The organism is Achromobacter pestifer (genome assembly GCF_013267355.1).
Lineage (GTDB): Bacteria > Pseudomonadota > Gammaproteobacteria > Burkholderiales > Burkholderiaceae_B > Achromobacter > Achromobacter pestifer_A.
Genome location: NZ_CP053985.1, coordinates 5,575,354 through 5,633,024, shown reverse-complemented (window position 1 = coordinate 5,633,024; position 57,671 = coordinate 5,575,354). Strand labels below are relative to the sequence as shown.

Annotated in this window: 45 protein-coding genes and 2 pseudogenes (2 of these 47 only partly in view); 23 read left to right on the top strand and 24 right to left on the bottom strand. The window is 62.9% G+C overall.

The genetic code is table 11. The annotated features are described in order from the left end of the window. Positions 1-1,103 carry the 5' portion of a HEPN/Toprim-associated domain-containing protein gene (locus FOC84_RS26640; protein ID WP_173147542.1) on the bottom strand. It extends 97 nt beyond the left edge of the window, so the window shows 1,103 of its 1,200 coding nt (coding positions 1-1,103); the start codon lies at positions 1,101-1,103; the stop codon falls past the left edge of the window. Positions 1,104-1,266: 163 nt separating this feature from the next. On the opposite strand from FOC84_RS26640, the gene FOC84_RS26635 reads away from it, so the two are divergent. Both FOC84_RS26635 and FOC84_RS26630 read left to right on the top strand, forming a co-directional pair. After that, entirely contained in the window at positions 1,267-1,449 is a 183-nt protein-coding gene (locus FOC84_RS26635; RefSeq protein ID WP_173147540.1) for a hypothetical protein, read from the top strand. 698 nt (positions 1,450-2,147) lie between these two features. After that, the gene (locus FOC84_RS26630; protein WP_173147538.1) at positions 2,148-5,774 is read left to right on the top strand and encodes an NACHT domain-containing protein; all 3,627 of its coding nucleotides are present in this window, start codon (positions 2,148-2,150) and stop codon (positions 5,772-5,774) included. 118 nt (positions 5,775-5,892) lie between these two features. Here the strand turns inward: FOC84_RS26630 and FOC84_RS26625 are convergent, their stop codons facing one another. Further along, positions 5,893-6,147 (bottom strand): DUF2280 domain-containing protein, encoded by a 255-nt coding sequence (locus FOC84_RS26625; RefSeq protein ID WP_173147536.1) that lies wholly within the window; start codon positions 6,145-6,147, stop codon positions 5,893-5,895. Between the two features lie 111 nt (positions 6,148-6,258). Here FOC84_RS26625 and FOC84_RS26620 point away from each other — a divergent pair, with 111 nt between their 5' ends. Next, positions 6,259-6,924 carry a hypothetical protein gene (locus tag FOC84_RS26620; protein ID WP_173147534.1) on the top strand — a complete coding sequence of 222 codons (666 nt, stop codon included), beginning with the start codon at positions 6,259-6,261 and terminating at the stop codon, positions 6,922-6,924. Positions 6,925-7,157: 233 nt separating this feature from the next. On the opposite strand, the gene FOC84_RS26615 is transcribed toward FOC84_RS26620, so the two are convergent. The 3 genes from FOC84_RS26615 to FOC84_RS26605 all read right to left on the bottom strand — a co-directional run bounded on the left by FOC84_RS26615 (position 7,158) and on the right by FOC84_RS26605 (position 9,703). Next, a complete protein-coding gene (locus FOC84_RS26615; RefSeq protein WP_173147532.1) occupies positions 7,158-7,634 on the bottom strand; it encodes a hypothetical protein in 477 nt (158 codons plus the stop codon). Between the two features lie 129 nt (positions 7,635-7,763). After that, complete coding sequence (locus tag FOC84_RS26610; protein ID WP_173147530.1) at positions 7,764-8,417, bottom strand: hypothetical protein; 654 nt, start codon at positions 8,415-8,417, stop codon at positions 7,764-7,766. Positions 8,418-8,617: 200 nt separating this feature from the next. Next, on the bottom strand, positions 8,618-9,703 hold the full coding sequence (locus FOC84_RS26605; protein ID WP_173147528.1) for a type I restriction endonuclease: 1,086 nt from the start codon (positions 9,701-9,703) through the stop codon (positions 8,618-8,620). 387 nt (positions 9,704-10,090) lie between these two features. On the opposite strand from FOC84_RS26605, the gene FOC84_RS26600 reads away from it, so the two are divergent. Next, positions 10,091-10,420: a YciI family protein gene (locus FOC84_RS26600; RefSeq protein ID WP_173147526.1), complete on the top strand. Its 330-nt coding sequence runs from the start codon at positions 10,091-10,093 to the stop codon at positions 10,418-10,420. Between the two features lie 82 nt (positions 10,421-10,502). Here FOC84_RS26600 and FOC84_RS26595 read toward each other — a convergent pair whose 3' ends face one another. The 3 genes from FOC84_RS26595 to FOC84_RS26585 form a co-directional block, all read right to left on the bottom strand. Further along, the gene (locus tag FOC84_RS26595; RefSeq protein WP_173147524.1) at positions 10,503-11,303 is read right to left on the bottom strand and encodes a hypothetical protein; all 801 of its coding nucleotides are present in this window, start codon (positions 11,301-11,303) and stop codon (positions 10,503-10,505) included. 98 nt (positions 11,304-11,401) lie between these two features. After that, positions 11,402-12,382, bottom strand: coding sequence for a Bug family tripartite tricarboxylate transporter substrate binding protein (locus FOC84_RS26590; protein ID WP_173147522.1), 981 nt, complete (start codon positions 12,380-12,382; stop codon positions 11,402-11,404). Positions 12,383-12,495: 113 nt separating this feature from the next. Beyond that, complete coding sequence (locus FOC84_RS26585) at positions 12,496-13,422, bottom strand: LysR family transcriptional regulator (RefSeq protein ID WP_119451312.1); 927 nt, start codon at positions 13,420-13,422, stop codon at positions 12,496-12,498. 92 nt (positions 13,423-13,514) lie between these two features. Here FOC84_RS26585 and FOC84_RS26580 point away from each other — a divergent pair, with 92 nt between their 5' ends. Beyond that, complete coding sequence (locus FOC84_RS26580; protein WP_173147520.1) at positions 13,515-15,782, top strand: DUF3604 domain-containing protein; 2,268 nt, start codon at positions 13,515-13,517, stop codon at positions 15,780-15,782. A 12-nt stretch (positions 15,783-15,794) separates the two neighbouring features. On the opposite strand, the gene FOC84_RS26575 is transcribed toward FOC84_RS26580, so the two are convergent. After that, entirely contained in the window at positions 15,795-16,766 is a 972-nt protein-coding gene (locus tag FOC84_RS26575) for a LysR family transcriptional regulator (RefSeq protein WP_173150418.1), read from the bottom strand. A gap of 286 nt (positions 16,767-17,052) precedes the next feature. Between FOC84_RS26575 and FOC84_RS26570 the strand changes: the two genes are divergently transcribed. Genes FOC84_RS26570 through FOC84_RS26555 form a run of 4 tightly spaced genes read left to right on the top strand, consistent with a single transcriptional unit; the run spans position 17,053 to position 21,818 of the window. Then, positions 17,053-18,381, top strand: a complete 1,329-nt coding sequence (locus tag FOC84_RS26570; RefSeq protein WP_173147518.1) for an MFS transporter — start codon at positions 17,053-17,055, stop codon at positions 18,379-18,381. Continuing rightward, the gene (locus FOC84_RS26565) at positions 18,378-19,157 is read left to right on the top strand and encodes an SDR family NAD(P)-dependent oxidoreductase (RefSeq protein ID WP_173147516.1); all 780 of its coding nucleotides are present in this window, start codon (positions 18,378-18,380) and stop codon (positions 19,155-19,157) included. Before FOC84_RS26570 ends, FOC84_RS26565 begins: the two co-directional genes overlap by 4 nt. Before the next feature lie 28 nt (positions 19,158-19,185). Continuing rightward, complete coding sequence (gene ilvD / locus FOC84_RS26560) at positions 19,186-20,928, top strand: dihydroxy-acid dehydratase (protein WP_173147514.1); 1,743 nt, start codon at positions 19,186-19,188, stop codon at positions 20,926-20,928. Next, positions 20,925-21,818 (top strand): NAD(P)-dependent oxidoreductase, encoded by an 894-nt coding sequence (locus FOC84_RS26555; RefSeq protein WP_173147512.1) that lies wholly within the window; start codon positions 20,925-20,927, stop codon positions 21,816-21,818. The genes ilvD and FOC84_RS26555 overlap by 4 nt, the downstream gene beginning before the upstream one ends. A gap of 40 nt (positions 21,819-21,858) precedes the next feature. Here FOC84_RS26555 and FOC84_RS26550 read toward each other — a convergent pair whose 3' ends face one another. Next, on the bottom strand, positions 21,859-22,476 hold the full coding sequence (locus FOC84_RS26550; RefSeq protein ID WP_173147510.1) for a cysteine hydrolase family protein: 618 nt from the start codon (positions 22,474-22,476) through the stop codon (positions 21,859-21,861). 151 nt (positions 22,477-22,627) lie between these two features. Here FOC84_RS26550 and FOC84_RS26545 point away from each other — a divergent pair, with 151 nt between their 5' ends. Next, positions 22,628-23,578 carry a GlxA family transcriptional regulator gene (locus FOC84_RS26545; RefSeq protein WP_173147508.1) on the top strand — a complete coding sequence of 317 codons (951 nt, stop codon included), beginning with the start codon at positions 22,628-22,630 and terminating at the stop codon, positions 23,576-23,578. Positions 23,579-23,593: 15 nt separating this feature from the next. On the opposite strand, the pseudogene tnpC reads toward FOC84_RS26545, so the two are convergent. The 3 genes and pseudogenes from tnpC to FOC84_RS26520 form a co-directional block, all read right to left on the bottom strand. Next, positions 23,594-24,307 (bottom strand): annotated as a pseudogene (tnpC, locus tag FOC84_RS33445) (IS66 family transposase); the annotation flags it as partial. Between the two features lie 200 nt (positions 24,308-24,507). After that, positions 24,508-26,520, bottom strand: a complete 2,013-nt coding sequence (locus FOC84_RS26525; RefSeq protein ID WP_173147502.1) for a C1 family peptidase — start codon at positions 26,518-26,520, stop codon at positions 24,508-24,510. 23 nt (positions 26,521-26,543) lie between these two features. Beyond that, positions 26,544-27,875 (bottom strand): peptidoglycan recognition protein family protein, encoded by a 1,332-nt coding sequence (locus tag FOC84_RS26520; RefSeq protein WP_254241791.1) that lies wholly within the window; start codon positions 27,873-27,875, stop codon positions 26,544-26,546. 418 nt (positions 27,876-28,293) lie between these two features. On the opposite strand from FOC84_RS26520, the gene FOC84_RS26515 reads away from it, so the two are divergent. The 4 genes and pseudogenes from FOC84_RS26515 to FOC84_RS26505 all read left to right on the top strand — a co-directional run bounded on the left by FOC84_RS26515 (position 28,294) and on the right by FOC84_RS26505 (position 31,894). Beyond that, complete coding sequence (locus tag FOC84_RS26515) at positions 28,294-29,763, top strand: hypothetical protein (RefSeq protein WP_173147498.1); 1,470 nt, start codon at positions 28,294-28,296, stop codon at positions 29,761-29,763. 265 nt (positions 29,764-30,028) lie between these two features. After that, a pseudogene (locus FOC84_RS33610) lies at positions 30,029-30,283 on the top strand (MarR family winged helix-turn-helix transcriptional regulator); the annotation flags it as partial. Between the two features lie 150 nt (positions 30,284-30,433). Beyond that, positions 30,434-30,952: a GNAT family N-acetyltransferase gene (locus FOC84_RS33605; protein ID WP_438800898.1), complete on the top strand. Its 519-nt coding sequence runs from the start codon at positions 30,434-30,436 to the stop codon at positions 30,950-30,952. A gap of 60 nt (positions 30,953-31,012) precedes the next feature. Next, positions 31,013-31,894, top strand: a complete 882-nt coding sequence (locus FOC84_RS26505; protein ID WP_173147494.1) for a DMT family transporter — start codon at positions 31,013-31,015, stop codon at positions 31,892-31,894. A 17-nt stretch (positions 31,895-31,911) separates the two neighbouring features. Here FOC84_RS26505 and FOC84_RS26500 read toward each other — a convergent pair whose 3' ends face one another. The 4 genes from FOC84_RS26500 to FOC84_RS26485 all read right to left on the bottom strand — a co-directional run bounded on the left by FOC84_RS26500 (position 31,912) and on the right by FOC84_RS26485 (position 34,252). Continuing rightward, complete coding sequence (locus FOC84_RS26500) at positions 31,912-32,484, bottom strand: HD domain-containing protein (RefSeq protein ID WP_173147492.1); 573 nt, start codon at positions 32,482-32,484, stop codon at positions 31,912-31,914. A 46-nt stretch (positions 32,485-32,530) separates the two neighbouring features. Next, a complete protein-coding gene (locus FOC84_RS26495; protein ID WP_173147490.1) occupies positions 32,531-32,911 on the bottom strand; it encodes a hypothetical protein in 381 nt (126 codons plus the stop codon). A gap of 68 nt (positions 32,912-32,979) precedes the next feature. After that, positions 32,980-33,624, bottom strand: coding sequence for a hypothetical protein (locus FOC84_RS26490; protein WP_173147488.1), 645 nt, complete (start codon positions 33,622-33,624; stop codon positions 32,980-32,982). 244 nt (positions 33,625-33,868) lie between these two features. Next, the gene (locus FOC84_RS26485) at positions 33,869-34,252 is read right to left on the bottom strand and encodes a hypothetical protein (RefSeq protein ID WP_173147486.1); all 384 of its coding nucleotides are present in this window, start codon (positions 34,250-34,252) and stop codon (positions 33,869-33,871) included. A 229-nt stretch (positions 34,253-34,481) separates the two neighbouring features. On the opposite strand from FOC84_RS26485, the gene FOC84_RS26480 reads away from it, so the two are divergent. The 3 genes from FOC84_RS26480 to FOC84_RS26470 all read left to right on the top strand — a co-directional run bounded on the left by FOC84_RS26480 (position 34,482) and on the right by FOC84_RS26470 (position 39,687). Continuing rightward, positions 34,482-35,582, top strand: a complete 1,101-nt coding sequence (locus tag FOC84_RS26480; protein WP_088141106.1) for an NAD(P)-dependent alcohol dehydrogenase — start codon at positions 34,482-34,484, stop codon at positions 35,580-35,582. Between the two features lie 188 nt (positions 35,583-35,770). Beyond that, complete coding sequence (locus FOC84_RS26475) at positions 35,771-37,780, top strand: DUF4034 domain-containing protein (protein ID WP_173147484.1); 2,010 nt, start codon at positions 35,771-35,773, stop codon at positions 37,778-37,780. Positions 37,781-37,782: 2 nt separating this feature from the next. Beyond that, the gene (locus tag FOC84_RS26470; RefSeq protein ID WP_173147482.1) at positions 37,783-39,687 is read left to right on the top strand and encodes a M48 family metallopeptidase; all 1,905 of its coding nucleotides are present in this window, start codon (positions 37,783-37,785) and stop codon (positions 39,685-39,687) included. Positions 39,688-39,692: 5 nt separating this feature from the next. Here the strand turns inward: FOC84_RS26470 and FOC84_RS26465 are convergent, their stop codons facing one another. Beyond that, positions 39,693-39,992, bottom strand: a complete 300-nt coding sequence (locus FOC84_RS26465) for a hypothetical protein (protein WP_173147480.1) — start codon at positions 39,990-39,992, stop codon at positions 39,693-39,695. Positions 39,993-40,376: 384 nt separating this feature from the next. Between FOC84_RS26465 and FOC84_RS26460 the strand changes: the two genes are divergently transcribed. Next, positions 40,377-45,920 (top strand): autotransporter-associated beta strand repeat-containing protein, encoded by a 5,544-nt coding sequence (locus tag FOC84_RS26460; protein ID WP_173147478.1) that lies wholly within the window; start codon positions 40,377-40,379, stop codon positions 45,918-45,920. A 55-nt stretch (positions 45,921-45,975) separates the two neighbouring features. Here the strand turns inward: FOC84_RS26460 and FOC84_RS26455 are convergent, their stop codons facing one another. Next, complete coding sequence (locus FOC84_RS26455; RefSeq protein ID WP_173147476.1) at positions 45,976-47,121, bottom strand: alpha-hydroxy acid oxidase; 1,146 nt, start codon at positions 47,119-47,121, stop codon at positions 45,976-45,978. Between the two features lie 161 nt (positions 47,122-47,282). Here FOC84_RS26455 and FOC84_RS26450 point away from each other — a divergent pair, with 161 nt between their 5' ends. Both FOC84_RS26450 and FOC84_RS26445 read left to right on the top strand, forming a co-directional pair. Then, positions 47,283-47,621 carry a hypothetical protein gene (locus FOC84_RS26450; protein ID WP_173147474.1) on the top strand — a complete coding sequence of 113 codons (339 nt, stop codon included), beginning with the start codon at positions 47,283-47,285 and terminating at the stop codon, positions 47,619-47,621. 100 nt (positions 47,622-47,721) lie between these two features. Continuing rightward, positions 47,722-48,153 carry a VOC family protein gene (locus tag FOC84_RS26445; protein WP_173147472.1) on the top strand — a complete coding sequence of 144 codons (432 nt, stop codon included), beginning with the start codon at positions 47,722-47,724 and terminating at the stop codon, positions 48,151-48,153. Between the two features lie 28 nt (positions 48,154-48,181). On the opposite strand, the gene FOC84_RS26440 is transcribed toward FOC84_RS26445, so the two are convergent. Together FOC84_RS26440 and FOC84_RS26435 are read right to left on the bottom strand one after the other, a co-directional pair. Continuing rightward, positions 48,182-48,598: a VOC family protein gene (locus FOC84_RS26440; protein ID WP_173147470.1), complete on the bottom strand. Its 417-nt coding sequence runs from the start codon at positions 48,596-48,598 to the stop codon at positions 48,182-48,184. Next, positions 48,595-50,622, bottom strand: coding sequence for an aminotransferase class I/II-fold pyridoxal phosphate-dependent enzyme (locus FOC84_RS26435; RefSeq protein WP_173147468.1), 2,028 nt, complete (start codon positions 50,620-50,622; stop codon positions 48,595-48,597). The genes FOC84_RS26440 and FOC84_RS26435 overlap by 4 nt, the downstream gene beginning before the upstream one ends. A gap of 90 nt (positions 50,623-50,712) precedes the next feature. Between FOC84_RS26435 and FOC84_RS26430 the strand changes: the two genes are divergently transcribed. After that, positions 50,713-52,416 carry an NAD(P)H dependent flavin oxidoreductase family protein gene (locus FOC84_RS26430; RefSeq protein WP_173147466.1) on the top strand — a complete coding sequence of 568 codons (1,704 nt, stop codon included), beginning with the start codon at positions 50,713-50,715 and terminating at the stop codon, positions 52,414-52,416. Positions 52,417-52,440: 24 nt separating this feature from the next. Here FOC84_RS26430 and FOC84_RS26425 read toward each other — a convergent pair whose 3' ends face one another. From FOC84_RS26425 to FOC84_RS26415, 3 genes are all read right to left on the bottom strand, one after another. Next, the gene (locus tag FOC84_RS26425) at positions 52,441-53,118 is read right to left on the bottom strand and encodes an NAD(P)-dependent oxidoreductase (RefSeq protein ID WP_254241790.1); all 678 of its coding nucleotides are present in this window, start codon (positions 53,116-53,118) and stop codon (positions 52,441-52,443) included. Positions 53,119-53,219: 101 nt separating this feature from the next. Continuing rightward, positions 53,220-55,133, bottom strand: coding sequence for a B12-binding domain-containing radical SAM protein (locus tag FOC84_RS26420; protein ID WP_173147462.1), 1,914 nt, complete (start codon positions 55,131-55,133; stop codon positions 53,220-53,222). 114 nt (positions 55,134-55,247) lie between these two features. Beyond that, positions 55,248-55,772, bottom strand: a complete 525-nt coding sequence (locus FOC84_RS26415; protein ID WP_173147460.1) for a hypothetical protein — start codon at positions 55,770-55,772, stop codon at positions 55,248-55,250. Between the two features lie 171 nt (positions 55,773-55,943). On the opposite strand from FOC84_RS26415, the gene FOC84_RS26410 reads away from it, so the two are divergent. After that, positions 55,944-56,366, top strand: a complete 423-nt coding sequence (locus FOC84_RS26410) for a hypothetical protein (RefSeq protein ID WP_173147458.1) — start codon at positions 55,944-55,946, stop codon at positions 56,364-56,366. Positions 56,367-56,446: 80 nt separating this feature from the next. Next, positions 56,447-57,671 carry the 5' portion of an EAL domain-containing protein gene (locus FOC84_RS26405; RefSeq protein ID WP_173147456.1) on the top strand. Its footprint extends 389 nt past the window's final position, so the window shows 1,225 of its 1,614 coding nt (coding positions 1-1,225); it begins with the start codon at positions 56,447-56,449; its stop codon lies off the right edge, out of view.

Genomic DNA, 57,671 nt, shown 5'->3' with positions numbered 1-57,671 from the left:
TCCATTCGATTGAATTGGTCACGGAAGGCCCGGATATAGTCGTCCTTTCGCACCAGCTCACCTTGGTAGGATTTCAGCTTCTCGTTGTAGTTTTTCCATCGCACGATGGGGTCGGAATCGATGACACTCAAGTCGAGAAAACACTCGATTGAACAAGCCCTGCCGTTAATATCTTCGACAGCATTACCGGATGGACCGATGGTCCTAAATTGACTGAACTCTGACAACACGGGAAGTGTTGTTGCTTTGACGTTCGGTGACAGGTCCAACGAAACTATGGTCTCGAGCGCCCATCTTCCCGCCGTATCGTTGTCGAGCACGATAAGCATGTGCCCCGAGTATCCAATGCGTGCGAGCCCCTTGCAGAAGGTCACTAGGTTTCCAACACCGGGGAATGGGTTGCCATCCTTCATGTCGATGAAATCGAAAAAGTCGGCTATATCTGGATATAGATGCTGCAGACTTCGCTTCAGGACATGCACGTCCGAAGAGCCTTCCGTGACGATCATGCACCGTTGCGCGCCGCAGCCGGGGACGATTTCATCGGGAGAAACCCAGCCGCCTTCGATGATGTCCGCGTACTCCCATCGTATTGGGAGGTTCTCCAACTCTGGAATCTCCGCCAGCACCCGCAACACGACATATGTGTCTAGCGACACGCCGAAGGTCCCCATGACGACACTATCGAAATCCAAATAGGGGCCATCCACTTCCCACGGCAATGATCGCAAAAACTCACTTAACTGCTCGAAAACCGCGCTTGGTCGAGTATTTTCGTCTTCACCAAATGTGCTTTGCAGCCAGCTGCGACAGGCTTCGAGGGTATATCCGAGAATTTCAAGTCGCGGTTTAATTCGACCCAGCGACCTACACAGACATGGCTTCTCCTCAATGATTTCTTCATCGCTGTCGCTGCCGATGTATCTATACGGACCTACCGCTTCGTCACCGCTCTGAAACAGCACACCGTGGTTTGTGTACCCGCGATTCTTGCCCCAATCAATATGGATGCATCCGGCACTAAGATGGACCATCGATCCCATGACCACCCCCGTCAATGAATAGGGTGGAGATTTTATCCGGCCAGAACGCGTCCAGGGCATTGCATGACGATATCCTTCAACAATAATTATGGACCCCTCGTGCCAACGAAATCGCGGCCTGGGAGCATCCATCAACGAAAAGTCATCGAGTTTTTTAGCTGCTTGAACCTTTCTCTGACAAGTGGCTGGACGCACAACACACTAACGCAGCAGAGGAGTGCCAATGGACGAAGTATTCGAGGTGATCACAGACGTCGCAGAGATATCGAGGCTAAACGAGCAACTCGCGAAGCAATTGCACGCGGCCCTCCACTACGATGAGACCCGTGAAATGGCCTCGCCAGCCGGTCGTCGCACCGGCAAGGTGTACTTCGAAGCGGCGGCTGGCTCCAGCGTTCGGGCCTAAACTCCAGTGTCAGACTACAATTTCGCTGCCAGAATAGTAAGTTTGACAACTTTTTGGGGGGCCTGCGTGTGAATGAATTGGCTTCGCGCGCTCTTAAAGCTATATTTTGGCCAGCAATGCGGAGTGCATTACGTTAGAAAATTCCTGAACTGGAGAGAGCATGTCTGCGACTCGAAATATCGTATCAAGCTTCCGTTATGAAGTAGCAGTAGGGACACGAACTTGCGATGCGAGCTCAAAACACCAGATCATGGCAGGCGAAAGACATTTCGCATATGATCAAGTGCCAGGAAACCGCAAGAACATATGTTTGGCTTGTGCTCCTGCCATTATCAAGAAGGCACAAGAGCATCTGGAAAGAATTTCTAGCCAGCTTCCGTAACTTTCTGGGGAAATAGTTCAGAAGTCCTACGTAGACGCCGTATTCAAACCTGTCACTCAAGCGGACCGCAGAAGCTGGTCCGCTTCTTGTTTTTTTAAACGTCTGCTTAACTCGCCACCAGTGGCTGCAATTGGCCGGGAGCCATCTATGACGACAGACCGCTTCCGACCCCAAGCGGATACTGGCAAAATGAGCCCGTCCCTCTTCGTAGCTCTGTTCTGGTTCGCGGATGTATCGGTGCGTCCTTATGCGACCGTACGGAGAGAACCTAACATAAGCAACGGAAACTCTGCCGGTTCAGTCCGAGCCCAACTGCTTGCCAAAATTCCATCAAATGGCCATTCTGAGAACCGACATCGAAAGAGCTCTTAATGAGCTTTCCTCCCAAGAGGAGGGCATGCGTTTTCAGGGACTTGCGGTCGTACTAGGCAAGAAGCGGTGGCCCGAACTTATCGCCCGCCAGCGCAAGAAGGATTTTGGCCTTGATGCCTACGCGCCCGCGAGCCTGACGCCGGAGAAAATCGGCAAGGGACTGGCTGCTTCGATCACACCAACGCTAAAGAAGATTTCTGACGACACGGAGACCGCCAAAGCGCACTTTCCTGATCTAGGGGCGCTCATCTTCGTGACATCCGCCAAGATTGGCAACGCCGATCGAAAGCGATGGGAAGAGGCAATTTATAACGACTACGGCGTCGAACTTCACGTTATCGAGCGCGAAGAAATTATCACGCTGATGATGATGCCAGAGAACGCCTCGCTTCGTGCAAGCTTCCTCCGCCTAGATCTCGACGTTGAACCGCAGATCGCAGATCTCATCGACAGAATAAGGCGCGCGGTCCAAGTTGTCGCGCGCACCTGGGCCGGCAAGACCAAAGGACATCCGCTCATTGAACTCACGGCGAATCGGCTTGCGCCGGACGGCGCAGAGTCTGCCGACGTTCTGTCGCTTGAACAGATCGATCAAGCGCTGTCGCAGAGCGGCCGTATTGTTCTCGAAGGGCCAGCCGGCCGCGGAAAAACCACAACGCTGATACAGCTCGCACAACGTACACGGGCCGCCGGCATACCGTTCATCGTCGAACTTCCGGCGTGGACGTCATCGCAGAGAGGAATACTCGAATACATTACCGGCATGCCGGCGTTTCAGGCCGAGCGTGTTACGCCCGCCGACCTCGCGCGAGTGCAGCAGGCCGAACCTTTCCTGTTCTTGTTGAACGGCTGGAATGAGATCCCGGATGCGAAGTCCGAGCAGGCGAACAATGCACTCCGAGAAATCGAGCGGGATTTCCCGAGTGCGGGCATCATCGTCGCAACCCGCACACACCACTTAACCCCGCCGCTTCCCGGCGCATTGCGTCTGCGGTTGTTGCGCCTTCGACGCGAACAGCGGGCAGCTTACCTTGCAGCCCGTCTTGGCGCGAAAGGCGCTGACCTCTGTACCCACATTGATACCGACCCGTCCCTCGACGAGCTGACTCGCACGCCGTTCATCCTCTCGGAAGTCGCTTCGCTATTCGAAGCCGAGGCTACAATCCCTTCCACGAAAATCGGCGTCCTATCCCAGGTTCTCCGTCTGCAAGAACAACGAGATGAACACAAAAACGCCCTGCAGACAGGACCAATCTTCGGTCGGCAAACGGATTATCTGAAGGCCCTTGCAACTCAGATGACCCGCAGCGGAGCAGTAACGTCGTCCGAGGCTGAAGCCCGTGCCGTTTCTGCCCTCGTTGCACGAGAGCTTCTGAGCCGTGGGCAGATCGAGCCGGTGGGGCCGCCAGCAGTCCTCGCGACGCTGACGGCGCACCACGTACTTGAGCGCGTCGACTACCCGCAAACGGCGTTTCTGTTCGAGCATCAACAGCTTCAAGAATACTACGCGGCACTCGATGTCCGCGCGCAGCTTCTCGACCTGCAGGATGACGACCATGAGGCGACCACCCGCTTTACCGCTGACTACGTCAACGATCCAGCATGGGCTGAACCGCTGCGCATGATCGCCGAGACGTTTGCCGAGCAGACCGGTGACGGCGAAACCGACAGGAGAAATACCAGCGCCGGTGGGAAGCTGGTGGCGATGGCGCTACCCGTAGACCTGGTGTTCGCCGGCGAGCTCGCAAGGCTTTGTGGCACAGAAGTCTGGAGTGCAGTTCGCACGACCGTCGGCGAGCGCATCCGCGCGGTCTACGCAATCCGCGACGGCAGTTTTCGTCAGTATGCCGTCGCTGCCATGCTCGCCACTGGCGCGGCCGACTTCGGCGACATCCTCGTGCCACTTCTGTCAGGCCAAGACCGGCAAACTCGACTAAGCACGTACCGGCTCTGGCCGGATATCCAGGTCTCGTCGCTTGGACCGAACTGGCGCGAGCAAGTACACGGCTGGAGCGAGGAGGCGCGTGCGGATTTTGTAGCCGAACTGCTGCATCATCGTGCCGACGGCGAGGTCGCGGCCTTCGCAGCGGAGGACGACAGTACCGAGGTGAAGAACGCGGCGGTCTCCGGCCTCATGTGGACTAGGTCTGACAATGCGCTGGTCCCCATCCTCGATTCGATGGATGCACAAGCATTTGAGGAGGTCGCACGCCGGAACGCCGACCAATTTCCAGCGGTGCTCAGACCCAAGACCCTCGCCACAATACGCCATTTCATCGAGATCTCCAGCAACCATCCCGCGCGCCTACAAGCCGCGCTCAAGCTTATCGAAATCGGCGAGACTGGCCTGGACGAGGTCATCAAAGATGCAATGGCGGCGCTGTCCGGCGACGACGTGCGCAATCAGGGCTCGCATCATATCGAGCCGGCGCTCGAATATCTGCGCCGAGTCGATCCTGCCTGGGTGAGTGAGTGGGTGGCGAACCGGGTTGCCGAAGGCAACCTCTATGAGCACGAGTATTGGTTGTCGTTTGCAACCGCCATTCCAGACGGCCTCGTCGAGAAATGCCTACGACGTATCGAAACCGAAGACCTCAAGAACGAGCATTTCGGAGGCATAGTTTCCATCATTGCTACTCGCGCGGACGCTAATCTTGCGGCGCGCGTGTTTGCGACACTGCGCGAATTGCGAGGTGCGGAGAGTGCGGAGCCTAACGTGCGACACGAACTCGAGTGGCAGAAAATGCGCCAGCTGGAAGCCGTGTTCCGCGCCCTTCCCGACGACGTCGCAGTGGCTGGCATTCTATCCTCCATCACCAGCGGAGATCCGCTCGATATCAAGGTTTCAACCGGCCTTCTAAGCAGAGTCGCCAGGCCTGACGTGGAGCCGCTGCGCATCGCCGATGAGGGACTGAAGGCGGACATTCGCGCCTACCTGAAAAGTAGCGTCGATATCGTCCTGGCACAGGATGATTTCGGCGGCCAGGAGAAAGCGAACCTGGCCTCATCAATAGCGCAAGTCGGAACATCCGAAGATATGACAGACTTGGTGAAGCTTACCCGCTCCGACGTAGAGAGAATGCGTCGCGGGCGCGCTGCGCGCGCGGCCGGCGACCGTGGGCCTCTCGGCAATGGCGGCACCATGAGCTACGCCAGTTGGCACATCGCTGCGGTCATGTACCTGGACCTACCGGAACACAATCGGCACCTACTCTCGCAAGTAATGGCCCGGCTCGGTACGCCCGAAGCCTTCGCCCTAAATCTGAACCTGATTGATGACGCTAAGCCATCACCAGTACCGCAGGGCGTTTGGGTTCAACTCGAAGCGGCATTCGTCGAACGGCGACCCGAAGGACAAAGTCCCAACGTCTTCACACAACATGCACGAACGTCAAACGAACTGCGAGTCTTGCTGTTCAAAATGGCGCTTGGCGACGAGAGACGACAGCAGTCTGCTTTCATGCTTCTCGGTCAACTCGAGGAATGGCGCTTGGAGTATGGCAGACCGATGGGTGAACCGCGTCACCCTGATCTTGCATCAGGCCAGCCTTGGCCGCCCGAGGTATCTTGACTTTTTTCCAAATCCCAAGCCATAGGCGATAAACGGGATCAGTCTCAGTTGTCGAAGGGCATCGTCTAGCCGCGAATAGCCATCTGATGTGATGGATGGCCGCTTTGGTAAAAAGGTGTCAGACTGCAATTTCGCCACCTAGGAACTGCGGAATTGTAGTCTGACACCCTTTTCTACGCGTGGTTTCGAACAGGTCCGCCCACTTCTTCGCCAGCTTCTGGCCGGCCACCTTGGTCGGGTCGTATTGCGCGACCAGCATGCGGGGCCCAGCCCAAATTCGTCCTTGACAGTCTCTGCGACCTGACTTGGGGGTATCCCAGCAGGCCAGGGCCTGGATAATGTAGCGCTTGTGCGCGCCCGTGAGCTTTGCCATGCGCAATAATCCGTACCTTCCACCGTTAATCAGGAAAATTCCGTGTCCGAGCTTCGGCGGTTCATAAGTACCTCTAATGCTTCATTTCAGGAACATCTTCAGCATCCCCAAATGCAAGAACTATTCAAAATGGCAGAGCAATACTGCGAGACTATGGTTCCCGTCCTTGCACTTGATATTGATGGGAATCCCGCACCGCAGCTACTAATTCAAGTTTCGACTACGACCTTTATGTGCGCGTTCCACCTAGCTTTTAGCGGCCACACGGCAGCGGTCCACGCGACGACACGTGCGGCGCTCGAAGCCGCGCTGTTCGGATATGTGGTCTCCAGGGGCGATGAGCATTTCGACCGCTGGACAAATCCGCCGAGAGATTTCAAAAAAAAGGTCCACGCGTCAGAGGCGTTCAGGCTTCTTGAGAAAGAAGGGATTGAAGAGCACCGCGAGTTGAAGGCCTCCTACGAAGATTTGATCGCTCGCGGCGCACATCCAAACCGGCTCGCCGTTGCACGCCATACGCGATCAACCCCCAACGAGGGAGGCGAAGAACTGGAGTTCACCGCGATTTACCCACCTTCCAAAAATTCTCTCGTACACATTGCGCACGTGATAGGGACTGCAGCGATGAGCATGGTTGTCGGCGGCGCGACGCTCACAGGTAGCCGGGAACGGCTATTCCGCGAAGGCCGGAGCTTGTACAAGCGTCTCCTCACCTTTCTGGAGGCGAATGCCGCCCCATCATCTCCACTTCCAGCAGGCGCAACGAGCAGCAATTGAGCTCACAACTGTGCGAACAATCGGCGTTGGCTCAATAGCAGTAGGCCCACACAATTTCCGGCCGGGCCACTATTGCGCAGCGCCCGCTGCCTTGACAGGCCATTCAACATCGGCAGAGGGCCCGCCCCCTCCTCCCACCCCAAGATACAAGGTGTCAGACTACAATTTGGCTAGCTAAATTGCGGCCTGACTCCTTTACTAATACTTAATGAGATTTTTGCCGAATACCCTCACTATCTATTTTTTCCCTCTTCGATCCTGCGGCGCTCAGCATTAAGCTGTTCCTTCATACTTGAAAGAAAAACACCCCAAACAACAAGACCGTAAAACCAAAACGGCGCAATCAATTTCAATTGATCAAATAGCTCTGAACAGAATATTCCAAACAATGCGAATGCAATAAGAACAACCGACGTTAGCTGTATTACCGGAAAGTCGACATGGATATGGACCATGGTAAGAACGGCGTAGCCGACAACTCCAAAGAACGATGCCCATACAGACTTGAGCACGAAGATTGCTATCAATCTTCGAAGCTCGGCCTCGGGCGGTAGGCCCTCTCCCAGGCCAAACCAAATTGAGTCGCTCCACGAAATCGCGGCACCAGTCTGGAGAAAATAAGCAACGCAAAGCATCGGCAATGCAAGTAATGCACTGACACCTTTAATGCTTGATATATCTGCGATCTTGGGTGCAACAACTTCGACCACGAAGATTCCTTAAAATTGGTAGCGTGCGAAATTAAAATATCAGATCACACGAAAAATAGTGTCAGACTGCAATTCTGCTTCCGAAACTGCAGCACCCCTCTCAGTTTGACGGAAGACCTTCAAAAAATATTACAGCCCCAGAACATCCCGCGCCAGCACCTCCGTGCAAGCGTCCCCCGCCTTGGCCAAATATTCCTTTAACAACCCCGCCCCGTTCGCCAGCAACTGATCCTTCGTCGGCGGGTTCTTGTCATCCCCCTGCCCCCCGGCGCAGGCCGATTCCGCCACCACGGTCTTTGTCGCCGCGTCAATCAGCCGCAACCTCGCCGTATAACTAACGCGGTAGTGTGCCCAATCCGTCGGGTAGTAATTGAACATCCATGTCAGCGTCTTCACGTCCAAAACAAAATCGCCACCTTGACTGGCGGCGACGACGGTCGCTACATCATCCTTAGCTGCCACGGCAGACGCCTGCACGGCCGTCGTGTTCTTCAAGCTAGCCAACTTGTTTTGCAATCCGGCAGAGATAGCAATCGCAGGATCTTCAATGCCGTTTTCTTTCACGATGGCATTGCCTTCCGTGACCATCGCACCGGCGCCAAGCATCGCGAACGCCGCCTTGCCAGCGGTAAAGGCCGTGAAGTCCGGTTGCCCGTAGCGTGCGGACACGATGGATTTGCCTTCCAGCTTGCTCAGAGAATCTTGGGAAATGGGTGCATGCTTGACGGTCGTGCAAGCACCAAGCGTGAGGACAACTACTGCGGCGATACTGATACGGGACATCAAAGTCTCTTTATGAATTATGGGGTTGTAGGATAAAAATCTCTCTCGGCGGCGGTTGCGCGTGTCGTTCCGAGTTCCAACCGACGATGCGGATTGAGAAAAAAGGTAGGAAGAAAAGGTGCCAGGCTAAATTCGTGAGCTAGTTTCTCGTCTAAAGCCCTTAATCTAGATACGCGATAAAAACGGCTCAGCGCCCCTCTTCAAGCTGCCACATCCGTCCCATAGGAGCCCACAGTTTTTCTAAGCGCGTCGGAGAGATTGTAAATTTCGTCGATAGACGAGATGGGATGCCGAGTCTCATTTTTGTTCTCGTCGAATATTCCCACGTATTTCTGCGCACGATTGAAGTGCAGACGACAAATGGGCTTCCTGTTGTTGTCATCCAAAAGTATGCCCATATAGCTTTGCGTGTCTCGCTGAACGACGCGCTTGACATCGACTACGGCTCGGACAATTGCTTTAACCACGTGGTAGCCCTCGATTTCCTCAAGCGTCGTAGTAATGGAGTCGTCTGGTCCATCTCCGATCTCTTCAGCTTCCGGCGTATCTGCCACTACCGATGCAACGGCGTTGCTATTCATGGCTGATTTGAGTCGCTCGTTGATTTGATCATTCAAAAACTGACCAAGTGCACGTTTCGTCAATGAGGAAAATTGATCTCGAACTCGTTGTGTGATCACACCCTCATAGACCCGCGAAGCGAACAGCTTGACGAAATCCTCTTCAGGGGCAACGAATTGATTGGCGACAATCTTCTTGATCTGACTTAGATACTTAAGCTCCCCGGCAGCACTGATGACCGATTCCAGGTCAAACGCGCCTTTCGTCAGCTTCTTCAGTTCGGGGACGATATAGTCATCGATATCGAGTAGATCAAGCTCCAGAAATGGCTTCTGGTCCATCTTGTTGGGCGCATCGAGATCGGTAAAGAACTGATAAACCTGACCATTGGTAAGAATGGAGACTCTCGCGGTCGTGACATGGAAGTAGCGGAACAGCTGAGAGGCGTGATTTATGTTCAGCGGATCACCGAACTTCTTGCACTCAATCAAGATCTGGATTTGTGAATTCTGAAGAATCGCGTAATCGACCTTCTCACCCTTCTTGGTGCCAACGTCGGCAATGAACTCGGGCGTTACCTCATTGGGATCGAAGACGTCGTATCCCAATATGTTGTGAATGAACGGCATCACAAACGCATTCTTCGTCGCCTCTTCGGTCTTGATTCCGGGGCCTTGTTGACGAATTTTTTCGGAAAGGCCTCTGAGTTTTTCCATCAACTCCATGCTCTGCTCCAATTTGCGTACGAGCTATCGCTCGCGTTGGTTCACAATCTCGAGAAAGTATCTAAGCGCCCAGTAAAAGTGATCGCGAACAAACCAGTTCGTGACAAATATCTACAGATATTACCCGAACTTTACTTTAGGGGCAGAGCGAGGACGGAGCGCTGGAGCAACACAAAAAGATAGGCCAACCAGAACAAGCAGCGTCTTGTGCCGCCAACACCGCTCAAGCTGTAGTGCGGCTAGTAAGTCTCCAAGACCTGAGGATCCGTCGCCAAGTGAGAAATCATGCTCGGGCTGGTGCCTAAAGGCCCATCCCATGCTTTACCATTTTCCGTTTATTGGAATTGCAGGCAGCCCCGAATCTCATCCTCGCTAAGGAGACGATCCATGCCAAAGTTTGTGACGATCGGATATGGCGACCAAGAGGGTTACGATCGCACCCCACAGGCCATCCGAAATGCAGCGCATGCGCACGACGCAAAACTGCAGAACGACGGTGTACTGATGGGCATTGCAGGCAAGTCAGTGCAAGTGCGCAACCACGAGGCCGCTCGGGTCGAAACAACAAACGGCCCATTCATGAAATCGCCCTTACCAGTGGCCGGCTTCGCCATCATCGAAGCCGTCGACATGGCCGAAGCTATAGCAATGGTGTCGCAAACGCCCTGCGCCGTCGCGCACGGGGTCGTTGAGGTGTGGCAGCTGGAACAACCTTAGCGGCGCCTCTCATTCAAATCGTAGGTTTATGTCTCGCAAGAACAAGGGAATAACAGCCCAGCGCCTATCCCCTACCCCGCATTCACAAATGCCGATGGCTGCAAACCATAGCCTGCCCGGTCATCCCCTTGATCAGCCTAGCCAGCCCCCTCGCGCTGCCGTCATCCAGCCATTCCGTCCGAATCATCCGAAACCCCATCGCCAAGCTGTACCGCCAATCCAACTCCAGTATCCGGAAATCGCGCCCATTCTCCGCACAATGCCACTGCGCCGCCGGATCCTCATAAGCCGCTCCAATAAAATCAACATGCGAGTCGAACGGCGGCATGGATTCCAGCAGTTCATCTGACCCCGGCAAGCTAGGCTCGGACAGATTCTCCCCCACCGCCACATGCGGCTCAGGGCCGTCATAGGCCAGCAGCATCAACGGAAAATTCTTTGGGTCAGCATCATAAGAAGCCCGCGTATCGTCAGTCAGATAGGCACGAGCCGCCGGACCCAAGCAGTACTGCGGGCTATTCCAGTCGCTGCTCTCGTTATCCGCATACCGATCCCCCGGCGTAATACCGTGCTCAGCCAGCAACGCCACGGCCTCTTCCATTGTGTCGTTATGGCGTATCGGTATCTCCGCCGGCAGATACCCTGCCCCCACGTACATGGCGATCACGTCACCCGTCGTACGCAGGCCTTCTTGATACTGGTACGACCCTTCATTCAAGCTCGCCAAATCGAAGCTCAGGTTCAACAGCGCGCGATACGGAACGCCGTCGCCGCGCGGTTCCATCACATATCCACCTTCCAGCAGTTTGATTTCCAGCGCGCGCCAATCAGGCGGCGGCAAATGCATGTCGCGGGGGCACAGAAACTGGTGGTGTTCGGACATGGGCGGGACTCACTCTGCTGAGGTGGCTGGGGCCGGCGAATTGTAAGCTGGCGCCCCGCGCATTTCCCCAGGCAGAGGAATCAGGCCAATGCAAACACCTAATCCACTTTCGCCCCCGACCTCTGCACCAACGGCACCCATTTGGCGATATCCGCCTGGATAAATGCAGCCAGTCCGCTGGGCGGCCCGTCGTGGAAGATTTCATACCCCAAGCCCTGCAACCGCTGGCGCTGTTCAGCGCTGTCCATGACTTTGCGCGCCGCGGCGTTGAGTTTCACCACGACGTCCGGCGGCGTACCGGCGGGGGCCATCAGGCCGAGGTCGACGGTGATCACGTAGCCCGACACGCCCTCTTCCATCATGGTCGGCACGTCTGGCAACAAGGGGGATCGCGCCTCGCCTGTGACCGCCAGGGCGCGCAGCTTGCCTTCCTTGACCAGGCCGGACACGCTGGGCGTGTTGTAGAACGCGAAGGCGACCTCATGCGCCATGACGGCGGCCACGCCTTGCGGGGCGCCACGGTAGGGAATGTGCGCGGCCTGGGTGCCGGTGATCGACAGCAGCAGTTCGGCCGAGAGGTGGTGCGTGGTGCCGTTGCCCCCGGACGAGTACATCAGTTTGCCGGGTTGGGCTTTCAAGGCCGTGACCAGTTCGGGCACGGAGCGGTACGGGCTGTCGGATGGCACGACCAGCACATTGGAGCCGCCGGCCAGATAGGCGACCGGCACGAAGTCCTTGGTCGGATCGTAGGACAGCTTCGAGAACAGCCCCAGGTTGATGGCCCAGGTATTGTTGGAGCCCAGCACCAGCGTATAGCCGTCGGGCGAGGCCTTGGCTACGTAGCTCATGGCGATCTGGCCGCCGCCGCCGGGCTTGTTCTCGACGACGACCGTTTGCCCCAGTTGCTGGCTAAGGCCGGGCTGGATGGACCGCGCCAGGATATCGGCCGTGCTGCCCGCCGCAAGGGGCACGACCAGCGTGATAGGGCGATCCGGAAACGGCGCCGCCTCGGCTGATGTCGCGACAAGCGACGCACAGGCCAGTACGGCCCCCAGTAGAACCCCTTGTAGTGTTTTCATGATGCCTCCGCGCTGGCGCGAGCAATGGAAACCATGCGGGCTTGCATGATGCCAAGCAGCGTATCGGAGGAGGCAAACCCGAAAAATAGGCGGGGTGCTATAGCGTCATGCCATCACGGCATGGCGGCGTCGCGGCGCAGGCGTTGGGAGACCGAGCGGACCACGGCGACGAAGGCCTGCGCCGCGGGAGACAAGGGGTAGTTGGCCAGGCGCGCGATGGAGATCGGCCATTCCAGCGCCGGGTTGCGCAAGGCGATGCCTTTGATGCCGGCGGGCATCTGCCCGCGCGCGATCTGCGGCAGCATGGCCACGCCCATGCCGGCCTGTATCAGGCCGATGGCCGTGGACAGCAGGACGACGCGCTGTTCGACGCGCGGATAGATATTCGCGGCGATCAAGCGGCGGCTGATGTTGAGCCAGGCGGGCGCTTCGGGATTCAGCTGGATGCAGGGCAATTCGGCCAGCACCTTGGCGTCGACCTCGTCCAGCCTGGCCAGGGGATGATCCATGCGCGCGAAGAGCGCGACGCCGCTGTCCGAAAGCTGTTCCACCATGATGCGGGAGTCGTCGTCTTGCATGACCGCGCCCAGGCCGACATCGGCCTCGTGCGAGAGCAGGCGCGTGCGGATCTGCTGCACCATGCAATCGACCACGATCAGGTCCAGTTGGGGGTGGCGCTGGCGGAACTCCATCAGGATGTGCGGCAACAAGGTGGCCGCGCTGACATGGCCCACGGCGACCATGACTTTGCCGCGCTTCAGGTCGGAGTGTTCGCGGCATTCCTGGATCGAACTGTCGATGGCCAGGATGGCGCGCCGCGCCGCGTCGACCATGGCCTGGCCGTCGCGCGTCAAGGAGACCTCGCGGCCGCGCACCACCAGCGGCTGGCCGACTTCGGCCTCCAATCGGCGGATCAAGTGGCTGACTGACGGTTGCGACAGGCCCAGGCGTTCGCCGGCGGCCGTGAAGCTGGCGGTTTCACCGATAGCGACCAGCGCGCGCAGTTGGCGCAGGGAGACGGATTCGATCGGCTCGGTCATGTAGCGACGTCATGATGGAATAGTTTGCATACTATAGCTATATGGATGTGCGGTCCCTAAGATGGGATTTCCCTAACCCGCCTGGAACCGCAATGCCCCACTCTTCCTACGCCGCCGACCGCATGGGATCGGCCATCGTCGAACCTACCGGCCGCTTCGAAGCGGGCAGCTTCGCGTCGTTCACGCTGACGTACACCGCGGGCTATTTCGGCATCGACGACACCGGATCGATCAAGATCGTGCACCGCTTCGCCAGCGACATGGGCAAGCCGCAGTTCGATCAGCCGGACGGCTGGAACTACACCACGGTCGAGGCTTCCAACGGCGCGGTGTTGCAGGTCGAGTACGACGGCAAGCGCAACATCCGGCCCTGGGACAAGACGCTATTCATCCGGGTGGTGCGCGGCTACCTGGAGGAAGGCGATCGCATCGTGGTGCGCTTTGGCGATACGCGGCAGGGCTCACCGGGCATGCGGGTGCAGACGTTCAGCGAGCCTACGTTCGAATTCAAGGTGCTGGTGGACGCCTTCGCCACCTACAACTACACCGAGCTCCAACACTCGCCCACCATCGCCGTGGTGGCCGGGCCGCCGGTCGCCTACAAGGCGATCCTGCCCAGCCAGGTGGTGGCGGGCGACCCCTTCACCCTGGGTTTCAAGGGCGAAGACAAATGGGGAAACCCCAGCGATCAGGTATCCGGCGAGTTCACCCTGCGCAGCAGCCTGCCGCTACGCGGCCTGCCCGCCACGTTCTCGATGCGCGAGGGCGAGCTCTCGTCGCGGCTTGAAGGATTGGTGGCCGAAGCGCCTGGCGAGCTGCGCATCGAGGTGCTGCGCGACGGCCTGCCCGTGGCGCAAAGCACGCCCTGCCGCGTCGTCGCGGCCGGCGGCGGAACACGCGGGCACTACTGGGCCGACCTGCACGGGCAGTCCGAGGAAACCATAGGCACCAATTCCGCCGAGGACCTGATCCTGTTCGCGCGGGACCGCGCCTTTCTGGACGTCATGAGCCACCAGGGCAATGACTTCCAGATCACCACGCCATTCTGGGAACAGTTGAATAAGCTGACCGCGCAATACAACCAGGATGGATCGTTCATCATCTTCCCCGGCTATGAATGGTCGGGCAACACCGGCCTGGGCGGCGACCGCAACGTGCTGTACCTGAAGGAAGACCGCCCCATCCATCGGTCCTCGCACGCGCTGATCGACGACCTGTCGGACCTGGCGCTGGACGCCAACGATGCCGATGCGCTGTTTGACGCGCTGAAAGACGAGGATGTGGTGGTGTTCGCGCACATCGGCGGCCGCTACGCCGACATTACGCGGTCCCATGACGCGCGCTTGGAGCGCTCCATCGAGATCCACTCCGACTGGGGCACCTTCGAATGGCTGTTGGAAGATGCCTTCCGGCTGGGCTACCGCGTGGGCATCCTGGCCAATAGCGACGGACACAAGGGCCGGCACGGCGCCAGCCATCCTGGCGCGTCGATGTTTGGCGCGTATGGCGGCCTGAGCTGTCTGATTGCCGACCAGCTGACCCGCCAGTCGATCGCCGAGTGCCTGCGCCAGCGCCGCCACTACGCCACCACCGGATGCCGCGCCTACCTGGACGTGCAAGCGCATTTCGATAGTCCGGCGCAGCGCTATTCCGATGATCCCAAGCTGGGCGCCCCGGTCACGCGCGAGTCCGTCACGCAGGCCGATATGGGCGCCATCCTGTCGTACGACGGCGACTCGCTGGAGCTGTCCTTCGAGGTCCTGACCCATGGCGCCATCGAGCGCGTGGAAGTCCGCAACCGCATGGACGTGGTGCAGACGCTGTACCCCTACGGCGAGGCCTCGCTCGGCAGCCGGATCCGCATCGTCTGGGAAGGATCCGAGTATCGCGGCCGTGGCCGCCAGACGGTCTGGGACGGCAGCGCGACCCTGGAGGGCAACACCTTCGTCGATCCGCTGCCCATCAATTTCTGGAACCTGGACAAGACCTTGGCGCAACCTCGCCCTGACCTGCTGAGCTGGCGCTCGCTGACCACCGGCGGCTACAGCGGCATCGACGTGCGGCTGAGCGATCCGCGCGCCGGCGTGCTGAAAATAGACACGCCGGTAGTGCGCACCGAGATCCCCGTCGACCAGATCGGACTGGAGCCGGTAGTCGTCGAAAACGGCGGCATTCGGCGCCGGCTCCAGGTCTATCGCCTGCCAGACGAGAATCCGGTACAGCGGATGCAGGCCCGGGTGCGCGTGCCGCTGCACACAGACTCCGACAATGCGGTGTACCTGCGCATCACCACCGAGGACGGCTTCTTCATCTATTCCAGCCCGATCTACGTGGAGCGGACCGGGGCCGGGCCGAAATAAGGCGGCCGGCCGCTAGGCGCCGGCGGCATCGATCAATTCCGCCGAGGACTCCCGCAAGCACTCGGCGAACAGCTGCGTGGTGGATGTCGTGGTGTCTTCGCGCCAGTACAGGATAGCTTCTCCCAAGGGGCCCAGCGGCGGCAGCGGCAGCATCCGCATCGTTCCGCGCTGTACGTAGCGGCGCGCGAGCGACAGCGGCAGGATCGAGACGTATCCCCCGTCGCGCAGCAAGGACAGGTTCAGCGCCAAGGAACTGGACTCGATGGTCGGGCGCAGCAGGGTCACGCCATGTTCGGCCAGGATCTCGACCATGGTCGCAAAAGCGGGCGAACCCTGCATCGGCGTGATCCAGCGCACGTCCTGCAGGTCGGCCCAGGCCACGGGGATGTCGGGGCCGCGCAATGGGTGGCGCGTACCCACCACGAACACGAACGGCTCGTGATGCAATGACTCGTGGCGCATCACCGGCAGATTCCCGGTCACGCGGTTGCGGCCCAAGGCCAGGTCGAGATTGCCCTCGTCCATCATCTTGAGCAGGCGATCGAGCGTGGCTTCCACGAATGAGAACGAGGCATTCGGCGCGCGCCGCGTGAACAGTTCGACGGCGTGCGCGATCAGGGGTTGGGGAATCGTCACCACGGCGCCGAATCTGACGTGGCCCGCCGTGCCAGCGGCCAGCGCCTTGACGTCGCGCCGCGCCAGTTCGATCTGGCGCAGGATCTCGCGCCCGCGTTCGACCAGCACGCGCCCTATGCGCGTCAATTCAATGGCGTTGCCTACGCGGCGCACGACCGGCGTGGCCAGCGCCTCCTCGATCTCCGCGATCTGCTTGGAGATGGCAGGCTGCGTGACGTGGAACGCCGCGGCCACCCGCGTCACCTGACGCAACTCGCCCAGCGCCACCAGGATGCGCAAATGCCCGAGCTTCAGGCCGCTGCGGAAGAAACGTTCTATCGAATTGTCGGACGGCGTGCTGGCGGACATGGAGTGCATGGAAAGGCGAGGGTATCGGTCGCCATCGCGTAGTGGCGTAAGTCGCCAATCATAACCAAATGGTAATGCCGAATGCGCAAAGTGTGATTTGCCGCCGGGTCCGGGCAGCCCGTACCCTTCGAACGGACAGCACTGTAGTGCGGGCTTCTCATGAAGCATCGACGAATCGCCGGGAGCAAGGATTGATCCCACGCCGATGCCGCATCGCATAACCGAACTCGCAGGCTGCCGAATAACTCGATGTGCCCCATGGCACACACCCACGGAGACAACACTCATGAGCACGTCCCTATCCGGCGGCGCGCCGGCCTATGCCGGCGCGCAGGCCGCGCGGAATCCTGCGCAGCTTGACGCGCTGTACCGCAAGCTGGCCTGGCGCATCATGCCGTTCCTGTTCCTGTCGTTCATCGTCGCGTACATCGACCGCGTGAACGTGAGCTTCGCCAAGCTGCAAATGCTGAGCGACCTGTCGATGTCGGAAACGGTCTACGGCTTGGGGGCCGGCATTTTCTTTCTGGGCTACTTCATCTTCGAAGTTCCCAGCAATCTGATCCTGCATCGCGTAGGGGCACGCATCTGGATCGCGCGCATCATGGTCACGTGGTCGATCATTTCGTCGCTGACGATGTTCGCGCAGGGACCGCTGTCGTTCTATTTGCTGCGTTTCCTGCTGGGGGTGGCCGAAGCCGGCTTCTTCCCGGGCATTGTGCTGTACCTGTCCACCTGGTTCCCGTCGAGCCGCCGCTCGCAGATCATCGCCTTGTTCATGGTGGCCATCCCGGTGTCGGGCGCCATCGGCGGCCCGCTGTCTGGCTGGATCATGGAACGGTTCGGCGGCCTGCATGACCTGGCCGGTTGGCAGTGGCTGTTCCTGGTCGAAGGCCTGGGGTCGCTGCTGGTCGGGATTGCCGCCTTCTTCATGCTGCAGGACCGAATCGAGACGGTGAAGTGGCTGAACGCGGACGAGAAGCGCCTGCTGGCGCAGGATCTGGCCGCCGACGACAGCACCCGGGCCCGCCATAGCGTGCGGCACGTGTTCGGCGACCGTAAAGTGTGGCTGCTCGGCCTGCTCTATTTCTGCATCGCCATGGGCAACTACGGCCTGGTGTTCTGGCTGCCGACGATGATACGCGCCGCCGGCGTCGCCAACCTGGGCAGTATCGGCCTGCTGTCGGCGGTGCCGTCGCTGGTCAGCGCGGTGGCGATGATACTCATCGCGCGCCATGCGGACCGCACTAACGAGCGCCGCATCCATGTTGCCGTGTGCTGTGTGTTGGGCGCCGTCGGCATGCTGGTATCGGTGCTGCTGGCCCAGCACCTGTGGTGGTCGATGGCCGCCCTCATCGTCGCCGCCATCGGCATCAATTCGATCGCGCCGGTCTTCTGGGGCATCCCCACGGCGATGATGAGCGGCGCGGGCGCCGCGGCGGCCATTGCGCTGATCAACTCGGTCGGCAACCTGGCCGGCTTCGTCAGCCCTTATGTCATCGGCTTTCTCAAGGACGCCACCGGACAGCTGCTGCCCGGCATGGTCCTGCTGGCCTGCGCGCTGGTCGGCGGGGCCTTTATCGCGATGTCACTGGGCACGAAGCGGGGTCAGGCATGAAAGTGCCCGTCTGTCTGGTAACCGGCGCGGCCAGCGGCATCGGGGCCGCCACGGCCCTGCGTTTCGCGCGTGAAGGCTGGGCCGTGGCCATCAACAATTTCGACCACGGCACCCGCGCGGCGGCCGAGGCGGTGGCCGCGCAGTGCGGCGACGCTGGCGCTCAGACCCTTATCGTGGACGCCGACGTGGGCGACGACGCCGCCTGCCGCGGCATGGTCGATGCCGTCGCGGCGAAGTGGGGACGGCTGGACGCGGTCGTGAACAGCGCGGGCACGACGCGCGTGATTCCGCACGGCGACCTCGACGCGATCGACGCCAGCGAATTCGAACGCGTCTACCGCGTGAACCTCATCGGCATGTTCCAGATGACGCGCGCCGCGGCTCCGCTGTTGCGCGACCGCCCGACAGGCGCGGCGTCGGGCTGCGTCATCAATATTTCTTCGCTGGCATCCCTGAATGGCACGGGATCGTCCATCGCCTATGCGGCCTCGAAGGGCGCGGTCAATTCGCTGACGCTGTCGCTCGCGCGCAATCTCGCCCCGCAGGTCCGCGTGAATGCCATCGCCCCGGGCATGGTCGACGACGGCCTGCTGCGGCGCGTGCTGGGCGACGAGGCCTACGCGCGCGTGATCGACGGCATGCGCGAGAACTCGCCGCTCAAGCGGGTGTCGCAGCCGTCGGAAGTCGCGGAACTGGCCTGGTTCATCGCCGCCCGCGCCCCGGCCATGACCGGTCAGGTGCTGGCCATCGAAAACGGCTTGATGCTCAACACCTGAGTCTCCCCCGATACAAGGAACACCATCCATGAAAGATCTGCACAAACACCGCTCCCGCACGGTCACCGAGGGCGTGACGCGCGCGCCGCACCGTGCTTTCCTGCGTGCCACGGGCCTGGACGACGAGGCCATCGACAAGCCGTTCGTCGCCATTGTCGACACGTACGGCGAGAACACGCCCTGTTCCATGTCGCTGAACCAGATCTCGGACAACGTCCGTCTCGGGATCGCGGCGGGCGGCGGCGTGCCGATACGCGGCTCGGCGATCTCGGTCTCCGACGGCACATCGATGAATCACTCGGGCATGCGGTTCTCGCTGGTTTCGCGCGAGACCATCGCCGACAGCGTCGAATTGTTCGTACGCGCCCATTGCTACGACGCGCTGGTCGGCGTGGCCGGTTGCGACAAGACCCTGCCCGGCATCCTGATGGGCATGGTGCGCGTGAACGTCCCCGGCGTGTTCCTGTTCGGAGGCGCGATGTTGCCGGGCGTGGCGCCGGACGGCTCGCAGGCCACGATCCTGACGGCCATCGAGGCCGTGGGCGCGGCGCAGCGCGGCGATATGTCGGCCGAAACGCTGCGCGGCATTGAAAAGCGTTGCACGCCGACCGCCGGTTCCTGCCCAGGGCAATTCACCGCAAACACCATGGCGATGGTCGCTGAAGTGCTGGGGCTGGCTCCGCTGGGCTCGGCGATGGTGCCGGCCGTCTACAGCGAACGCATCGCGATTGCCCGCCGCGCCGGTGAAAACGTCATGCGCGCGCTGCGCAACGGCGGGCCGCTGCCGCGCGACCTGGTAACCCGCAAGAGCCTGGAGAACGCCTGCGCCGCCGTCGCCGCCACCGGGGGGTCGACCAATGCCATGCTGCACATCCCAGCCATCGCCCACGAGGCAGGCATCGCCTTCACGCTCGATGACGTCTCGGAAGTCCTGGCGCGCACGCCGCTCATCGGCGACATGCAGCCGGGCGGACGCTATCTTGCCGTGGATCTGCATCACGTCGGCGGCGTGCCGGCGGTGCTCAACGCCCTGCTCGCGGGCGGGCATATACACGGCGACACGCTCACGCAAAGCGGCGAAACGCTGGAAACGGCGCTGCGCGCCTTCCCTGGCCCTGACGGCCGCGTGGTCAAGCCGCATGACGAACCGCTCTCGCCCAACGCGGGGCTGGTGGTCCTGCGCGGCAATCTGGCCCCGGACGGCGCCGCGCTGAAGACCGCCGGCCTCAAGCAGCTGGTGTTCTCGGGCACGGCGCGGGTGTTCGAGACGGAGGAAGACTGCATGGCGGTGGTTGCCGCCGGCAGCTATCGGGAAGGCGATGTCCTCGTGATACGCAACGAAGGCCCCAAGGGCGGCCCCGGCATGCGCGAAATGCTGAGCGTCACCGCGGCGATCTATGGGCAAGGCATGGGTGAAAAGGTCGCGCTGCTGACCGATGGCCGGTTCTCGGGCGCCACGCGCGGCATGTGCATCGGCTATGTCGGCCCCGAAGCCGCGGCGGGCGGCCCGATACGCCTGCTGCGCGACGGCGACCGCATACACATCGATGCGATCAAGGGGAGCCTGGACGTCGAACTTTCCGACGAGGAACTCGCGCAGCGGGCGAAGGCATGCCAGCCGTTCGCGCGCGGCAGGCTGGGCGGCGTGCTTGAGAAGTATGAAGCGCTGGTGCGTCCGGCCAAGCTGGGTGCGGTGACCCATTCCGGGGCCGTGACCTGGCCTTACGAAGCGCCTCTCGGGGAAGCGCCTGCCCATGGAAGCCAAGAATGACGAAGACGCCGCGCATCGGCTTTTGCGGCATCGGCCGCATGGGTGAACCCATGACCCTGCGGCTGTTGGCCGGCGGGCACGAGGTCGCCGTCTGGAACCGCTCCAGCGCGAAGCTCGGCTCGCTTAGCGCTGCCGGGGCCGTGGCCAAGGCCACGCCTCAAGCGCTGGGCGAGAGCGTGGGCATCGCCCTGCTTTGCCTGGGCGACGGCAAAGCCGTAGAGGACGTGGTGTTCGGCGAGCACGGGTTGGCGCAAGCCGCCACGCCGCCCGCTTGCCTCATCGACCATTCGACCTTGTCGCCCGCGCTCACGCGCGCCCTGGCCCGGCGCTGGACGGCGGCAACCGGCGGCGTGTGGATCGATGCGCCTGTCTCGGGCGGCACGGAAGGCGCGGCGAACGGCAAGCTGGCCATCATGGCGGGCGGACCGGCCGACACGATCGAAGCCGTGACGCCCTTGCTGCGCGCGTACGCCTCGCGCGTCACGCGCATGGGCGACGTCGGCGCGGGCCAGACCACCAAGCTCGCCAATCAGGCCATCGTCGCGACCACGCTCGCCGGCCTGGCCGAAGCCTTCGTGCTGGCCAAGCGCAGCGGCATCGATACCGCAGCCCTGCCGTCGGCCCTGCAAGGCGGTTGGGCCGATTCCGTGCTGCTGCAAACCTTATGGCCGCGCATGGTGACCCCGCCCGAGCATGCCACCGGCACGGTGCGCGTCATGCTCAAGGATCTAGACGCGATTGCCGAACTGGCCGAAGCGAGCGCCACGGTCCAGCGCGTGCTGCCGGAAGTACGCCGCCTGCTGCAGGACGCCGTGCAGCGCGGCATGGGAGACTGGGATCTATCTCAGGTATTCCGGATCGGCGAGGCGGAGAGTCAGGTCGGCGCGTAGCGGACTGCGCGGTAGGGAGCGCCTGGCGCCCCCTCCTCCGTCAACCCAAGGGCAACTCCAACACCTGCTTCGTCGTCATGATGTCCCCAAAGGTGTCATCGATGCTCGCCAGCGCCGCACGATGCAGCATCGCATGCGGCAACGCGGCCTGTTCCCCCGCGCCCGTATCCAGGTCGCGCGTGGCGCAGGCATCAGCCGCCACGATCACCTGGTAGCCCAGCGGCACCGCGTCCCTAGCCGCGCCGGCGACGCAGGCGTGCGTCATCAGGCCGGTGATCAGCAGCGTGCGTACGCCAGCCGCCTTGAGACGCTGGTCGATGTCGGTGCTGGGAAACACGCTGACGGTGGACTTGCGCAGCACCGCATGGCCCGGCGCGGGGCGCAGATCGGGATGGAATTCGATGCCGGCGCTGCCGTCGGCGAAGACCGGACTGCCGGCGGGCGTGGCGTGCTGGATATGGAAGACCGGGATGCCATGCCGATCGGCGTGGGCGACGAGCTGCGCGGCGTTGCGCAGAGCCGCGGGGCCTTCAGGGATGGGCAGCCTGCCGCTGAAGTATTCGTTCTGGAAGTCGATCACCAGCAAGGCGGTGCTGGCCGGGTCGATCGATTGCGGAGCGGTGGCGCCGGCGATGGCGCGGATGGTCGGATTGTTCATCGTAGGTCCTTGATCTGTAGGCGTTTCGTGTGCAGTTCACGCATGCGGGCGAACAGCATCAAGGATCCGCCATCGGTCCAAAACCGGAAAGTGGCCCGAATACCAATAAATGATAGGATCGGGCCAAATCCGCATTCCTGCCTCTCGCGCCATGCATACCATCGCCGTCGTCGCCTTCGCGGGCATCAGTTCCTTCCACTTGTCCGTGCCCTGCATGGTGTTCGGCGACGACCTGGCCCGGCTGGGGGTGCCGCGCTATCGCCTACTGGTCTGCGCCGAAGCGGTCGGGCCGGTCGCGACCATGTCGGGTTTCGATATCCATGTGCCGCACGACTATTCGGCCTTGGCCGAAGCCGACACGGTGATCGTGCCAGCCTGGCGCGACCCGGACGAGCGCCCGCCCGAAACCATGCTGCAGGCTTTGCGCGAGGCGCATGCACGCGGCGCACGGGTCATCGGCTTGTGCCTGGGCGCCTTTGTGCTGGCCGAGGCGGGGCTACTCGACGGCCGCGCGGCTTCGACGCACTGGGTCTGGAGCGACGACTTCGCCCGCAAGTACCCGCAGGTCCGGCTCGACCGCAAGGCCTTGTACGTGGACGACGGCGACATCCTGACCTCGGCCGGCACCGCGGCCGCCATCGATTGCTGCCTGCATCTGCTGCGCTGCGACCACGGCGCCGAGCTGGCGAACCGGGTGGCCCGCCGCATGGTGATGGCGCCGCACCGCGATGGCGGGCAGGCGCAGTACATCGAACGGCCGCTGACGCGGGAGGACGGCGGCGACCCGATAAGCGTCGCGATGGAATGGGCCATCGAGCACTTGCAGGAGCCGCTGGGGCTGGACCGCCTGGCCAGCGAGGCCGGGCTGAGCCGCCGCAATTTCACGCGGCGCTTCAAGCTGAAGACGGGCACGACCGTGACGCAATGGGTGCTGAACCACAGGCTGGCCGCGGCGCAGCGGCTGCTGGAAACGGGTGGGTTTTCCGTGGACCGGGTGGCCGAGGCCACGGGGTTCGGCTCGACGGTATCGCTGCGCCAGCATTTCACGGCGGCGTTTTCGGTGTCGCCTGCGGGGTATCGGAAGCAGTTCCGACAGCGGTGATGGCGGCTTCGCCTCGCCACCTTCCAGATAGCGCATCAGTGCGACCCAGCGCTTCAGGCTGTAATCCAAGGCGCGGGCAATGGCCGACCCTTCGGGTACTTTTTAGCGCTGCGCCATCATCCAGGCATGCAGCGCTTCGGCCACCGGCACGGCCTTCTCCTGACGGATCCCGCGCCCGTCATCGGGGGCAATCGTCGCCACCTCACGTTCGATGTTGTACAGCAGTCCGATGAAGCCCAATGCGTGTTCGGCTACTTGGCTCTTGTTGTTGGCATGCAAGTCATAGAACTTGCGCCTGGCGTGTGCCATGCGGCCGATCTCGGTCACGCCTGAACCGAAGCTCGCCTTGTAACCCGAGAAGTCATCGCTGGCGAGCTTCCCGGATCACTCCAGCAAGAAGGCTCTTGCGTGCTCACCAGCGCGGCTGGTGGCGAAGTCATAGACTACACCGCACACTGACTCAAAGTTTGTCGGGCAGTATGCCCACAGATAGGCGCGGTGCGTCTTCCTGCTCCCTGGGTCTAGCATCTGCACCGGAGTCTCGTCAGCATGCAGCACACCATGCTACAGCAGGTCCGCTCGCAGCGCATCGACCAACGGCTGCAGGCGTACGCCGCACACGCCAACCCATTGGCCCAACGTCGACCGCGGCAGGGCCAGGTCGTCACGCGCAAAGATGCTCTCCTGGCAGTACAGCGGCATGTGATCTGTAAGCGAGCGCGCCAGCATCGGCCTTTCCTACGCCAGCCAGTTCGGCAAAAGCGTCAACGACCAAAGCGCGCGGGCGCGCGCGGCGTGGCGCTTATGACTGAACGAGCGGCTAGCAAATAGCCATCCACCAATCATCAACTAATCAGCGAGAAACAAAGCGAGGCGTCGACAGCGCATCGCTTTATCGATTCCGCAAGACTTGGACACTCATTACCCAATCACTGCTTGATGAATCGCACGATCGCCTGCCTGGCCCCTTCATCATTGTCGAAACCGCCGTGGGACGCGGCCACGATCGGTGGCTTTGCATTGACCGCGGCGGCATTGCCGGACGGCGACAAGAACACCTTGTCGCAGGGAATGCCGGAGACGCTGAAGTACTTGTCCATGCCGAGCAGTTTCGTGCGCACACCCCCCTCGAACGATTCGCTGACCAGGTACAGCAGGGAACGAAGGTAAGGCCCGCATGTGGGGTCGTCTTCCTCTGTGCGGTCGGTCAGGTGCATTTGCTGGTAGCGCTTCACTCGCCTGGATTTTAGATGCGGGACAACCAGCGTCCGGAAGTCGTCCTCTCGCACTGCAGGCGCCATGAGGCTGAGCGATTCCAACTTCCCACCGGCGTTGGCGAGTTCACTGACGAAATGACTGGCCACGATGGCCCCCGCCGAGTGCCCGACGATGTGCAAGCGCACCTCGCCCGCTGCGACGTGCTCGTGGAAGTGCTGGTACAGCATGACCATCGCCGCCTGCTCGGGGTGATAGATATCCAAGTCGCGCTTGTATTGGCTCATGCCCTTTGCGTTCTCCTTCATCTCTTGCCAGATGACTGTTCCGGGGCGCGCGAGCATGCCTTCCAGGCGCTCGTTCCAATAGCGCTCCGCCGTATCGCGGATACCGCCCGTAGGGATAGGCAACAGCTTCACCTTGTCTTTCAGGATGTTCATCACCGTCGTGATGAAATCGGTTTCCCACATGATGAAGACAGGAAAGATCTGCTGTTCGTACAGCAGCGGAATCCATTCCGCCGCAATCTTGGCTGCACTGGCTTCGCTGACCAGCCCGCCGTGCGCGTACACGCAAACGTCGAGCGCCTTGCTTTCCATGCCCCATAGCTTGCGCGCGGCCGGCAGATGCACATCGACAATGGCACGCACGTCGTCGGGAGTGGTGCGGAATTCGCCGCTACTACTGAGGCGGCCGTCATTGCCCACATTAACGATAAAGGGCGAAATCTCACGGTTGCGAAGCACCTCGCCTGCAGCCAGGGTGACCTTATTGCCCACGGTGCGCAGGCTGATGCTCTCCGATATTTCGGTGTGTTCGCGCGTAACCACGCCAAGCTGCACGACCCAACAATCCATGGCGTTGCGGAGCCAATCGTCGTAGGTCAGGACGGCCAGGCCGCGCGTGCCCCATTTTTGGCCCCAGGAGTTCTGGATTATGAAGCCCAGCTCGGTATAACCGATAATGGCGAACGCGTGGCCCAGGTGGGTCCGATCCTTTTCTTCCTGTGGAATGATCCAGTGCGGCCTGGGCAACGGTGTCCCATCTTCCACGTCGTTTTCAACCTCGACGCCACGGTTCCATCCCGGATGACAGCCCGCGCTCGCGTACAAGATGCCTACCTCGTTGATGGCTGCGTGCATTGCGCTGATGGACGACGTATCGATACGATAATAGGCGCCCAACGGACGCTTCACCGCGTCCAACCACCAGTCGTCCTGCAGTTTTGACGATGCCGGCGGCATTTCCTTGGCGGGAAACAACGCTTGCTCGCAGGCTCCATGTTTAAACCATCCCTTCAATGCGCCTCGCAGGCTGGACCCGTTATCACCCTTGTGGCCCGCGAACTCGTCGTAGCGACGCGCCATGGAATACAGCATGAAGGGTGAAATGGCGGGCTGGTTCTCGCGGCCCGATTCGCCCAACAAGTATTCGACAACCGTCGACAGCGCAAAGCCCGTGCAGGCGTTGGTGTCGCCTTGATTCTTTATCGTGAGCGTGCGTCGCGGATAGTACTGCTGCTTGGGCGCAAGGGAGATGTTGGGCCGAAACGCGATGTCCCGCTCATCGAATGCGTCTGGCTTGGCCACACGCTGGAACGGCATGAGTCTGGTCTTTCGCGGCGGGGAACCTTTGGCGCTGGTCGAGGCCCTGCCGATCCGGCTCGTCTTGCCTGCAGCCGCACTACTCGATCCGCGCGCTTTTGCCGCAGTGGTCTGTGTTGCCATGGTTGTCTCCCGCCTATCGTCAGTTATCGCTTTCCAAGCTTCAGGCCGACCACATAGGCAGGCGCGTCCGCAAGCTTCGCTTTCACCTCATCCCGCACGGTTGAATACAGAGACCGGTTCAGCGTCAAACGCTGGACGGCCGCCCAGAAATTGATTTTGTTGGCGCCCCATTTGAAAAACAGGAACTTCTTGCGTTGGTCGGCCGCGTGGAAGTAGTAAGCCCCCAGCGCCATCGATAACGTGTCGTTCTCCTCGCGTTCCACGGCCCCCAACTGGAAATTTCCGGTGCTCTGTTCCGACGCGTGGAAGTCAAAAAACTCGATCGCACCATCATCATTGGCCACCTCTTTCAAGGCCTCGACGCCCGCACGCAAGATGGCCAACTGGTTACCAGTGGCCACCGCAACCAGTAATTCCAACGCCGCCTTGTCCATCATGAAGGTGCCGCTCTTGTTCTCGACCGATGTAAACGCCAACGACTGACTTGCCCACCCCAGGTTCTCCAGCACCTCCATGTACGCCCCGTACCAGGCCTGGGTCTGCGTGAAGCGATCGAACTTTCCGCTGGCGGCGCGCTGTGCGAGTTGCACGGAATACTGCACATCGTCCTTCTCGTCCGCGCCGAGTCCCGCGACGAAGCCGATCAGGCTGCCCACATTGATCGCCGCCTCTTGCTTGTCCGCGGCGACAGTCGCCAGGCCGGCAAGCATCCGATTGCCTTCGCGGCGTTTCATCGGGCGCACTGCGACCGATCGGGACAACGCTTGTGGCGGCAACGCCAGGTCGCGGATATACGCCGACACGCCACGAATCACGTCATCATGGTCGGGCATGGTCGACACGGCGCGCATCTTGCCGGCGCCGGCAGTCCGGCGTGTGGGCTGGGACGGCGGCACTGCCGAGACCAGTGAATCATCGCTGCCGAATTCGGCGTTAAGCACGAAGGTTGCCTCTTGTGCCGAGTAGGCAGGATCCCAGTGGGTGTTCTCGGGAACATGGCAGTGCCCATAGTGCCCCCCACGTGTGTCCCAGGTCTTCTCATCACGATTGTGGTCGCCCGGGTCATGGCCGTTCCTGGCCGGCTTGGGCGGCCCCGACGGCCATTCGCGCGGCACGCCGTGCGTGCGCTCGATCCATCGGCACAAACGAGCCACGTTGGTCAGCGCGGCAATGTCCTTCGGCAGGTGGGCAAAGCCCACCAGTTCGATCTGCACAGCCGAATCACGATTGGTCTGCACGCCGCCCGCCTTGTTGCGCAGCGCCCGCGCACCCTCGGAGGTGTCCACATGTTGGTAGATGTGGCTCGCGTCGACAGTGAAATGGGGGTCGGACCGTTTTGACTGGAAGAGCGCCATCGCATCTTCGGCGCTATGACCTTCCGTGGTGTGGTGGACAATTTTGAAGGGTCCGCCCAGATGCGGACCAGAGCCACCGGATATCGGTTTCCAAACGGCGAATGGACAGCGCGGCATAGGGCAGTTTCCCGAAGTGATGTGTTATCGAACTTGGATCGTGTTCGCGAGTTTGCACAACGAAGGACGGGGTTCTTGCAGCAGCGATGATTCTTCGGAGTTTATAGCTCGCGTGAATGGATAACTCATTAGCGCAGATGGATTAATCCGCGTGCACTCGGGATACCGAACAAGAAAGGCCGAGACAGCGAGCTTTCCTGTTCAACTTACTGAACGACCTGCAACTGCAGGTGCTCGGCCGTGCTGGGCGCGGACGCGCAAATGCTGGGACCATTTACGCCTAATGAGTGAGGGGAACCCGATGGAAGAGTTCATTTCCAGTGTGCGCACGACGCACTGGATGCTGATCGCCACAACAGCCGCCATTCTGGCATTCGCGCTTTCTCCGAGAGATGCCGACGAATATCACTCCGCACAAATGGAAGCGCAATTTGTCTCTGATTTTTCCCATGATGCCTGGGCACGCTTCTTTCCTTCGGTCGAACGCGGAGGCAAGTCAGCCGCCGACACGATTGCCGTGAAAAGCTTGTTCGTTGCTCACGGCGTGAAAGTTGATGAGGACTTCACCTACCACGCTCCGATTTTCGCGCGCGAAGCGAGTGAAAATTTGACATTTACCGAACTGGCAAGCCTTTCTAAGGACATGCAGCTTCCAAGAGTACCTTTGCCGCACGACACCGACGTGGTGGAGTGGATAGATCGCATCAACGGCAGGCACGGAGAAATTCGCTGTCTGGACGACAACGATGATCTGGCCTCGTGCGAACCTCTTCCAGATGGCTTTTCCTTGCATGCCGCGGGAGTATTCCCGCTCGTGAATGATCGTCGACTGGATCGCCATGGTCTTGTGAACCCAATGGATCCAGCAGGCAAAGAATGGCACCTAATCCTGACCTTTAAGAAGGCCGACAAGGAGATAACGTACAGTGCGGGAGAGCCTCGCGGGCGGATGGAAATCGCCGATATAACCGAATCGTCTCATGAACTCTTCCGTGCAAGAGTGGAGGAGAGCCATCTCGTTGCAAAGGCCCGTGGGCACACACGGCCTCTGGGACTCATCCTTCAGCCGATGCACGCATGGATGGAGGATCGGTGCCAAAAGCGGCTTATCCTTCGCAATGACGCGATCGCACGGGCCAGGAAACATGGCAAGGAAAATCGCGACGCTGGGTGGAATGCGGGTAGCCTCGAGACTGTCTTCAAAGCCGCTAGGGACGAGTACACGAGTACCAAAAGGATCGCGAAGGAATATTCCGATAGCTGCCTACCAGGGGAGAACATAATGGGCTTGCCTCATCTGGATCCGGTCTGGCTTGAGATAGAAAACCTGGCGCCCAAAGAAGCGGTGACTTACCTTCACAAAAAGAAGGTTGAGAGCATGAAGACAATAGATCTGGGCGGGGTGCGGGTGGAAGAGAGATCCGTTAGGGTGGTCTCGCCTATCGCATGCTTCGCGCTCTCCTTATTCCTGCTTTCCAACCTTACTATGCTGCGTCAGCGAAGCACCGAAAGCAAAGGGCGAAGTGTCGATAAAAGCGCAGCCGATTACCCGTGGATGGGGCTGTTCGGCGACCCGCTCTCCCGTCTGCTCACCGGCCTTACCATCTTCGTCCTGCCGGTCCTTGTTCCACCCTTGATGCTGCTTCAACTGTCCGACAAGTTCGATTCAATATTTGTGTTGGGTCTGTTGCTGACAGCGAGCACTGCCCTTGTTGCCTATCGGTCCATGAAACTCGTGCGCTTCCTGCGTGCAGTGCGATCCCAGCTGTGAACCGGCATCTCCGTGCCGCTGCCACGCAAGTTTGACCAAGGGGTAAGGATGGCGTGGGCTCGCCGCGCCACATGTAAGCGTCCGCCTCATTAATCACCAGCGGCCACTCCTGGCCAACAGGCGCAACCACTGCCTCCTCGTTGGAGTGACAATCAAAGGCTCATATATAAAAAAAACTATCAGCCTGGTAATGCTACGTCAAAAAATCAATAAAACTGCCTAAGGCAAGCAATAATATGCCTTAAGCAAGCAATTGGACCTTGGCATGACAGAGCAATCGTTCTACGACCGCGCTGAAGCGGTCCGGCGCTTCAACCGTTTCTACACTCGCCAGATCGGGGTTTTGCATGAGCATCTGCTGGCCAGCGAGTTCTCACTGACCGAAGTGCGCATTCTTTACGAGCTAGCCCACCGCCCCGCGCTCAGCACCTCGGACCTCTGCCGGGAGCTGAACCTGGACGCGGGGTATGTCAGCCGGGTGATCTCGGGCTTCGAGAAAAAAGGCTTGATCGCCAAGACGCGCTCGACGGCGGACGCCCGCGTGGGCCTGCTGGAACTGACGGACGCCGGACGGGCGGCGTTTGCGCCGCTCAATGAAGCGTCGCGCAACGAGATCATCGCCATCCTCAAACAGCTATCGGAGCCGGCGCAAGCGCAGCTGGTCCATGCCATGAACGAAATCCAGAACCTGCTCAGCGATAAAGTCCCCCTGCCCTATGTGCTGCGCGATCCAAGGCCGGGCGATATGGGTTTGGTGGTGGCAAACCAGGCCATGGTCTACGCGCAAGAGTTCGGCTGGAACGCGGAGTACGAGGCGCTGGTGGCCGAGATCGTGGCGAAGTTCATCCGGGAGTTCGACCGCGATGGCGAGCGCTGCTGGATCGCGGAGAAGGACGGGAAGATGGCGGGCTCGGTCTTCGTGGTGCGGCAGGACGAAACCACGGCGAAGCTGCGCCTGCTGTACGTGGACGGCTCGGCGCGCGGGCTGGGCATCGGCCATCGGCTGGTGGACGAGTGCCTGCGGTTTGCGCGGCAGGCGGGCTACAAGCGCATGGTGTTGTGGACCAATAGCGTGCTGACGGATGCGCGCCGGATCTATGAGAAGGCCGGCTTCGAGCTGGTCGAGGAAGAGCAGCACCACAGCTTCGGCAAGGATCTGGTGGGGCAGTATTGGGCGCGGAATCTGTAAGGAAGGCGATGCATCCCTGCAGTCAGATGAAACCCGCATTTGCGGACAGGCGCGGCTGCGATGAGTGAACGCGCCAAAGCGGTTTGTGCTGCCGCCGTCACGGGCGCGCTGGTGGGGGCCGCGATGGTCTCTACGCGTGCAGTGTCGAATGACGTCTCAGCGGAAACGCTGGCCTTCCTGCGTTATGCCATAGGGGCGGTTGTGCTCGTCGCGCCCATGCTGCGGCGCTGGTCGGTGCGTTTCACGGCCAAGGATTTCTGTGCGGTGGCGGGCCTGGGCATACTGCAATTCGCGATGCTGATACTGCTGTTGAACTACGCGCTGGCGCGGCTGCCGGCCGCCACGTGCGCGCTGGTGTTTTCCACGTTGCCGCTGGTAACCCTGTGCCTCGCGATTGCCACGGGACGCGAACGGTTCAGTTGGACGCGGCTGATCGGCGCGGGCGTGGCGGTTTCGGGGATTGCACTGTTGCTGCAACCCTCTGCTGCCGCGGTAGGCGGCGCCGCTGACGGTTGGGCTTGGGCTGCGTTGCTGGGCGCGACGTTTATCGGCGCGGCTTGCAGTCTTTTATATCGTCCGTACTTGCAGCGTTATCCGGCCATGTATGTCAGCGTGGTGGCGATGTTTGTCTCGGTGTTGTTCCTGGCGGGCGTCTGTCTGGCTCGTGGCGCGCCATTGTTGCCCAGCATGTCGGGCTTTCAATGGGCGAATGTGGTGTTCATCGGGCTTTCCAGCGCGGTGGGCTATTTCTGCCTGCTGTGGGCGCTGAGCCGCCTGGAGGCGAGCCGGGTGATGTCGTTTCAGGCGCTGGCGCCGATCACGGCAGTGTTGATCGAACTGTTGAATGGCTCATACCCGCTGACCTGGCGCCTGACGGGCGCTTTCGTGCTGGTGCTGTCCGGCGTCTGGTTTGGCACGCATGAGCGGCGCGCCGCAGCTTGATTCGCGGCCAGGCTTGATCAGGTCTGCGGATCAATGCGCGCGCGCGTTTTCTCGTCCAGGATGCTGCGTACCAAGGCAAACAAGGGATCCGCCTCGGTGTGTTTCTGGCCGTAGGTCAGATTGAACCCATAATCAAAATCCGGCGGATTGAGGCCCTGCGTGTGCTGCAGGATGGTTTCCAGCTTATCCAGGGCTTTGACGGCTTTGGCTTCCGGGGTGACGGCATCCTCATATTCCTGCCAAAGCGCCATGATGCCGGCCCGCTGTTTCTCGTCCAGGGATCGAGTCAGATGCAGCAGGTCGGCTTTCTCCTGCTCGTTCTTGCCCGGATGCTGGTGTTTCTCGATTGCAGGAACGTCGCCATGTATGGCCTCGCCCAGATCATGGAGCACGCACAGTTTCAGGACCTTGAGCATATCCAGGCCGGCCAGTTCGTCCTCGAAGACCATGGCCATCAGGCACAGGCGCCAGCTGTGCTCGGCCGTACTTTCGGGGCGGCCGGTAGACGTGAATCCGCTACGCAGCACGCTTTTGAGTTTTTCGGCTTCCTGCAAAAAAGCCAGCCGGCCTTTGATGTTCTCGATATTCACGCTCAGTCTCAACCCATTGCAGCGCGGCCATAGGCCGCGCCCGTCATCACAAGGTCGGCTGCGGAATGGGGATATCCTTCGATATCAGGTCGCCGCCATTGATCCTCGTGTCGCACCCGGAACTCAGGCCCCACTTGGTGACCGTGCCGTCATCAATCCTGAACTTCTCCGTGCATCGGTAGATGGTGTTGTTGATGATGCCACGGACGTATTCGTACGAAATGATCTTTCCGCCGCTGGACAAGGTATAGCTATTGGTGGGCGGCCCCCATTTTGAAACCAGCTTTTCTTCGCTCTCGCCGACCCACGATTGCATCATGTCAGCCCGGGTTTCCTGGCGTTCATTATTGATCATATTGCCTATCGGGGAGCCCGCGCACCCGGCAAGCAGTTGAGTCACAAGAACCGTCAAGACTAGCTTCTTCATTTATTGTTTTCCCCTGGGACCGGCCTGACATGGCCGTGGATGACAAAGACAGCAGTTCGCAGCGCAGCCTAGCGGCAAGGTTCCTTCGGCAGATTGAACCCGACCTTGACGCTGGTCGCGATCACGTTCTTGAAAGCGGCCTCCGCCACGTCGTTGTAGCGGGCGTCGCAATTGAATTTGTTGTTGAGCAGGTAATCCTTGCCTTCCGCCTTTTCCATCTGCGTGGCCCATTTATCGGCCGCGTCCAGCGAGTCGCCTCCCGCCTGCACGAAGCCCAGCATGACCTCCATGCCGCCGGCCACGCGGGGCGCGGTCCAGCTTGCGTAAACCCAGGGATCGGCGGCATTGCCGCAGTCGCTCAGGCAATCTGCCGTATAAGTCAGGTTCGAGTCAAAGGCGGCGGGGGTGAGTTTCTGCCCCGGCTTGGGCGCATATTCGCCGATGAAGCTGGCGAGGTCGGGCTGGCAGCTTCCGGTAGGTTCCATGCTCAGCGCCGAGACCTTGCCCGATTTGATCGTCGCGGTGATCAGGCAGCTCTGCACGTCGAACACGCGATCGTCGCCGTAGGATTCCTGCGGCACGCCGGCTATCGCTTCGAAATGCGCCTGGCTCTTGCCCAGCATTTTTCCATTGAAGACTTCCTGCACCGTGGCGGCCTGCGCGATACTGCCGCCGGCCATCAGCAGCCCCATGGTCAAAACTCTGAAACGCATACGGGATAAGGCTCCGTGGACATTGGTCATGCGGCCGGCGAAACCGCGCGCGCAAACGGAGCGTATTCAACCACAGATGGCACTGCGCGGATGGGCAAAAAATCAGTGATCCGTGGCGATAAGCCATAGATTTTCCGCACGCACTCGAAACGGCCGATTCAAGCAGTAACAACTGCGCCGACGACGCAACAAATTATCACGTTTACGATATTGCCATGGCAAAGCGTGGAAAACCTGCGGCGGATTACTTCTTGGGCGCGAATATCACCTGAACGGGTGAGTTCTGTTTGAAGGTCCGGACCCTGGGGCCATTCTTCGGCTCGAACGCGGGATGCCAAGCCCTGAGCTCCGTATCGGAAATCCATTCAAGCTGCAGTTGCTCGTCGGGCGTATACGACTGGAACTGCGTCAGCGCCACGATGAACGCATTGCACTTTTCCGACACGCCGGCCTCAACCACGGAAACCTGGGTCATCTCGTCCCAGGTCAGCGACCCGCGCTGCGGGCATTTGCGGACCTCGACGTGATGCTTCCCGCCAGGCGAAGGCAGATCGGCGATGATTTTGTCGGGGCCGCAGGCCGTCAGCAGCATGGACGACAGCAATACCAGCGGAATGCTTTTTTTCATTGAAAAGCCTTCTGACCGTGTAGGAGGTCAATCCGTGAAAACCTGCGCATGATACCTTGCGACGCTTGTGCCACTGAGGATTGCCAGCATTTGCGAAGAGCGCGCGATCGCCGCGCTTTCCGCCTGCCGACTTATCTTGACCCACATCAATTGACTGCGGCACTGCAGTTGGCCTGCGGACCGCTCCGGTTTAGCCTGAGGAATCAACTACCGCCCCAAGGAGACTCTGATGCCCGCTCTCATGAAAGCTGCAATCTTCGTCGCGCCCGGCCGGATCGAGCTGACCGACAAGCCCATCCCGGACGTCGGTCCCAACGACGCGCTGATCCGCATCACCACCACCACCATCTGCGGCACGGACGTACACATCCTGAAAGGCGAGTACCCCGTCGCCCAGGGCCTCACCGTGGGGCACGAACCGGTTGGCGTGATCGAAAAGCTAGGCAGCGCCGTGATCGGGTACCAGGAGGGCCAGCGCGTCATCGCCGGCGCCATTTGCCCGAGCTTCACCTCGTATCCCAGCCAGGACGGGTTCCCCAGCCAAGACGGTGCCTATCTAATCCCCAGCGGGCGCTGCGGCTGCCACGGCTACAAGGCCACGGCGGGCTGGCGCTTCGGCAATCTTATCGACGGTACGCAGGCCGAGTATGTGCTGGTGCCCGACGCGCAGGCCAACCTCGCGCCCATTCCGGACGGGCTGACCGATGAACAGGTACTAATGTGCCCGGACATCATGTCCACGGGATTCAAGGGCGCGGAGAACGCCAACATCAAGATCGGCGACACGGTGGCCGTGTTCGCGCAAGGGCCTATCGGCTTATGCGCCACGGCGGGTGCCAAGTTGCGCGGCGCCACCACCATCATTGCCATCGATGGCAATGACCACCGCCTGGAGATCGCCAGCAAGATGGGCGCGGACGTGACGCTGAATTTCAAGAATTGCGACGTCGTGGCCGAGGTGCTGAAACTCACGGGCGGACGCGGCGTCGATTCATCCATCGAGGCCCTAGGCACCCAGGGCACGTTCGAATCGGCCTTGCGCATCCTCAAGCCGGGCGGCACGTTGTCCAGCCTGGGGGTGTATTCCACCGACCTGCGCATACCCATGGACGCCTTTGCCGCCGGGCTGGGCGATCACCAGATCAACACCGCGCTGTGCCCTGGCGGCAAGGAGCGCATGCGCCGCCTGATGAACGTGATCGCCTCGGGGCGCGTGGATCTGGGCTTGTTGGTCACGCACCACTACAAGCTGGATGACATCGTCGCGGCCTACGAGCTGTTCGCCAACCAGCGCGACGGGGTGTTGAAAGTAGCGATCAAGCCGCACTGAGTGCGGGTTTTTCTGCAAGGGCTCCGGGTGCCCGGCCATCCGGAGGTCGGCCCTTTCAATGCTCAAATACATTTTGAAACTTATATGTCTATTTTGTAGCTTTCATCCTTCACCATGAATCGCATCTGAGGCATTATTGGCCCGCTTCCGCCAACGGGCCGATCCCGCCCTCCCCCTCAGGTGCCCTCTTGCAATCCCTCACCGCCATCCGCCGCGATATCCGCGCCCTGGTTGAATCCCGCGCCTACGCGCAGCTCGACGCCTATTACGCCGATCTGGAACAGCAAGACTGGGCAAATACGCAAGACCCCGGCGCGCCCTATTTCGAGGCCGCCAATTCCGGCACGTTGTTCGACTATTCGACGGTGCCGTACCAGGACGCCTCGGATTTTCTGCAAGCCTGGATCGACGCCTGCCCGGATTCGTATCACGCACAGCTGGTGATGGGTAACTTCTGCTACGGCCGCGCCGCAGACATACGCGGTTATGGCTGGGCGGACAGCGTGACGCAGGACCGCTGGCTGGGCGCGGCGCTGGCTTGCGAGCGTTCTGCCGCTGCCTTGCTGCGGGCGATGGCGCTTTGCACGCGGCCGATTGCGGCCTGCGTGACGATGATGCAGCTGGCCGCGCATTTCAAGGAACCGTATTGGTTGCGTGCGCTGTACACGGGCAATCAGCCCGAGACCTTGACGCATGACGACATCGAGGAAGAAGGCCTGATGGATGCAGCGCTGGCGCATCTGGCATCGGTCGGCGTGCCGCGTCTCGCGCAGGCGCCGCAAGCCCTGCCGGCGTGGCTTGCGCCGCGTGCCGAGCATGAAATGGAGCAGGCCAAGGATTATTGGCTGCTGCGGACCCTGGAATTGCGGCCCGGACATCTGGGCGCGCTGACAGCTTATGCGCAATACCTGCAGCCGCGCTGGGGCGGCAGCTACGAGGATATCGACGGCATGGCCAGCGGCCCGCTGTGCTCGGCGCTTTCCGAACCGCAGCGCAATGCGATCCGCTGGATCGGAATTCATGACGCGCTGGACAGCTATCCGGAGGCCGACGATGCCGAGGCCGTTGAAGAATACCGCCGCATTTTCGAATCGTTCCTGGCGCGCGAACTGCGGCCGACGGAGCGCGGCATGGCGCTGGGCTATTACGCGCAATTCGCCAGCTATTCGCTGCAAGACCAGGCGCGCGCCCGCGCGCTGCATGGCCAAAGCGTGGCGGCATTCGGGCCGAACGAGTATTTCGCGCAGGTGGACGGGCCGTTCCGCAGTTTCGCCCACGTCAGCATCATCCATCACCAGCCCGATGACGATGGCGCATTCAAGCGCGTGCTGGAACGCATGTGCGGCTGGGACCAGGTGGCCACGGCGCATGCGCTGGCGGCCGTGGCGCATCAGTTCGGCCGTTGGGGCTTTGCGCAGGATCCTGCGCGCGCGCAGCAGCTGCTGGACCGTGCCGCGGTGCTTGCCGCCAACCAGATGGACGACGATTTCAACCTGCTGGCGGCGGCCGCGATGCTATGGGACGGCGGCGACCATGAGCAGGGATATTTCCTGACGCGTCAGCTGGCGGACCGACGCGTGGCGGACTCGGCCTGCAGCATGTACGACATCCACCGAGGCTTCCGCGACAATACGCCCGACAGCTATCTGGATGACGCGGTGCGCGACCAGTGGCTGCAGCGCGCGGTGGAGGACGGCTCGCCGCTGGCCAAGTACAACATGGCCCATCGCAATATCTTCGACGGCGAGCTGGACTTCTCGCGCCGCGAGAACCTGGACAAGGTGCTGTGGCTGCTGCAAGGCGCACGCGAGGAACCGCGCGCGGAAGCGCTGGCGCGCTTGCGCATCGGCGTGCTGCTGCGCGACCACGGCACCGAACAGGAACAGGAGGAAGGCGTGCGCGCCTATCTGCGTCCGCTGGTCGAGGAAGACGACGACTGGCGCGCTGGGCGCGCCAGCGCCGAGATCGCGCTGGCCTACACGCACGGCCGCGGCGCCAAGAAGAACCGCTTTGCCGCAATCGAGTGGGCGCAGCACGCCTGCCGCCTGCAACCGGACGACGAGGACATCGAAGACATCCAGGCGCAGGTGATGAACTCGCACAGCCTGGTCAAGACCCTAGGCACGGTGTTCGGCGCCTATCTGGGCCGCGGCGGCGTGTCTGCCGAAGACCTGCCGCCCAAGCCGGCCGCGCAGTAATCATGGCGCGCGGCAGCCTGTCGGGATTGAAGCTGTCAGCCCGGCTGCTGCTGGGCGATGCGGCCCTGGCCGGCTCCGGCGTTGCCTTGTGCACCGCGCCCGTGTGGCTGTACGCGGCCTTGCCGGGTGTGCTGGGCGCGGCGGCCGCGGCGCTGGCCCTGCCCCTGCCGTTCGCGGGCTGGGCGATGCTGCGGCTGCCTTTCGCCGCGCGCCTGCCGGGCGCCGAAGACGGTATCCGCCTGCGAGCCGAAGACGCGCCAGCGCTGTTCCACGAGATCGAGCAGATACGCGCCCGCCTGGGCGCGCCGGCGCTGGACGCCGTCTACCTGAACGGCGAGTTCAACGCCAGCATCCGGCAGCACCGACGCCTGCTGGGCCGCACGCGCAACGTGCTGTGGCTGGGACAGCCGCTGCTGGAGATGCTGTCGGCCGAGTCTTGCCGCGCCATCCTGGCGCATGAGTGCGCCCATATCGCGGGGAGCCACGGACGCTATGCCAGCCGCATCTATTTCGCGCGGCTGCAATGGCAGGAGGCGGCTCGGCAGCTGGAACGGCGCAAGGGACTGTCGACGGCTCCGTTGCGCCTCTTCATGAATTGGCACGTGCCGCGGTTTCTGGCGGCGAGCCTGGATTTTGCGCGGGCATGCGAGTACGAGGCCGATGCGCAGTCTGCGCAAGCCTGTGGCGCGGCTGCAGCCGCGAACGCGCTGCTGGCCGTGTCCGTGCAGGGCCGGGCCCTGCGCGAGTATTGGCCGGACGTGTATGCGCAAGCCACCGGCGCACAACCGCCCTCTCCGCATGCGCGGCTGGCCGGCGAAGCCGAGCTGGTCCATCCCCGCGACGAAGCCGAGGCGCAGGCCTGGCTGCACCAGGCGCTGTGCCGGCCAACCGCCGGCGACGACACGCATCCTTCGCTATCCGACCGTCTGGCCGCGCTGCATGCAGCGGCCCCGCAGAACGGCGCGACGTTGGCGGACAGCGGCGAGCAAGGCATGGCGCCAACCAACGCCAACCCTTTGCCCTGGCGCCGAGCCTCGCCCAGCGCCGCTGAAGAATGGCTGGTCGACCAGCGCCTGCCGTTGGCTCTGGCGTTGGACGAATCGCAACGCGACGCCATCGAGCAGGCGGCCCGCGAGGCGCGTAACGAGCGCGACGAAGCGCTTGCCGGCCATCATGAGCTGCTGCGCAAGCAGCACCTGCACGCGCTCTCGGCCGACGAACGGGCGCGCATGGCCTGGTACGCCGACACGCTTACGGGCGACTCGGACGGCGCCGCCGCCCTGCTGGAGCAGAATCTGCAGGAACATCCCGGCCACCTGCCCACGCTGTGCCAACTAGCCGCGCTGCAGCTGCGCCGAGCTGCACACAGGGCCAGCGGCGAAGCTTCGCGCCTTGAGGCAAGCGCCGAGGCGCTATGGCGGCAAGCCATCAACGAACCCGGCCCCCATCGCCAGCCCTGCCTGCGCCTGCTGACGGCGGCGGCATTGCGGCGCGGTGACGCCGGCCAGGCGCAAGCCTGGCGGGTGGAGGCGGACATGCTGGAGCGGAAGGCCCAGGCCGAAGGCGACGAGGCGCGCTATCAACCGCATGGATTGAACGAATCCGAACTGCGCAAACTCGCCGACACGCTGGATCCGCTGCTACGCATCGCCACCGGCGTCTGGGTGCTGCGCGACGCCAGCAGCGGCCGTCTGGCATTGCTGGTGCTGGCGCGGGACTCGGCTTGGGCGCGCGCCATCGGCAAGTTGACGGGCGAAACCAGCTATTTGCGGCGCGATTGCGAAATGCTGTTGGCGCGGCTGCTGCCTCGCCTGCGCCAGTCCGTCGAACCTGTGCTATTGGAAGCCGGCGATCCCTTATTGAGCCAGTGCACGCCAGCCTACCTGCTGCGCCGAACCGGCGCCTGAGCGATTCAAACCCCGAACGCCGCGCCATTCACCATCGCCGCAATCCGCAACAGTATTGCTATCGGTTGTGGGAACAAGACAATGCTCTGCGCACGAACAGGTGATTGAACGCACATCGAGCGCGGCCATTGATCTACGTCAACTGCACCCGGATTTTCCAGCACTAATCTGAACCTGACCTCCTTTGCAAAACCCTCGTTCGTGCATTTCCAGACCATGTGCTGAATCCGGAGGTCCAAGCTGCTCTGCCATGGAACAGAACTACTGAGGCTAGGCATTTTCTTTTTGTCGGTTCTATCAGCCATGCGCGTTGCCTGTACGTCCCCCCTCCCCCCCGGCCTTGCCTGCCGCCGCGCTGCCCTGCGCGCGCGGCCGGGCCTGCAAGCCGTCCATTGCCAGCCTCTGATCGGAATCGCTTCGGTTCCCTGATCGTCAGGCATTTTCAACGCATATCCAAGGCTCCCGCTGAATAAGCGGGAGCCAGACCTCCCTGCGCGCCAGCATCAGTCCCTATTTATTGTTGTAAATACAACGATAAACAGGCTTATGCTGGTCACCTGCCCTGGCCGGCGGTTCTACCCACCGGCAAATTCAATTGGCAGGCATTACGCGCAGACGATCACTTCACTGAATTTCTTTTGAATAAGTGAGTAGAGAAGATGCAGCCCTTGTCACCAATTGACGTCCGCTTGTCATTCAAGCTTTCCAGCGCATTCCTGATCGCGTTGGGTACTTTCCCCGCTTATTCCCAGACCATCGATGGCGGATCGATAGTCACCGTTCCCGGATCGCAGAGTTCGCCCTGGAACCTGGGAGCCAGTTCTCTGACGATAGGTAACACCAGCACCGGCACGCTGCAGATCGGCGCGGGCGGCATAGTATCGAGCGGATCCGGCTTTATCGGCCGCCAAGTCGGCAGCACAGGCAACGTGACTGTGAATGGCATAGGAGCGCAGTGGACCGCCGGGCCGGGGCTCAATATCGGGAACTTCGGCACCGGCACGCTGGGCATCTCGAACGGCGGCCATGTGACGAGCACGACCAATACCTACCTGGGTGTTGCAGCCGGCAGTTCCGGCACGCTGACGATAAGCGGCGCGGGCTCGCAGCTGAACACCGCTGGATTCATGCGCGTGGGCCAGACAGGCACTGGCACAGTGCAAATCACCAACGGCGCGGTCGTGACAAATGGCCTTGGCTACATCGGCTATGACACGACCGGCGTGGGTACGGTGACCATAAGCGGCGTTGGATCGCAGTGGAACAGCAGCGCTGAACTCAGCGTCGGCACCACCGGCAAGGGCCAACTCAACATCTCGAATGGCGCCGCGGTTTCCAGTACGCTCGGAACCATAGGCGCAGGCACGAACGCGATGGGTGCGGTCACCGTCGACGGCACCGGCTCCTCGTGGACAAACTCCGGCGTCCTCACGGTGGGCAACGCCGGCTCCGGCGCCCTGACCATCTCGGATAACGCGACGGTCAGCGCCGTCAGCGCGCGGGCAGGCGTGGCCGCAGGTTCGCAGGGCGTCATCAATATCGGCGCAGCGGCATTGGCCGCCGCGGCGGCCCCGGGCACGCTGACACTGACGGGCCCCAGCCCCAGCCTGACGCTGGGCGCCACCGGGGCGCTGGTGTTCAATCACACCGACACCAGCGGCTATGTGTTCACTCCGGGTATCACGGGCGCGGGCAAGCTCAGCACCTACAACGGCACCACCGTGTTGACTGCCAACAACAACTACACGGGCGGCACCACGATAGCCGGGGGCACCCTGCAGCTGGGCAACGGCGGCACTACCGGCGCCATCGTGGGCAACGTGACGAACAACGGAGCCTTGACTTTCAACCGCACCGACACCGTGACCTTCGCTGGCCTGGTCTCGGGAGGCGGCACGGTCAATCAGAATGGCACGGGCGCCACGATACTGACGGCCAACAATACCTACACCGGTGGCACCACGATCTCGGCAGGCACCCTGCAGTTGGGCAATGGCGGCACCACGGGCGCCATCGTGGGCAACGTGGCGAACAACGGCGCGCTGGTGTTCGATCGCTCCAACACCCTGACTCTAGGCGGCCAGATTTCGGGCAGCGGCTCAGTCAGCCAGATCGGCGCCGGCACCACGGTGCTGACGGGCAACAACACCTACACGGGCGCAACCACGATTTCAGCGGGCACGCTGCAGCTGGGCAACGGCGGCACTACCGGCGCCATCCTGGGCGATGTAAGCAATAACGGGGCGCTGGCCTTCAACCGTTCCGACACGTTGGCATTCCCCGGCCTGATCTCCGGCGCCGGCGTGGTGAACCAGATCGGAACCGGCACCACGGTCCTGACGGCAAACAACACCTACACGGGCGGCACCACGATTTCCGCCGGCACGTTGCAGCTGGGCAATGGCGGCGCCACCGGCGCCATCCTGGGCAATGTGGTGGACAACGGCGCGCTGGCCTTCAACCGTTCCGACATCCAGGCCTTCGCCGGTCAGATCTCCGGCAGTGGCGTGGTTAACCAGATCGGCGCCGGCACCACGATCCTGACGGCCAACAACACCTACACCGGCGGCACCACGATTTCCGCCGGCACGCTGCAATTGGGCAACGGCGGCACTACCGGCGCCATCCTGGGCGACGTGGCAAACAATGGCGCCTTGACCTTCAACCGCTCCGATGTCCAGACCTTCCCGGGCCAGATCTCCGGCAGCGGCGTGGTCAACCAGATCGGCACGGGCACCACCATCCTGACCGCAGACAACACCTACACCGGCGGCACCACGATTTCCGCGGGCACCCTGCAGCTGGGCGACGGCGGCACCACGGGCGCCATCGTGGGCAACGTGGCGAACAACGGCGCGCTGGTGTTCGATCGCTCCAACACCCTGACGCTAGGCGGCCAGATTTCGGGCAGCGGCTCAGTCAGCCAGATCGGCGCCGGCACCACGGTGCTGACGGGCAACAACACCTACACGGGCGCAACCACGATTTCAGCGGGCACGCTGCAGCTGGGCAACGGCGGCACTACCGGCGCCATCCTGGGCGATGTGAGCAATAACGGGGCGCTGGCCTTCAACCGTTCCGACATGCTGGCATTCCCCGGCCTGATCTCCGGCACCGGCGTGGTGAACCAGATCGGAACCGGCACCACGGTCCTGACGGCAAACAACACCTACACGGGCGGCACCACGATTTCCGCCGGCACGTTGCAGCTGGGCAGTGGCGGCGCCACCGGCGCCATCCTGGGCAATGTGGTGGACAACGGCGCGCTGGCCTTCAACCGCTCCGACATCCAGACCTTCGCCGGTCAGATCTCCGGCAGTGGCGTGGTTAACCAGATCGGCACAGGCACCACGATCCTGACGGCCAACAACACCTACACCGGCGGCACCACGATTTCCGCCGGCACCCTGCAATTGGGCAACGGCGGCACCACGGGCGCCATCCTGGGCGACGTGGCAAACAATGGCGCCTTGACCTTCAACCGCTCCGACGTCCAGACCTTCCCGGGCCAGATCTCCGGCAGCGGCGTGGTCAACCAGATCGGCACGGGCACCACCATCCTGACCGCAGACAACACCTACGCCGGCGGCACCACGATTTCGGCAGGCGCCCTGCAACTGGGCAATGGCGGCACTTCGGGGTCCATCCTGGGCAATGTGGCGAACGACGGCTTGCTGGCCTTCAACCGCTCCGACACCATGACGCTTGCCGGTCAGATCTCCGGCAGCGGCGCTGTCAACCAGATCGGCACAGGCACCACCGTGCTGACGGGCAACAACAGCTACACGGGCGGCACCACGATTTCGGCAGGCACACTGCAATTGGGCGACGGCGGCGCATCGGGCGGCATCGTGGGCAACGTGGCGAACAATGGCGCGTTGGCTTTCAACCGTTCCGACGTCCAGACCTTCGCGGGCCAAGTATCCGGCAGCGGCGTGGTCAACCAGATCGGCACGGGCACCACCATCCTGACGGCAGACAATACCTACACCGGCGGCACCACGATTTCCGCCGGCAACCTGCAATTGGGCAACGGCGGCACTACGGGCTCCATCCTGGGCGACGTGGCAAACAATGGCGCCCTGACCTTCAACCGCTCCGACGTCCAGACCTTCGCGGGCCAAATATCCGGCAGCGGCGTGGTCAACCAGATCGGCGCTGGCACCACCATCCTGACCGCAGACAACACCTACACGGGTGGCACGACCATCTCGGCAGGCGCGCTGCAGCTGGGCAATGGCGGCACCTCGGGCGGCAGCCTGGGCGACGTGGCGAATAACGGCGCGTTGAGCTTCAACCGCTCCGACGTCCAGACCTTCGCGGGCCAGATCTCCGGCAGCGGCATGGTCAATCAGATCGGCGCCGGCGCCACCATCCTGACCGCGAACAATACCTACACCGGCGGCACCACGATCTCGGCAGGCACGCTGCAGCTGGGCAATGGCGGCGCCTCCGGCGCCATCCTGGGCGACGTGGCGAACAACGGCGCGTTGAGCTTCAACCGTTCCGATACAGTGACGTTCGCGGGCCTGATCTCGGGCAGCGGCACGGTCAATCAGAACGGTTCCGGCGCCACGGTCCTGACCGCGCAGAACACCTATGGCGGCCCCACCAACGTCAACAACGGCGTGCTGCGTGCGGGCGCGGCCTCCACGCTCAGTCCGAACTCGGCCGTGAACGTGGCAGCGGCAGGCATTCTCGATCTGAACGGCTACAGCCAGGCGACGGCCGGCGTGAGCAATGCCGGCCTCATCAACATGGGCACCGGCACCGCGCCCGGCACCACGCTGACGACGCCGAACTACGTCGGCCAGGGCGGCAGGATCGCCATGAACACCTTGCTCGGCGGCGATGGATCGCCGTCCGACCGGCTGGTGATCAATGGCGGTGCGGCCTCCGGCTCGTCTTCGCTGATCGTCAGCAATGCCGGCGGCGCCGGCGCCGTGACCACCGGCAACGGCATCCTGCTGGTCGATGCCGTCAATGGTGGCACTACTGGCGCCAGCGCGTTCTCGCTGGGCAATGCCGGCGGCTACGTCGCCGCGGGCCCCTATGCCTATACGCTGCAACGCTCCAGCGTGGACGGCAGCGGATTGCAGAACTGGTACCTGCGTTCGACGGTGGACTGCGCCGCCGCGCCCAGCAATCCCGCCTGCAAAGATCCGGAGCCCCCCGTTCCGCCGAATCCGCCCGTGCCGCCGGTGCCTCCCAACCCGCCCGCGCCGGTTCCGCCCGCGCCGCCCAACTACCGGCCCGAAGTCTCCACCGCGGTGGCGACGCCGGAGCTGGCCTTGCGCTACGGCTCGACCTTCCTCGACTCGCTGCATGAGCGCATCGGCGAGGCGCGCTACGCCCTGCCCTCAACCCCGGCCGGCAGCAATTCCCTGGTGTGGGGCCGCGTCATCGGCGTGACCGGCGAGCGCAACGGCAGCAACTCGGGCATCCTGGGATCCCGAGGCCCGGACTACGACTACAAGATCTACGGCCTGCAATCCGGCGTGGACCTTTATCGCCGGGCCAATGCCAACGGCAGCATGGACCACGCAGGCGCCTACGTGGCCTTCGGCCGCGCCACGGCCGACGTCGACCACCTCGACGGCCGCTCGGCCGGACAGGCGGCCATGAATGGCGTGACGCTGGGCGGCTATTGGACACATATCGGCAAGGAAGGCTGGTATGTCGACGCCGTGATCCAGGGCACGCGCTACGACGTCGACAACGGCCGCTCGCCCGCGGGTTACAACCTCGACACGCGCGGCTTCGGCTTCGCGACCTCGCTGGAAGGCGGCTATCCGTTCCGTTTGAACGATGAATGGGTCATCGAGCCGCAAGCGCAGCTCGTCTTCCAGAACGTCAATCTCAACGACGCCAACGACGGCGCCGCCAAGATCCGCTTCAACGACGTCGACAGCCTGAGGGGCCGCGTGGGCGTGCGCCTGGCGCGCACGGTGGAGCTGGATCCCGGACCGCAAGGCAAACGGGTCGCCACGACCTGGCTGCGCGCCAGCCTCGTCAATGAATTCCTGACCAACCCGACCACGGAGTTCTCTTCGCAGAACGGCTATGTGCCTTTCCGGGCCGATATGAAGGGAATGTCCGTGCAGTTGAATCTGGGCGCGGACGTGGGCGTCAAGCGCAATGTCTCCATCTACGGCAGCGTGGGCTCGGAGATCAGCCTGAGGGGCGATGGCCAGAACTTCAACGGCAAGCTCGGCGTGAAAATAGCCTTCTGAAGCGCAGCTACGCGGATCGGGCGTAAACAGCCCGATCCGCGGACCTGACAATCGATCAGCGGAACCGCAAGTGCCGCCGCTGCAAGTCCCCGACGGTCCTGCATCCCATCAGCTTCATGGCGCGTTCGATCTCGACCCGCATCAGTTCCAGCGCCCGCTCCACCCCGGGCCGGCCCGCGGCCGCCAGCGGGAACAGGTAGTAGCGGCCCAAACCCACTGCCTTGGCGCCCAGCGCCAGCGCCTTGAGCACGTGGGTGCCGCGCTGCACGCCGCCATCCATCATCACGTCGATGCGGTCGCCAACCGCGTCGACGATCTCGGCAAGCTGGTCGAAGGCGCTGCGCGAGCCGTCCAATTGGCGGCCGCCGTGGTTGGACAGCACGATGCCGGTGCAGCCGATGTCGGCCGCGCGCCTGGCGTCTTCCACCGACATCACGCCCTTCAGGCAGAACTGTCCGCCCCATTCCTGCACCATGGCGGCGACGTCGTCCCAGGTCATGGCCGGGTCCAGCATGTCGGTGAAGTAGCGGCTGATGGACATGGCGCCGCCGCCCATGTCGACATGGGTGTCCAGCTGCGGCAGCCGGAAGCGTTCATGGGTGAGGTAGTTGAGCGCCCAGGCCGGTTTGATGGCGAACTGCGCGATGCCGGCCAGGTTGAGCCTGAACGGAATGGCGAAGCCCGTGCGCTTGTCGCGCTCGCGGTTGCCGCCGGTGATGCTATCCACGGTCAGCATCATGACCTGGACCCCAGCCTCTTTGGCGCGCGCCATCATTTCGCGGTTCAGGCCGCGATCCTTGTGGAAGTAGAACTGGTAGACCTGGGGGCCGCCGCTGATCTTGCGGGCTTCTTCCAGGCTGACGGTGCCCAGGGAAGACACGCCGAACATGGTGCCGAACTTGCCCGCGGCGGCCGCCACGGCGCGTTCGCCATCGTGATGGAACAGGCGCTGCAAGGCGGTCGGCGAGCAATAGACCGGCAGCGCCAGCTTCTGGCCCATGACGCTCACCGACATGTCCACCTCCGCCACGCCGCGCAGCACATCCGGCAGCAGGTCGCAGGATTCGAACGCGGAGGTATTGCGGCGGTAGGTGGTTTCATCGTCGGCGGCGCCGTCGATGTAATTGAAGATGGGGCCCGGCAGCCGCTGGCGAGCCATGCTGCGAAAGTCGTGGAAATTCTGGCACTGGTTCAGACGCATGGGTAGACCTTTATCGACACTACACGTACAGACAGCCTGGCCCCCGAATGGAGCGGGAGGAATTGTAGACCGACAGCCGCGTTTCCCAAGGCATCGAAGCAAATGCCACCGAAGATCGTGTTAAATGCGGGCTCTCGCCATATGAACGGAAGTACCCCGCAATGCCTCACCCCCTGCTCAAACCGGCCTCCTGGGCCGCGGCCGCCGTCCTGTCGCTGCCTGTGGCAACCGTCTCGGCGCAACAGGACCTGGAGCGCGCCACCTCCTTGGCCCAGATCCACGCGATCATGGAGTATTGCCAGGTGCTGACCCCGGAACTGCTGGAGATCCTGAAGAAACGGCAGCAGTCCGCCACGCGCGAATCCGGCGTGTCGTCGCTGGTGTTCGACGCCGAGTATCTGCGCGCCTACACCAAGGCGCGCAAGGACATGGCGGATTTCGGAGAGGAAGAAAAGGAACTGACCTGCCAGCCCATGCGGGCCATGGCCGGCAAGGACTGAGCGGGCCTGGCCGCTGCGCGGCGGCTTGAAACGGGACGCTGGCAAGCGTAGCCTGACACCGCCGACTCTTCCCCACCACCTCGATACCCAGGAGCCATGCATGGCGCAGAAAGAACGACATAAGGGCCGCTTGATCGATCACATCGGGCTGGTCGTGCGCGACCTGCCCGCCAGCAAGGCGTTCTACACGGCGGTCTTCAATGCGTTACAGATTCCCATCGGCGGCTCCGACGGCCCGGACTTCTGGACGGACGAGCTGTTCATTTCGTCGCGCGGCAGCGCCGAGGTGCAGGGCGAACTGACCGGCCGCATCCATCTGGCGTTCCAGGCGGAAGACCGGGCCATGGTGGAGGCTTTCTACCAGGCGGCGATGGCGCATGGTGGCCGGGATAATGGCCCGCCGGGCGAGCGCGCCAACTACCATGCCGGCTACTATGCCGCGTTTGTGCTGGACCCGGATGGCAACAATATCGAAGCCGTCACCCGCGCGGGCGCCGAACGCAGCGCGCCCTCGGTGCGGATCACCTACTGACCGCGCCGCCCGCGCCCGGGGCCGGCTGTCAGGCCGCGCCGCGCGGCGCCTGGATCATCTTCCAGCCATTGCCCGCCGGATCGCGGAAGCCCGCGTCCACGCTGCCGTAGCGCTCGATGGGTTCCTGCGTGAATTCGACGCCCAGGGCCTGCAGCCGGGCATGGTCCGCCCGGCAGTCGGCCACATGCAGGACCAGGGGCGGCATGGCCCCCTTCGCCACCATGGCGCGCAAGGTCTGCGCCGTGGCCTCGTCGTGGATGGGAGGGCCGGGCGCGAACAGGCCGAGCTGGAACGAGGGCTGATCCGGATGCTGGACAGTCAGCCACCGGTACGGCCCGTTGCGCACATCCGTATGGACGCGGAATCCGAGCTTGTCCACGTAGAACGCCAGCGCCGCGTCCTGATCGTCCACGTACACGCCCGCCACATTGATGCCTGGTTTCATGAGACCTCCTTGGTTGATGGCGGCAATTTACCGACGGCCGCGCGGCGGCGCTTCTCCAAAACTGCGATGTTGAGATCGGGACGCTGCGCGGCCTTCACCACGCAGGCAGGCACGCGGTCCAGCGGCGGAATTCCGGCACGCGCCTGCGCGCGCATGGCGCTGGGGCTCAGCCCAGTGATGTCACGGAAGATGCGGCTATAGGTGCCCAGGCTTTCCCAGCCCGTGGCGTAGGCGATTTGCGTGACGCTCTGATCCGTGTCCCGCAACAGGGCCACGCTTTGCTCGATGCGCCGCGTCAGCAGGTAGCGGTGCGGCGGCAGGCCGAAGGCACGCTTGAAGGAATGCGCGAAATGGGCCTTGGAGATGCCGCTAACTTCAGCCAGGCGCTCCACCGGCCAGGCTTCCTGCGAGGCGGCATCCATGCGGTCCTTGACGCGCAAGAGCCGCCGCAGCAAGGCAGGATCCTGCTGTGGGCCTGCGCCCGGCGCCGCTTGCGCCAGCAACGCCCCCAGCCTCGGCAGGGCATCTTCCTCCACCGCGCTATAGCCCAGCACCACGCCTGGCGCCAGGTCCACCTTGCGGCAGAAGTCCGCGACCGGCTGCATGCCCACTCCCGCTGCCCGCCCTGCCGCCACGGCCTGCCCCAAGTCCCAGCCCGGCGGCAGCCACCACAGCAGGTGAAAGCCCGCATGCTCGCCGCTGACGCGCAGCGCATCGCTGCCCACCGCCTGCCGCAAGGCGCTCAGCGCGGCGCTGCGCCTGCGCGCGTACACGCCGCGCGCCTTGCGCACATGGCGGGCGAAGCTGCCGTCCTGCAGGAATGCCGCGAGCGTCATCTGTTCGATGATGCTGGGCACGCGCCCTGCCCGCCGGCGCGCCTGCACAAAGGCGGTCGCCAGTTCCTTGGGCACCACGGCATAGCCGATGCGCAAGGCGTTGAAAAGCGTCTTGTTGAAGCTGCCGCAATGGATGACGCGGTCGGCCGTGTCCAGGCTTTTCAGTGCGGCCAGTGGCGCGCCGTCGTAGCTGAACTCGCTGTCGTAGTCGTCCTCGACGATCCAGCAGCCGGCCTGCGCGGCCCAGTCCAGCAGCTCCAGGCGGCGCGACACCGGCATGGTGACGCCGGTGGGCGACTGGTGCGCGGGCGTGACGTGCACCAGCTTCACGCCGCGCTGGCGCCGCGCCTGCGCAACCGGAAAGCCTTCGGCGTCGATGGCCAGGGGGACGATGTGCCGCGTGTATTGGCCGAAGATGGGCTCGGCGTTCAGGTAGCCGGGATCCTCGATCAGCACCTTGTCCTGCGGCTGCAGCAGGAGATGGCCGCAGAGGTCCAGGCCGTCGCGGATGCCGCTCAGGATGATGACCTGATCCGGATCGCAGCTGATGCCGCGAGCGGCGCCCAGATAGCGTGCGATCTGCTCCCGCAGCGCACGCCAACCTTGCGGCTCGTCATTGGCGAGCTGGGCCGGCGTCACCCGGCGTGCGCTGGCCATGAGCCCCTTGCGCCAGCGCTCCATGGGAAAGAGCGCGGCGTCGGCGCTGCGGGAGAAGAACTGGGAGTTGGGCTGCGCCGACGTGAAGATCGCGGCCATTTGCGGCGCGGGCGGCGGCGCGCTGGCGGGTGCCACGCGTTGCGCCGCGTCTGCTTGCGATACAGGCGCGGGCGCTCGCGCCTTGGACCTGGCTGCGCCCTCGCCCGGCAACCCTGCCCGGAAGAAGTTGTCCGGAATCACCGCCGCCACATAGGTGCCTGAACCGACCGTGCCCGCCGTGTAGCCTTCGCTGCGCAACTGGTCGTAGGCGGCCTCGACCGTGGAGCGCGCGATGTGCCAGCGCGCGGCCAGGCTGCGCGTGGACGGCAGGCGCGCGGCGGACGGCAGCGCGCCCTTCAAAATGCGCTCGCGGATCTCGCGGTAGACCCAGGCCTGCTTGGATTCGCCTGGCCGCACGGCGTCCATCGGCAGGTCCAGGCTGGCTTCCTGGCGCTTCGCAACTGGCTGCCCTGCTGAAAGTGGCTTGTTCATATTGCTTGAAATGGCTCTATTTCATGTAGCCATTCTATCGGTAGATTGACCGCCTGAGCCCCGAGTGGGGCAAATTTCCTGGAACCCGCCATGAACGCCACCCCGCCCTGCCACACCATCACCCTGGAGACCGGCCCTTTCGTCACGGACGGCACGACCTCGATCCTGGAGGCGGCCCTGGCCCAGGGCGTGCCAGTGCCTTTCTCCTGTCAGCGCGGGGCTTGCGGCTCGTGCCGCGCAGTGGTCGTGGACGGCCGCTATGAACGCATCGCCCCGCCCGCGGACGGCAGCTACCAGGCCGCCAGCGACGAGTTGCTGATGTGCCAGTGCCGCGCGGCCAGCAACCTGACCCTGCGTTTCCCGCACTGGTGCGCCCCCGAAGAGCCAATCCCTCTGCGCCGTGCCCGCGTGGCGTCGCGCCTGCCGCTGGCGCCGGACGTCACCCAGCTCATCGTCGAACTGCAGGACGGGGAGGACTACGGTTACCTGCCCGGCCAGCATGCCCAACTGGTCCTGGTGGGCGGCGCCCGCCGCAACTTCTCGATCGCGAATGCGCCCGGCGCGGCGGGGCCTGTCCGGCTGGAATTCCACATCCGCCGCATGCCGGGCGGCGCCTTCACCGACGGCATCCTGCCCAGCCTCAGGCCCGGCGACACCCTGACCCTGGACGGCGCGCAAGGCGGCTGCACCTGGCCCGCGGAGATGCCTGCGGGCATAGACCACCTGGTGCTGTTGGCCACCAGCACGGGCTATGCGGGCGTGGCGCCCATCCTCATGGCCGCGCTGCAAAGCCGCGCGCTGAAGACGGTGACCCTGTACTGGGGCGGGCGCACGCCGGACGATTGCTACGCCGGCCAGATGCTGGACGCCTTGCAAGGCAAGGGCGATGGGTTCCAGTGGCATGCGGTGCTGTCCCAGGCCGGGAACGATGACGGCCAGCCCCGCCGTCACGTGCAGGACGCCGCCGTCGCGGCGGGGCATGACTGGCCGCGCAGCCTGGTCTACGCCTGCGGTAATCCGGCGATGGTGAGCGCGGCCCGTGCCCAGCTGCTCGCGGCCGGCCTGCCCCAGGACCGCTACCGGGCGGAAGCCTTCCACCCAGCAGCGGGCGGCGCGGTTGGCAGCCCTCCGCAGCGCGAAGCGCATCCCTGGGAGCGCATCAGTCCGCGCTACACGCTGGCCGGTATCCTGGACGCGCGCCGGCGTTCCATGCAGGCGGTGGAAGAAATCGCCGCGCTGATGCGGCCCGGCATGACCACGCGCGAGGCCATCGCCGTGGCGGACGATCATCTGCGCCGGATGGGCGCGTCCAACAACTGGCACCCGACCTATGTGCGCTTCGGCCCGGACACGCAATCCCCGCCCGTCCAGCGCACCGACTATGACCGCAAGCTGCAGGAACACGACATCTTCGTGCTGGACATCGGCCCGGTGTGGGATGGCCACGAGGGCGACTACGGCGACACCTTCGTGCTGGGCGCGGATGCGGACCGCGAACGCTGCGCGGAGGCCGCGCGCGAGGTGTTCCGGCGCAGCCGCCTGGCATGGCTGGAGGGTCTGACGGGCGCCGCCCTGTACGACCGCGCCTCGGAGTATGCGCGCGAGCTAGGCTGCGAACTGGTGCGGGAGATTCCGGGGCACCGCGTATCGGACTTTCCGCACGCGCTGTACGGCAAGCACCTGTTGGCGCAGGCGGACTTCGTGCCCGCCGACGGCATCTGGGTGCTAGAGATCCAGGTGCGCGATGCGCAGCGGCCGATCGGCGCGTTCTACGAGGATGTGCTGCTGCGTTAGCGAGACGGTGCGAGCTGGCTGGCCTTAAGCCATGTCCTGGTCATAGATGACCGGCATCCGCCCCTTCCACCGGCTCCATGTGGCCGTGTCTGTGGCCAGCTCGGCCATGAAGTGCGCCACATTGATACGGCTGGTCGCGCCGGCGTTGAAGATGGCGCTGCGGGTGGGCGAAGGATGCACCTCATACCCCGTGACAGCATCGGCGTTGCGCAGGCTGTCGGGCCGGACGACGGCCCATTCCACCATTGCGTCAGTCTGGCCCACCTGGGTGCGCAGATAGTCGGATGCCTGCTCATTGTCGGCGTGCGGCGGCAATAGCAGGCGCGCCAGCCCGACCACGCACTTCTGGCCGAATGAAACAGGCTCCGCCAGATCGCGGTTGCTGTTGCCCGCCGTGTTCATGAGCACGAATCTGACGGGCGCATCCGGCCGGTTCTCCCAGACCGCCGCACACAAGCGTCGGGTCGCATCCGCCACCAGCCTGCGAGGCGCGCCGTACATGCCCTTCAGGGTCATGCTGTGGCCCAGGCAGGACAGCACCGCCGTGCAGCCGCTGGCGCATCGGGCCATCTCGGCGTTGCCAAGGTCCAGGACGCTGGCCTGCATGAGCGACAGCCTGGTATCGCGGCCGAGGTCCGCAAGCGCGCCGGCGGATCGCACGATGGCCCGGACTTGCAGCCCGCGATCGAGCAGCTGCCTCACGAGCAGCCGCCCCGTTGCTCCGCTTGCTCCGACCACCAGCACTGTCATCGCCGCCCCGACGGTCATTTCCGTGCAGCGGATTATAGGGGCGGCGCTCCGCTCTACCCCCGCTGGCTCAATGCCCGGCTGATCCGGTGCTTGGACACCGTGGTCTTCGGCACATGGAACGGGAACCAGCTACGCACGTCCTCGTCCAGCCCGATGCCATGCATGTAGTTGTAGATGGCCTTCTTCAGTGCCTTGCCCAGCGCGTCGTGGTCCACGCCGGTGGGATCATGGAAGCCCACGTCGTTCTTGGCGAACGTCACCGGCGGCAAGGGCCGCAGCGTCACACCGTATTCCTCGGGGTTCTGGCCCACCGGGGAATGCACCGTACAGGCGAAGCGGTGGAAAAAGCCGCTCTGGATGCAGCCGTTATCGAACAGCTGCCGCACGTATTCCAGCGCATCCACGGTGTCCTGCACGGTCTGCGTGGGAAAACCGTACATCAGATAAGCGTGCACCAGGATGCCAGCGTCCGTGAAGGCGCGCGTGACCCGCGCCACCTGGTCGACCGAGACACCCTTCTTCATCAGGGTCAGCAGGCGGTCCGACGCCACTTCCAATCCGCCCGACACGGCAATGCAGCCGCTGTCGGCCAGCAGCTCGCAGAGTTCGGGGCTGAAGGTCTTCTCGAAGCGGATATTGCCCCACCACGAGATGCCGGTGTTGCGCTCGATCAGCTCGGTCGCCAATGCCTTGAGCGACTTGGGCGGCGCGGCTTCGTCGACGAAGTGGAAACCGGTCTGCCCGGTTTCGCGCACGATGGCCTCGATGCGGTCGGCCAGCACCGCGGCGGACGCGCCTTCGTAGCGGCCGATGTAGTCCAGGCTGACGTCGCAGAAGCTGCATTTCTTCCAATAGCAGCCATGCGCCACGGTCAGCTTGTTCCAGCGGCCGTCGCTCCACAGCCGGTTCATGGGGTTCAGCATGTCCAGCAGCGACAGGTAGCGGTCCAGCGGCAGGCCGTCCCAGGTGGGCGTGCCCACTTCGGCGAAGGCGATGTCGGGCTCGACCATGTTCACGTAACGCACCGCGCCCGTGTCCGCGTCGCGCAGGAAGGTGCGCACCAGGCGCTGGCGCGAGCGCTTGCCCTGCACGTGCTCCAGCAGCGACAGCAAGGGCCGTTCGCCCGCGTCCAAGGTCACGTAGTCGAAATAGTCGAAGACCCGCGGGTCCTTCAGTTCACGCAGTTCGGTATTGACGAAGCCGCCGCCCAGCACGGTGACGATGCTGGGGTCATGCGCCTTGATGGCCTGGGCGATGCGGAAGGCGGCGTAGACCGCGCCGGGGAACGGCACGGACAGCAGCACCATGGTGGGCGCATGGCGGGCCAGCGCTTCGGCGGTCAGGCTGCGCAGCATGTCGTCCACCAGGGTCGGCGGGGCGGCCAAGGCCCGCGCCAAGGGATCGAAGGTGGGCTGGCTGCCCGCCAGCGATTCGGCGTAGCGCACGAATTCGAAGCGCGAATCCACGCCGTCCCGCAGCACGTCAGCCAGATCGTTCAGATACAGCGTCGCCAGGTGCTTGGCGCGGTCATGCAGGCCCAGCGCGCCGAAGGCCCAGCCCAGCGGATCGCCGCCGTCTTCGTCCAGATACACCTCCAGCGAGGCGAAACGCGGTCCCTCGGGCAGGAAATTGCGGCCCACGATGCGATGCGCCAGCGTGGGATCGCGGCCCTGCAGGAAGGCGATGGTGGGTTCTATGGTCGCCAGGTAGCGCGCCTGCTGCGCCACGAAGGCCTGGACCGCGGGCGTGTGCTTCTGGGCCGGCAGTTGGGCGATACGTTCCGCCACGGCGCGCAGGCCCTCGGCCGACAGCAGGCGCAGCACCAGGGCCAGCGCCAGGTCTTCCTGGAACGAGGTCACGTCGCGCGACCGCAGAAAGCCGGTCAGGTAGGCGGTGGACGGATAAGGAGTATTGAGCTGCGTCATCGGCGGGATGACGGACAGCACGCGTAAAGGCAAGGAGGACATGAAGCACGGCAAGGCTGCCGTCGAAGCGGGGATCGGAGCCATTATAGGCAGCGCGGCGGGCGCCGCCGGCGCCGGCCGGCAACGATCAGCGGATTGTGCCGGCCGGCGCGAGCGTCACAGGTCGCCCAGCAAATTGGGGTCGAACTTCCATTTATGGTTGGGATCGAGAGCGCACAGCACCATCGTTTCCTTGTGTTTCTTGAAGCCGAGGTCCTTGAGTTTCAATTCCCCATCGCATGCCGGGCACTGCCCACCGATCTCCGTGTAGAAAACCTCGCCTGCCTGATTCGCCTCGAGATTGAAGGTCTGAGCGACCCGTGCGTACCGCTTGCGCTTCAAGTCAAGGCCGGCAATCAGTCCCAGGAAACTCGGGATCATCAGGACCGACCACCACAGCGAGCTTGCCAGATTGAAGAATCCATAACCCGCCATGGCCAGCCCGGCCGCGCCGACAGCCACCATCGAATTCGCCGTTACCGGCTTGCCGCGCAGCCGGATGGGAATGACCCGATATCGCTGGAGCGCGTCAGCCCACCTGCCGCGGGGGCCTTCGGCGGGTGGCAGGTTCCCGGGTGCCGGATGATCCTGGCCTGCCGGGACGCTGCCAGTGTTCGATGTGAGGATGTTCTTGCTGGGCACGCCAGCCAACACCCTTGTACATTCGTCACACAAGCGGTTCTTGCCAGCGTGGGCGGCTCCGCATTTAGAGCAATGCACGCATATCCCCTCGAAAATGGAAGTTGTAATCTGGCACCATTATTACCGTTATTCTCAGCCCCCTTTTCTCCCTCGAAGCCTGGCGTCCTCCGCATGCGCAACCGCTCAGACCCTTACGCTCCGCCCGGCAAGCAGCGGACCGTCCACCTCAACTCGCTGCTTTGGATCCTTGAGCCGCTGGAGCGGGATGCCGGCTACATGCGCCGCAAGATGTTCGGCTGCGACGCAGCGTACCTGGATGGCTTGCTCTACCTGGTTGCCGCCGATCGCGAGGATCCCTGGAGCGGCCTGATGGTGTGTACTTCGCAGGAACGCCAGGAAGCGCTGATCAGCGAGTTTCCGGGCCTGCGGCCGCATCCGGTGTTGGGCAAGTGGCTGTACCTGCCGCAGATCGACGAGAACTTCGAGACGATTGCGGCCCGGATGGCGGCGCTTGCGCTGGCGCGGGATCCGCGCTTGGGCGTCGCGCCCAGGCCGCGATCGCGGCGCCCCAAGGCAAGGCTGATCGGCGCCTAGGCCGAGCGGGCTTGGCGCGGCCCTTTCAGGCGCACTAAAATTCCTGCTCTACCCCGTGCAACGCACGCGGAGAAGTCGCCATGCGCATCCCCTTCAAGAACGGGTGGGAGCGATGCTCCCTCTACGCGGCGGTGGCGCTTGCGCTGGCCTTTGCGCTGGCCGCGCTGCCGCTATTGGCCTATTTTGCCGCGCACAACCAGATTCTTGCCTACGGCAGGGATGTCGCCCTGGGATATGCGCAGAATGTGCTGGAAAGATCGGAACGCATCTCCGACGCGCTCAAGCGCGACACTCAGGAATTGAACGCGGTGGGCGGCAGCGATCCTTGCTCGGCGGCACACCTTGGTCTCATGCGCGACCTGGCCTTGCAATCGATCGATTTCATGATCATCGGCCATGTGTCAGGCAATATCCTGCGCTGCTCTTCATATGGACCGCATCCAGAAGGCATCGATGTGGGTCCGCCCAGCTACGTGGGGCAGTACAACGTACGCAGGCATGTGCGGCTCTCGGCCACGTCCCGAGGGGATTTTCTTACCGTCGAGGACCGCGGCTGGATCTTCTTCTTTTCACCCGACCAGCCCATCGACGTGCCCCGGCGCGGCGTAGTGTCGCTGGCGACGTACTCACCCATGGCGCGCGAGTTCCGTACCCATACCGGATTTCTCAAGCCGCAATGGATAAACGCGGGCCGGGCCGGAGAGGAAACGACCTTCACGGACGGCAGCTATGTCGTCGCCGTGCTGGAATCCAAGCGCTATCCCACAGGCGTGATCGCCGCTCTGCCGATAAGCCGCTTCAGCAGCCTCGAAACCCTGACGGAGTCGCTGGCGGTGGCCATCGCCCTGTTCATCGGCCTGCTGCTGTCGGCGCTGACCCTCTATCTTGCCCGCAAGCGCACGACGGTATCTTCCTGGACCCTGCGCCGGGCGCTCAAGGGCGGCGAGATCCACATGGTCTATCAACCCATCGTCGACCTGAAGACGGGCGCATGGGTGGGCGCGGAAGCCCTGATGCGTTGGCGGCGCGCGCAAGGCGTGGAAATCCCGCCCGACATCTTCATCGCGAAGGCGGAATCGCTGGGCATGATAGGCGAATTCACGCAGCGCATGCTCGCGCTGGTGGCGCAAGACGCGCGCGGCATTTTTGCTCGTGCCGGACAGTTCTACCTCAGCATCAATCTTGCCGCCGACGATGTGAAATCGGACAGGATCATCGCCGATCTTCGCACCTTGCTCGCGGACAGCGGCGGCAATCCGCAGCAATTCAAGGTCGAGGTCACGGAGCGCAGCATTCTCGACGAGT

Bases quoted from the DNA above. Each gene is read 5' to 3' on its own strand.
- FOC84_RS26635 (WP_173147540.1), top strand. From the start codon at position 1,267: ATGGACGAAGTATTCGAGGTGATCACAGACGTCGCAGAGATATCGAGG.
- FOC84_RS26625 (WP_173147536.1), bottom strand. From the start codon at position 6,147: ATGGCAAAGCTCACGGGCGCGCACAAGCGCTACATTATCCAGGCCCTG.
- FOC84_RS26620 (WP_173147534.1), top strand. From the start codon at position 6,259: ATGCAAGAACTATTCAAAATGGCAGAGCAATACTGCGAGACTATGGTT.
- FOC84_RS26610 (WP_173147530.1), bottom strand. From the start codon at position 8,417: ATGTCCCGTATCAGTATCGCCGCAGTAGTTGTCCTCACGCTTGGTGCT.
- FOC84_RS26605 (WP_173147528.1), bottom strand. From the start codon at position 9,703: ATGGAGTTGATGGAAAAACTCAGAGGCCTTTCCGAAAAAATTCGTCAA.
- FOC84_RS26600 (WP_173147526.1), top strand. From the start codon at position 10,091: ATGCCAAAGTTTGTGACGATCGGATATGGCGACCAAGAGGGTTACGAT.
- FOC84_RS26595 (WP_173147524.1), bottom strand. From the start codon at position 11,303: ATGTCCGAACACCACCAGTTTCTGTGCCCCCGCGACATGCATTTGCCG.
- FOC84_RS26590 (WP_173147522.1), bottom strand. From the start codon at position 12,382: ATGAAAACACTACAAGGGGTTCTACTGGGGGCCGTACTGGCCTGTGCG.
- FOC84_RS26585 (WP_119451312.1), bottom strand. From the start codon at position 13,422: ATGACCGAGCCGATCGAATCCGTCTCCCTGCGCCAACTGCGCGCGCTG.
- FOC84_RS26580 (WP_173147520.1), top strand. From the start codon at position 13,515: ATGCCCCACTCTTCCTACGCCGCCGACCGCATGGGATCGGCCATCGTC.
- FOC84_RS26575 (WP_173150418.1), bottom strand. From the start codon at position 16,766: ATGTCCGCCAGCACGCCGTCCGACAATTCGATAGAACGTTTCTTCCGC.
- FOC84_RS26570 (WP_173147518.1), top strand. From the start codon at position 17,053: ATGAGCACGTCCCTATCCGGCGGCGCGCCGGCCTATGCCGGCGCGCAG.
- FOC84_RS26565 (WP_173147516.1), top strand. From the start codon at position 18,378: ATGAAAGTGCCCGTCTGTCTGGTAACCGGCGCGGCCAGCGGCATCGGG.
- ilvD (WP_173147514.1), top strand. From the start codon at position 19,186: ATGAAAGATCTGCACAAACACCGCTCCCGCACGGTCACCGAGGGCGTG.
- FOC84_RS26555 (WP_173147512.1), top strand. From the start codon at position 20,925: ATGACGAAGACGCCGCGCATCGGCTTTTGCGGCATCGGCCGCATGGGT.
- FOC84_RS26550 (WP_173147510.1), bottom strand. From the start codon at position 22,476: ATGAACAATCCGACCATCCGCGCCATCGCCGGCGCCACCGCTCCGCAA.
- FOC84_RS26545 (WP_173147508.1), top strand. From the start codon at position 22,628: ATGCATACCATCGCCGTCGTCGCCTTCGCGGGCATCAGTTCCTTCCAC.
- FOC84_RS26525 (WP_173147502.1), bottom strand. From the start codon at position 26,520: ATGGCAACACAGACCACTGCGGCAAAAGCGCGCGGATCGAGTAGTGCG.
- FOC84_RS26520 (WP_254241791.1), bottom strand. From the start codon at position 27,875: ATGGCGCTCTTCCAGTCAAAACGGTCCGACCCCCATTTCACTGTCGAC.
- FOC84_RS26515 (WP_173147498.1), top strand. From the start codon at position 28,294: ATGGAAGAGTTCATTTCCAGTGTGCGCACGACGCACTGGATGCTGATC.
- FOC84_RS33605 (WP_438800898.1), top strand. From the start codon at position 30,434: ATGAACGAAATCCAGAACCTGCTCAGCGATAAAGTCCCCCTGCCCTAT.
- FOC84_RS26505 (WP_173147494.1), top strand. From the start codon at position 31,013: ATGAGTGAACGCGCCAAAGCGGTTTGTGCTGCCGCCGTCACGGGCGCG.
- FOC84_RS26495 (WP_173147490.1), bottom strand. From the start codon at position 32,911: ATGAAGAAGCTAGTCTTGACGGTTCTTGTGACTCAACTGCTTGCCGGG.
- FOC84_RS26490 (WP_173147488.1), bottom strand. From the start codon at position 33,624: ATGCGTTTCAGAGTTTTGACCATGGGGCTGCTGATGGCCGGCGGCAGT.
- FOC84_RS26485 (WP_173147486.1), bottom strand. From the start codon at position 34,252: ATGAAAAAAAGCATTCCGCTGGTATTGCTGTCGTCCATGCTGCTGACG.
- FOC84_RS26480 (WP_088141106.1), top strand. From the start codon at position 34,482: ATGCCCGCTCTCATGAAAGCTGCAATCTTCGTCGCGCCCGGCCGGATC.
- FOC84_RS26470 (WP_173147482.1), top strand. From the start codon at position 37,783: ATGGCGCGCGGCAGCCTGTCGGGATTGAAGCTGTCAGCCCGGCTGCTG.
- FOC84_RS26465 (WP_173147480.1), bottom strand. From the start codon at position 39,992: ATGGCTGATAGAACCGACAAAAAGAAAATGCCTAGCCTCAGTAGTTCT.
- FOC84_RS26455 (WP_173147476.1), bottom strand. From the start codon at position 47,121: ATGCGTCTGAACCAGTGCCAGAATTTCCACGACTTTCGCAGCATGGCT.
- FOC84_RS26450 (WP_173147474.1), top strand. From the start codon at position 47,283: ATGCCTCACCCCCTGCTCAAACCGGCCTCCTGGGCCGCGGCCGCCGTC.
- FOC84_RS26445 (WP_173147472.1), top strand. From the start codon at position 47,722: ATGGCGCAGAAAGAACGACATAAGGGCCGCTTGATCGATCACATCGGG.
- FOC84_RS26440 (WP_173147470.1), bottom strand. From the start codon at position 48,598: ATGAAACCAGGCATCAATGTGGCGGGCGTGTACGTGGACGATCAGGAC.
- FOC84_RS26435 (WP_173147468.1), bottom strand. From the start codon at position 50,622: ATGAACAAGCCACTTTCAGCAGGGCAGCCAGTTGCGAAGCGCCAGGAA.
- FOC84_RS26430 (WP_173147466.1), top strand. From the start codon at position 50,713: ATGAACGCCACCCCGCCCTGCCACACCATCACCCTGGAGACCGGCCCT.
- FOC84_RS26420 (WP_173147462.1), bottom strand. From the start codon at position 55,133: ATGTCCTCCTTGCCTTTACGCGTGCTGTCCGTCATCCCGCCGATGACG.
- FOC84_RS26410 (WP_173147458.1), top strand. From the start codon at position 55,944: ATGCGCAACCGCTCAGACCCTTACGCTCCGCCCGGCAAGCAGCGGACC.